The organism is Microbacterium sp. 18062 (assembly GCF_902706225.1).
Classification (GTDB): Bacteria; Actinomycetota; Actinomycetes; order Actinomycetales; family Microbacteriaceae; genus Microbacterium.
This window is the reverse complement of sequence record NZ_CACSKB010000033.1, coordinates 1-47,204: the sequence shown is the minus strand read 5'-3', so window position 1 is coordinate 47,204 and position 47,204 is coordinate 1. Positions and strand designations below refer to the sequence as shown.

Here is a 47,204-nt window from a genome sequence, read left to right as displayed (position 1 = left end):
GGCTGTCAGGGGCGGAGCGGCTGTCAGGGGCGGAGCGGGTGCTCGTCAGCGTCGGGGTGGTGCGTCCTCTGTGTTCGTTCGTCGCGAATGCAGGATGTACGGGTGGCGGACCCTGCATTCGCGACGAACGAACCGGGGGTGGGAGTCGGGGAGCATCGGGTACGGGGTCAGCGGTGGAACAGGCCTGTGAGGTCGTCCTGAGCGGCGATCCACTCCGCCCGCCGGGCGAACAGGCCCGGCACGAGCAGGCGGACCCGCTCGATCAGCTCGTCGAGGTCGGCGTGCACGAGCCGGCCGTCGCGCACGACGATCCGCCCGTCGACGACCGTCATGTCGACGTCGGAGCCGCGCACCGCGTGCACGAGGTTGTGGTGGACGTTGGCGTGCGCGCCGGCGGGCAGGAGCGGCGTCATCCGCGGGGTGCCGGTGCGGACCGCGACGAGGTCGGCCTTGCGCCCCGGGGCGATCGCCCCGAGCTCGGCGGCGCGGCCGATGGCGGCGGCGCCGCCGCGGGTCGCCATCCGCAGCACCTGCCACGAGTCCATCGCGGCCGCATCCATCGTGCGGAGCTTGCCGAGGAGGGACGCCACCTTCATCTCCTCGAACATGTCGAGGTTGTTGTTCTCCTTCTCGCCGTCGGTGCCGAGGCCGACCGCGACGCCCGCGGCGATCATCTCGGCGATCGGGGCCATGCCGCTGGCCAGCTTCATGTTCGAGACCGGGTTGTGCGACACGCCCACTCCGCGCGCGGCGATGAGGTCGATCTCGGCCTCGTCGAGCCACACCGCGTGCGCGATCATCGCGTGCGGCACGTCGAAGAAGCCGAGCTCCTCCAGCGCGAACATGGGGCGTGCGCCGTAGCGGTCCCGGAAGTCGGCGATCTCGAGCTCGGACTCGGAGCAGTGCGTGTAGATGCCGGTCCCGTAGTCGCGGGCCATGGCGATCGCGCGCCGCTGGCCGGCCGCATCCGCGTAGGACGGGTGCTCGAGACCCACCCACGGCATGATCCGGCCGTTCGCGGCCCCGGCCCAGTCGCGTAGCATCCGCTCGTTGTCGTCGAGGGTGTCGAAGTAGTCGAAGTCGGGGTGCTCGCCGACGTAGTTCACCGAGACGAGGCGGTTGCCGAGGGCGGATGCGGCGCGCGCGGCGCCGTCCATGAACCGCCACATGTCGACGACCGTGGTGGTGCCCGAGAGCAGCCCCTCGGCGTAGCAGAGCCAGGCGGCGGCCTCGGCCTCCTCGGGGCGCAGCACCCGGTGCATCGGGTCGATGTGGACGCGCAGCCACTCCCACACGGGCAGGTGCTCGGCGGTGCCGCGCAGCATCCCGGAGTGGTGATGGGCGTTGATGAGGCCCGGCATGAGCAGGCGGCCGGGCAGGTCGACGCGCTCGGCCCCGGGATGCGCGGTCTCGAGCTCGGCGCGCGGCCCGACGGCCTCGATCGTGCCGCCGCGCACGAGCACGGCGGTGTCCGTGAGGACGCTCTGCACGTCGTCCATCGTGACGACGATGTCGGGGGTGAACAGGGTGGTGGTGCTCATGCGGTGCCTTGTCTGGTGGTGCCTCGTCGTGCAGGGCGGGCCCGGGATGCATCCCGGGCCCGCCGGTGGGGCTCAGCGCTGGTAGTCGATCAGCTCGGGGCGCTCGTCGTAGACCTCGGCGAGCAGGCTCAGGTCGAAGAGGTCGGCGACGTCGAGGTCGTAGCCCGAGTCGGCGAGGCTTCCGATCGTCTGCTCCTGCAGTTCGGCCGAGATCGTGAACAGCCCGTTCGTGGCCGTCTCGTCCGAGACGACGAGCAGCTCCGCCTGCGCCGTGGCGCTCGCGATCGAGGTCTCGAGCGAGAGGCCGAGGTCGGCGCCGTACTCGTCGACCGCGAGGGTCGCGCCCACGGTCGGGTCGGCGACCGCATCGGCCCAGCCCTGGATCTCGGCGCGGAGGAAGTCCTTGAGCTTCTCGCGGTCGTTCGCGATCGTCTCGTCGGTCGCGGTGACGACGTGCCCGACGAAGGGCAGCCCGTTGTCGGCGAACAGCAGGTCGGTGACCTCGATCCCCTGCACCTCGAGGGTGACGGACTGGCTCGTGACGAACGCGATCAGTCCGTCGACCTCGCCGGTGGTCAGCGGCGCCGGGTCGTACTGCACCGGCACGATGTCCACCTCGGACGCATCGATGTCGTTGGCGGCGAGGAACGCCTCGAAGACCGGTCGGTTGGCGTCCTGCACGCCGATCCTCTTGCCGATCATCTCCTCGGGCGTCGTGATGTCGGCGCCGTCTGTGAGCGAGGCGATCGTGAACGGGTTCTTCTGGAACGTCGCGCCGATGACCTTCAGCGGCGCGCTCTCGTTCGCGACGGCCGCGCCGATCGAGAGGGCGTCGGTGAGGGCTATGTCGGCGGTGCCGCTGAGGAGCTCCGCGACGCCGCTCGACGGGCCGGCGATCAGGTTGACCGCGGAGAATCCCGCGTCGGCGTAGTAGCCCTCGTGCTGGGCGATGAACTCGCCCGACCACTCCTCGTTGAGGATCCAGCTGAGCTGCACGTCGAGCTCGCCGTGGGTGGCGTCGGTGGTCGTGGTCGGCTCGGTCGCCGCGGTGCCGGAGCAGGCGGTCAGGGCGAGTGCGCCGGCGACGAGCACGGCGGTGGCGCGGAAGCGGGCGAAGGATCGGGGCGAGCTCATGACGACTCTCTCTCGTGCGCCGGAGACGGCCGGTGCCGGTGCGCTCGGGACTGCGCTGAGAGTGATTGTAAGGAGTAATCATTGATTGCACATGGCAATCAGGTTTCGCGGGTGTTACCTGTTCGGCGCGGCGCGGCGCGTCCTGGCGTGGCGCTACGCGGCGAACGCGTAGGCGAGAAGGATGCGGACGGGCCCGTCGCCGCGCACCGACCAGCGGTTGCGCATCGCGCCGGGATGCGCGATCGCATCGCCGGGGCCGAGCGCCCAGACGCCCTGCCCCTCGATCTCGACGTCGATCTCCCCCTCGATCACGTAGACCGTCAGCTCGCCGTCGGACTGGAACCAGTCGCCCATGTACTGTCCGCGCTCGACGCGGTACTCCTGCACGGTCGCGAAGCGGGCGGTGCCCGAGGAGATCACCCGGGTGGTGGCGGCATCCGGCACATCGGAGATGGGCACCCAGGTGCCCTCGTCGTGTCGCGACACGTGTACGACCTCAGGCTCCGGCATCGTCGGCAGGAGGGCGGAGGGCGAGATCTCGAGCGCCTTGGCGAGTCGGTACAGAGTGACGAGCGAGGGCATCGTCTGCCCGCTCTCGATCTGGCTGAGGAACGGCTGGCTGATGTCGGAGGATGCGGCCAGTGCCCGCATCGACAGCTTCTTCGCGGAACGCGCCTCGCGGATGGCGCGGCCGAGCGAGACGCCGATCAGAGCGTCGCTCGGGGGCGCGGCGACGCCGGTCACTGTCGGGGATTCGGATGCGGGCACGCGCCCACAATATGCCCTGCTCGTCTGCCGGGATGCCCTCGCGCGCGTCGCGGCGGGCTGTTACACGTCCGTCATGTGATTGATAACTGCTATCAAAGATAGGTCTTTACGATCAGAGTGTGCCGACCATCCCGCCGGCACCCGCCTCGTGAGCGAGGCGCACCGAGATCGAAGGAACCGTCATGGTCAGTGGCTTCGAAGTGCCCACGGTCGACATCTCCGCCTACGTGCACGAAGGATCGCCCGGGGCGCGCAGACGCGTCGCCGAGCAGATCGACGACGCTTGCCGCACGGTCGGGTTCATCCAGATCGTCGGCCACGGAGTGCCGGCCGCCGTGACCACGGGGATCGCGAACGCGATCGACGGCTTCTTCGAGCAGCCGCTCGAGACGAAGAAGGAGTACATGCGGCCGAAGCGTGAGAACCGCGGCTACACGCCTCCGAAGACCGAGTCTCTCAGCTACACGATCGGCATCGACCCGATCACGCGCATGAACGACTTCTTCGAGGCGTACAACGTGGGGGTGACCCGCGCCGACTTCCCGGATGCGGAGCTGCCCGTCGAGGAGTACCCCGACAACACGTGGCCGGTCGAGCCCGCCGGCTTCCGACCGCAGGTCGAGGCGTACTTCGCCCAGGCGCGGCGAGTGGCGAGGACGCTCACCGACATCTTCGCCGACGCCCTGGGAGTCGGACGGGACTTCTTCGAGCCGTTCACCCGGCACTCGCTCGACGTGCTGCGGATGAACAACTATGCCCTGCCGCCGGGCTCGATCGAGCTGGGGGCGGAGATGACCGGGATGGGCGAGCACACCGACTTCGGCGTCGTCACCGTGCTGTGGGCCGATCAGGTCGCGGGTCTGCAGGTGCTCGGCCGCGACGGGCTCTGGCATGACGTGCAACCCGCCGACGACGCCTTCCTCGTCAACCTCGGCGACGTGATGGCCCGTGTCACGAACGACCAGTGGATGTCGACGCTGCACCGCGTGAAACCGCCGATCATCGACGGCACGATCGTGCGGCGGCGATCGGCGGCGTTCTTCGAGGACGGTGACCCGGCAGCGCTCGTGCAGCCGCTGGCGTCGTTCGTGCCCGAGGGGGACGAGCCCCTCTACGCCCCGGTGACCCTCAAGGAGCACATCACGGCGAAGCTCGAGGGGCTCAAGTCGCTGAAGAAGAACCTGAACGCGGAGCGCGAGGCCGCACGCGTGACGACCGCCGTCGGCGCGTGAGCGGGGGCGGCGACTCGGCCGGCGGCCGAGATTCGGGCGCGGGCCGCGCGGTGGCGGATGCGGCGTCGGACGCCGTGAGCCCGGCGGGTGCCGCCGCATCCCTCCCGGTGGTCGTGCTGCTGCACGGCGCATGGGCGTCGAACTGGGTGTGGGATCCGATCATGCCGGCTCTGCGGGGCCGTGGGTACGACGTGATCGCCGTGAGGCTGCCGGACGCGGCGGAACCCGAGAGCGCCTCCACCCTCGCCGAGAACGTGGCGCGGGTGGAGACGGCGATCGGCGGGCGGGCGGGCCGCATCCACCTCGTCGGACATTCGGGCGGCGGGATCGTGGCGACCGCCGCCGGCGAGGCGCTGAGCGAGCGGGTCGTGAGCGTGACGTACGTGGCGGGGATCATGCTGCCCTCGGGCGTCGCCTTCGACGACGTGCGCGCCGAGCTCGGGGATGCGCCGGGGATCATGGGGCTCGCGCCGTTCGTCGAGGAGGTGCGGGATGGCTCCGCCACGGTCGTGCCGGTCGATGCGGCGGTGGCGGTGCTCTTCCAGGCCGCGCCGCCGGCACTGGCGGTCGAGGCGGCGCGGCGCCTGCAGCCGCAGTGGAACGTGGGCCTCGACCTCGTGCCCACGTGGACCCCGGACCGCTGGGGCGCGCTGTCCCGCCTGTACGTCGAGGCATCCGAGGATCGCGACATCCCGCTCGCCCTGCAGCGGCACATGCAGGGGCGGACGCCGGGCGCCGAGGTCGTCACGCTGGACAGCGATCACGCGCCCCAGCTCTCCGCCCCCGAGGCCCTGGTCGCGGCGCTCTCGGCGTTCATCGACCGGCACTGACGCCGACGGGGCACGCCCGCGATGGCGCCTGCTTCCTGGTATGGCGCCGCGAATTACTGGCGCCCTCACAGGGAACACGCGCCATTCGGGCGCTCCGGGCGTCTCGCCCTGCCCGACCTGGCGTGTGTCGTCCTGGTCACTCCCGGGCGAGGCGCCAGACACGCTCGCGGGTGAACGGCTGCACGAACGGGCGGGTGCCGAGGGCCCGAGCGATGGCGTTGCCGATGGCCGGCGCCACCGGGTTGTACGGCGACTCGCTCATCGACTTCGCGCCGAACGGCCCCACATCGTCGCTCGTCTCGGCGAAGTACACCTCGGTCTCGGGGACGTCGGCGAACTGCGGCACCCGGTAGGTGCGGAACACCGCGTTCGCGACCTTGCCGGTCTCGTCGACCAGCACCTCCTCGTACAGGGCGCTGCCGATGCCCTGCGCCGCTCCCCCCTCGACCTGGCCGCGGCACTGCGCCGGGTTCATCACGAACCCCGCGTCGGCGGCCTGGATCGACTGCAGGATGCGGACGCCTCCGGTCGAGGGATCCACCGCGACCCGAGCGGCGTGCACGTTGAACGCGAGCGAGCGGATGTCGCCGAGCTCGCTGCCGTCGGCGATCAGCCCGTCGGTGCCTTCCCCGTCGGTGTCGCGCTCGGCGGCGGGGGCCGCGGCGACGATCTCGGCGAAGCCGATCCGGCCTGCCGGGGTGTCGACGCCGTCCGGGCCGACCACGGCGGATGCGGCATCCGTGCCGGTGAGCCCGGCGGCGAGCAGCCGCATCCGGTCGCGCAGCGCCAGGCACGCGGCGTGCAGCGCCTTGCCGGCGACCGTGATGCCCGCCGACGCGAACGCGCCGGTGTCGTGCTCGACGGCGTCGGTGTCGGCGTGCCAGAGCTCGAGCCGGTCGTGCGGGACGCCGAAGACGGATGCGGCGATCTGCCGGTGCACGGTCGTGGTGCCGTTGCCGAACTCCGCGGTGCCGACGCGCAGCCGGTAGGTGCCGTCGGGCCGCAGTACGACCGAGGTCCGCGCGACGTGGCCCCGGGGTGCCATCGTCGCGATCATCGACGCCGCCATCCCCTCCCCGACGAGCCAGCCGGCGGGGGCGTCGACGCCGTTGCCGCGGCGCAGCGCAGCCTGAGCGAGGTCGAGGCACTGATCGAGCCCGTAGCTGCCCCAGACGAGGTCCTCCTCGTACTTGTCGGCGTCCGGATGCAGCGGGTCGCCCTCGCGCACCATGTTGATGCGGCGCAGCTCGAACGGGTCGATGCCGAGGCGCTCGGCGAGCATGTCCATCGCGGACTCGACGCCGAGGATCACCTGCCCGAGCCCGTACCCGCGGAATGCGCCCGAGGGGATGTTGTTCGTGTACACGGCCTCGGCGTCGAGCCGCTTGACCGGTGAGCGATAGATCGTGGTCGACTCGGCGAGGGAGTGGAACATCACCCCGATCGCGTGGTTGCCGTAGGCACCCGTGTCGCTGAGGAGGTCCACGCCCATCGCGGTGAGCGTGCCGTCGGCGTTCGCGCCGAGGGTCACGTCCACCCGCATCGGATGCCGCACCGACGCGCGCTGGAACTGCTCCGTGCGCGAGAACTCGTAGGCCACCGGGCGTCCGGTGCGCAGCACCGCGAGGGCGACGAGGTCCTCGGTGAAGATCTCCTGCTTGCCGCCGAAGCCGCCGCCGACGCGCGGGGCGTACACGCGCACGCGGTCGCGCTCGAGTCCCAGCACGTGGCACAGCTCGTCACGGGTGAGGAACGGCACCTGCGTCGACGAGCGGATGACGAGCCGGCCGTCGTCGTCGAGGCGGCCGACCGCGCCGTGCGTCTCGAGCTGCGCGTGGCTGACGCGGGAGGTCTGCCAGGTGCCCGACACCGTGACGTCGCTCGCCGCGAGGGCGGCGTCCAGGTCGCCGTGCGTCTCGTGCAGTGCGGCGACGACGTTGCGCGACGCCTCGGCGACGCGGTCGGCGGGCGCGCGGTCCGGATGCAGCAGCGGCGCTCCGGGGCGGCGGGCGGCATCCGGATCGAGCACCGACGGAAGCACCTCATAGGTGACGCGGATGGCGCGGCACGCCGCATCCGCCGCCGCCGCGGTCTCGGCGACGACCGCCGCCACGCGCTGGCCGACGAAGCGCACGACGTCGTCGAGCACGCGGGTGTCGTCGGGGTCGTCCTCGCGGTGCTCGTGGCGGGCGGTGGAGAACCGGGTCGCGGGGACGTCGGCGTCGGCGTGCGTGAGCACCGTGACGACGCCGGCGATCGCCTCGGCCGCGCTCGTGTCGATCGCGGTGATGCGGGCGTGCGCGTGCGGCGATCCGAGCACCCGCAGCACGAGCGCGCCGGGCACGGCCTCGTCGAACGTGTACGGCTCGCGGCCCTGCACGACCCGCCGTCCCGCCGCCGGCCGCGCCGACGTGCCGACGCCCTGGTCCCGGGTCGCGCCCTCGTCCCCCGTCTCGCCCCCGGTCTCGCGGACGGGACCGAGGATCGACTCGCGGATGGCGGCACGGATCGGGCGGTAGCCGGTGCAGCGGCAGAGGTTGCCCTTCATGCGTCGGTCGAGGTCGTCGAGGTCGTGCTCGCAGAGGGTCGAGGCGGTCACGCTCATGCCGGGTGTGCAGAACCCGCACTGGAACCCGAAGTTGTCCACGATCGCCTGCTGCACCGGATGCAGCTCGTCGCCCGGGGCGAGACCGGCGGCGGTCGTGATCGCCGCGCCCTCGACGCGGACGGCGGGGATGACGCACGAGTGCACGGGCTCGCCGTCGAGCAGCACCGAGCAGGCGCCGCAGTCGCCGGCGTCGCAGCCCTTCTTGACCTCGGTGTGCCCGTGCTCGCGCAGCAGTGTGCGCAGGCACTGGCCGGCGGCGGGCTCGGCGTCGATCGGAGCGCCGTTGACCTCGAACCTCATGCGGTGCGCGCCTCCAGGTCCGCTCGGATGCGCTCCGCGAGCTCGACGCTCACCCCGCGGCGCCAGTCCGCGGCGCCGAGAGCGTCGCTGTAGTAGCCGTCGGCACCGGAGACGGATGCGGCGAGGGCGGCGGCATCCGGGATCGTGTCGAAGCGCAGCACGGCGGGCGCCGCGGTCGCGGCCGTGATCGCGAAGACGGCGGAGCCGTCGGCGTCGAGGCGCCCGGTCACGACGGCGCCGGAGCGGCCGAGCTCGGCGAGGGCGATCTTTCGCAGCAGCACGTGCGAGCGGAGGGTCCGCGCGGGGATCTCCACCGCGCGGAGCACCTCGCCCGGGAGCAGCGCATTGGTGCCGTTGCCGGTCGGGAGCTCGGCGACGGGGAGGCGGCGCTCGCCGCCGTCGGGCGTCCACACGACCGCGACGCCGTCGAGCGCGGTGGCGAGGGAGATCATCGCGCCCGCGGCGAACGAGCGGCAGAGGTTTCCGCCGACGGTGGCGGTGTTCCAGATCTTGAACGAGGCGAGCAGGGCGTTCGCCGCATCCGGGAACATCGCGACGGCCCGCCAGTCGGCGGGTGCCGCGGGCAGATGCGGGGCGCGCCCCTCGGCCCAGGCGACGAGGCGGGCGATCGTGCACGTCGCCCCGATGCGGAGGCCCTCGTCGGCGACCTCGAGGTCGGCCCAGCCCATCGTGGTGAGGTCGACGAACCCGGTGGTCTCGGGCTGCGGCTCGCTCATGAGCCACGTGCCGCCCGCGATCAGCACCTCGCCCGGTGCGAGGGCGAGGTCGGAGCGGATCCGCGCGGTGCGGAAGCTCGTGATGGTGGTGATGTCCACGGCTGCCTCGGATGTTGGTCACATGAACAGTTCGGTTCAGCGAGTCAAGCAGCGTCGGGTTTCACGGGTGTTTCACGCGTGTGAGCGGGCGCACTTCCGGCGGTCGGGTCTTCCGCACGGGCCGTTCCGGAGACCCGCCCGGGGTGGCGCCAGTTGCCTGTGGTGGCGCACGCGTTATCCGCCGCCATCGCAGGAGACAGGCGCCGCCGCGAGTCGCTCGCCCAAGATGCGGCCGCTATGTGCTGCAGGAGACGGATGCGGCGGCAGCTGAGACGGGCTCCGCTTCCGCGACCCGGCGGTGCAAAGGACCGGAGAGCTCCCGCAGAGGGCGTCCCGACCCGCCGTGGTGGGCGGCCACGATCTCGGCGAGCACGGCGAGAGCCGTCTCCTCGGGACTGGCACCGCCGAGGTCGAGACCCAGGGGCGAGTGCAGCCGGGCGAGGTCCGCATCCGTCATACCCTCGGCGCGCAGCAGCTCGGCGCGGCGCGCGACGGTCGACCGCGCCCCCAGCGCGCCGACGAACCCGATCGGCAGGCCGAGCGCGACGCGGATCGCGGGGATGTCGAGGCGCACGTCGTGCGTGAGGACGCAGACCGCGGTGCGGCTGTCGATCTCCTCGGGATCGAGGCGTGCGAGATAGTCGTGCGGTGTGTCCGCCACCAGGTCGTCCGCGGCCGGGAAGCGCTCGCGCGTGACCAGAAGCTCCCATACGTCGCACACCGAGACGGTGAATCCGGCGGCGGCGCCGACGCGGCAGAGCGCCGCCGCATGCTCACCGGCTCCGAGCAGGATCAGCCGCGGCGGGGGCGTCGCGGCCACGACCAGCAGGTCGTCGCCGTCGTATGCCCCGGCGAGTAGGCGGCTCTCCGTGGTGTCGGCCGGCACCTCGACGACGGCGCCCGTGCGCGGCCCGCTCCGGACGATCCCGATCGCTGATCGCCTCCCGTCCGCCGCGCGTTCCAGGGCGCGCACCGCGATGTCGTCGTCCGGGCGGACCACGCTGACGATCGCGTCGATCGACCCGCCGCAGGCGAGCCCGGCGGCGAAGGCCTGCTCGTCGCTGAACCCGAACCGGGCCGCCGTGCCGTCGCCCCGACCGAGCGCGGCGAGCGAGAGCGCCACGGCGTCCGCCTCGACGCACCCGCCGGAGATCGATCCGATCACCCGGGCGCTGCGCGTGACGGCCATCGCCGAGCCCACGCCGCGCGGTGCGCTCCGGGCGACGTGTGCCACCGTGACGGTCGCGACGGTCTCGCCGGTGCGCAGCAGCGGCAGCAGATCGTGGGCGAGCTCGAGCATCCAGCCACGCTAATCGGCGCATGTTACGAGCGCGCTACGCTGTCGTGATCATGAGCCCGAGTCCCTCCGAGCACACCCTCGCCGGACTCGTCCTCGCCGCCGGCGCCGGGTCGCGCTTCGGCGGTCCGAAGGGCCTCGCCCGCACGACGGAAGGAGAGCCCTGGGTCGCGCGGGCCGCGCAGATCCTGCGTGCCGGCGGGTGTCGCGAGGTGCTCGTCGCCGTCGGAGCGGCCGCCGACGAGGTGGCGGCGCTTCTGCCGCCGTGGGCGGACGCCGTGCGGGTCGACGACTGGACGGTCGGCGTCTCCGCGTCGCTGCGCGCAGGACTCGAGGCAGCTGAGCGCACGGCCGCCGACGCGCTCGTGGTCATCACCGTCGACACCCCCGCGATGCCCGTCGAGGCCGTCGCGCGCCTCGCCGACGGAGCCTCGCCGACCGCCCTCGTCCGGGCGGAGTACGCGGGCCGCCCGGGGCACCCCGTGCTGATCGGACGCACGCACTGGCCGGCGGTGTCCGCATCCGTGTCCGGGGATCGCGGCGCCCTCCCGTACCTGCGCGCCCATGGGGCGCTGACGGTGGAGTGCGGCGACCTGTGGTCGGGCGAGGACGTCGACGCCCGCTGAGGTCTCTGCCGGCCTCTGCGCTCACGGGTGCGAACTCCCGTCGGTGTGCGCACAATGGAGCCATGCCGGGTGCCATCGACGACGAACTGGCGGTGCTCCGCGCCCGCGCGTACGGGCCCGATGCCGACATCCAGTCCGATCCGTGGGCGCTCGCCCGCCTGCGCGAGCTGGAGGAGGCCCTGCGCCCCTCGGATCCGGACGGCGCGCAGACGTCCGGCGGCGCCGACGACCTCTTCGCGGAATGGTTCGGCGGGTTCGCGACGGTGAGCGATCCGCACGACGGCCGGCGGATGCGGCGGACCCGCGCGGATGCGGACGCCCTGCTTGCCCACGACGCGGAGCCGGTGCCGACGAGCGCGGGCGACCAGACCGCACAGGAGGGAGCTGCGCCCGGACGTTCCCGCACCTCGATCGGATGGCAGCTCGCGCAGGCGGTCGGCGTCGTGTCCGACGACCTCGCCGCGGAGCGCACGGCGGACGCGAGCGATCGACAGACGCAGTCCGCATCCGGGTCGCGCATCGCCTCCGCGCCCGGGTCGCCCGCCACTCCCGACGCGCCGGAGCCGTCTGACGCATCGGAGGCGTCCGCGACGGCTGCCTCACCCGGTTCCGCCGCCTCCGCGCCCGAGCCGGTGTCCGCACTGCCCGCCCCGGCGCTGAGCCGGCGGGCGCGCGTCGCGTGGGTGCTCAGCATCGTCGTCGCGATCGTCGTGGCTGCGGGGCTGACGGCCTGGACCTTTCCGTTCGGCGTGCGCGACGAGCACCATCACGACGCGCGATTGACGCTCCAGAGCGCGGAGATCGCCCCGAGCGTCGCGACGCGGTTCGGCGTCGCGACCGAGGACACGCGGTACTGGGGCGAGTATCTCGGGCTGCACATCTACGGGACGACCGAGTGCCTGTACGCGGTCTTCTCCGAAGAGAGCGCGTCGTACCTCGGGGGCGGCTGCGCCGGCTCCGGGCTCGCACCGCTGATGGACGTGTACATCCCGGGCGAGAGCGAGCGGGTCTCGTACACCAGCGACATGGAGTACCCGGAGGAGCTGATCCGTACGTTCCCGGAGGGCGGCATCATCCGCTTCGTCCTCCAGGACGACGATGTCGTCGTCGACGTGGGGGAGTTCCCGGGGCGCGGGTGACCGTGCCGTCGGCGGATGCCGGAGCGGGCTCAGCGGGACCCCGGTCGCTGCCCTTCGTCTCGAAGCTTCGCTCCTCGCTCAGGAACCGTGAGCGCAGCGAGACGAAGCGTGAGGACTTTCGCCTCAGCTTCTCAGGGCCCCTGCGGGACCCTCTGTGGGGTGTGAAAGTCCGGTCGCTGAGCGAGCGCGGCGAGACGAAGCGTGAGGACTTTCGGGTCAGGTGCGCAGCACCACGTTCTCCGGCTCCTCGCCGCGCACGAGATGCCCGATCTGGCGCCGGACGAGTCGCGCGATCCGCGGCCGCATGGCGCTGGTCGCCCCGCCCACGTGCGGCGAGACGAGCACACCGGGCAGGGTCCAGAGCGGATGCCCGTCGGGCAGTGGCTCCGGATCGGTCACGTCGAGGGCGGCGCGGATGCGGCCGCGGCGCACGTGCGCGACGAGGGCATCGGTGTCGATGAGCGGGCCGCGTCCGACGTTCACGACGAGAGCACCGTCGGGAAGGGCGGCGAGCTCCGCGTCGCCGATCACGTTGCGGGTCGCATCGGAGCCCGGGAGTGCGAGGAAGAGGATCTCGGTGTCGGCGAGCACGGCGTGCAGGTCCTCGATGGCGGCGACGGGCACGCCGTTCTCGACACGGGCCCGCGACGCGACGGCGCGCAGCTCGACTTCGAACGGGGCGAGCCGGGCCGCGATCGCCTTGCCGACACCGCCGTAGCCGAGCACCGTGACGCGGCGATCTGCGAGGCTGTCGGCGAAGACCCGGGTCCAGGTGTGCTCGCGGGCGAACTCGTCGAGGTGCCGCTGCACCGTGAGGGCGAGAGCGACGGCGAGCTCGGCGGTGGAGGTCTCGTGCACGGTCGCCGCGTTGGCGAACGCGACGCCAACAGGCAGGAGCTCCTCGACGCCCTCGTATCCGATGGACTGGCTCTGCACGAGGCGGGTGCGCACGCCCTCGAGGCGTCGCACGACGTCGTGCGCGCTCATGTAGGGCGGAACGACCAGGTCGATGTCGTCGCGCGGGGCGGGCCCGTCCATCGCCCACACGATCACCTCCGTCCCCTCCGGCAGCGGCTCGATGTCGGCGGCGAGCTCGGGGGCGGGGACGGAGACGACGAGGGTGGTCACCCTTCCGAGGCTATCCCCGTTGCGCGTCCGTGCGGTCCCGCGCGCGCCGTGCCCCGGCAGGCTGCCGGGGCACGGCGCGAGGGCGGACCGTCGTCCGAGGGATCAGCCGACAGCGACGGCGACCTCGTTCGGCGCGACGTCGAGCGTCGTGGTCGCCAGCACCTCGCCGGTGGTGAGATCCACCGCGTGCACCGCGTCGACGGCGGGCTCGGTCACGTACGCGACGTCGCCCGCGACGACGATCGCCGGATGCGGATCCTGCCACTGCACGGGACCGTCCCACGCCGCGATGACCGGGTACTCCGCCGTGATCTCGCCCGTCGCCGGGTCGAGGACGTGGATGGAGCCGTCCGAGGCGAGCACGTACGCCAGGTCGCCCGGACCGCGTGCGATGTCGCGGAACGTGTACTCGACGCCTTCCGGCAGCGCCACGACCTCGAGGGTCTTCGCGGCGGTGTCGATCAGGGCGACCTGCGAGAGCAGGTAGCCCTCGGCATCCGGGTCGTTCTTGTAGTCGCCGACGACCAGCGGGCTGGTCTCGCTGACGTAGGCGTTGCCCATCCGGCCATACGGCTGGTCGGGGGCGGCGAGCTTCGTGATCTCGCCGTCCTGGTAGAGCAGCGCGCCGTCCTCGCAGCCGAAGACGACGGCCTCGCCCTTCGCCGTGCCCTCGCCGTGCACGCCGGGGCAGTCCGCGCTCGTGGCGACCACGGAGCCGGATGCATCGGTGACCGAGATGCCGGTGCGGCCGTCCGCGTTCCCGACGGTCGTGAGGAACGTGTCGTCCTCGAGCACCACCGATACGCCGTGGTGCGCCTCGACGCCGGGGATCGTCTCGGTCTCGGGCAGCGCATCGCCCGCACTCGCGAGGTCGGCGGTCTCGAAGATCGTGGTGTCGCTCGTGCCGTCGGCGTACAGCACGGTCTTGCCGCCGTGCCGCACGACGTGGCCGGCGATGTCGGCCTCGAAGACGAGGTCGGTGAGCTCCGGCGTGCCGCCGGATGCGGCACCGGTGTCGAGCACCTGGAAGCCCTCGCTCGTCGTGACGAGCACGTGGGTTCCGTCTCCCGCGGCGTTCAGGCGCGTGAACTCCTCCGAGTCGACGTCGGCGAGCGTCTCCAGCGTGGTTCCGTCGAGCACGAGGATGCCGCCCTCGTAGCTCACCGCGAGTCGTGGACCCGCCTCGGCTCCGGATGCGGCGGGCTCCGTCGTCGGTGCGGCTCCCGACCCGGGGGAACAGGCGGCGAGCCCCGCAGCGGTCATCAGTGCGAGGCCGACGAGGCCCGCGCGGCGCATGTGTCTCTCGTGCATCTGCATCCTTCTTCTTTCCTCGTGGTGCGGACTCAGGGTGCGAGCCCGGTGGCGATGCGCTCGGTGTTGACACGCATCATGGTCAGGTAGTCCTCGGCGCCCCCGCCGGGCGGGGTGAGCGACTCGGTGAACAGCTCCACGACCTCGACGTGCACGTTCGCCTCCTCCGCGAGGACGCGCATCAGCCGGTCGGGGGACGAGGACTCGGCGAACACGGCCGCGACCCCGGCGTCCTCGAGCGCCGCGACGAGCCCGACCAGGTCGGACGCGCTCGGCGCCGCGAGCGTCGTGCCTCCCGGGATGACGGTCCCCACGATGCGGAACCCGAAGCGCTCGGCGAGGTACCCGAAGACGTGGTGGTTGGTCACGAGCGCGCGCCGTTCCGCGGGGATCGCGGCGAAGGCCGCCGTCATCTCGGCGTCGAGCCCGTCGAGCCGGTCGCGGTAGGCGGCGGTCCGCTCCGAGATCGCCTTCGCGTCCGCCCCGTCGATCTCGAGGAGATACGGCTCGATCGCGTCGACGACGGCGGCCATGCGGGCGGGGTCCGTCCAGAAGTGCGGGTCCGGTGTGCCGGCCGCATCCCTTTCCGCGTAGTCGAGCACATCGACGGCATCGCCCGCGACGAAGGCGGGCACACCGGATGCGGCCGCCGCATCGAGGTGCTGCTGCAGCCCCTCTTCGAGTCCGAGGCCGTTGGAGACGACGAGATCGGCCGAACGCAGCCGCGCGGCCTCCTGCGCCGAGATCTCGAACGAGTGCGGATCCGCGTTCGGCTTCATCAGCGTCATCACCTCCACGTCGGGGCCGACGAGCTCGCCGACGACGTCGCCGAGGACGTTCGTCGAGACGACGACGAGGGGACGGTCGTCGGATGCGGCCGAGCAGCCGGCGAGGACTCCGAGCGCGAGCACGGCGGACGCGAGGGCGGCGCTGAGGCGCGTTCTCATGGTCATCGTCCCGTCAGAGCGAGGTGGGCCGGCTCGCCATCCGTCTCGAAGACACGCGCGATGCGGGCCGCGTCGGCATAGTCGATCTCGTACAGTGCCTTCTCGGCGGGGGCGTTGAGGTAGGCGCGTTGGTCGTCGGCGATGAGCGACACGGTCGCGAGTCCGGCTGCGGCCAGGGTCTCGGGCAGGAGCGGGTCGGTCGCGGCGAGCAGCGCGCCGCTCGCGCCGTCGATGACGAGCACGCGGCCGTCCTCGGCGAGGCCCAGCAGGTGCTCGTGCGCGTCGTCGACCGCCGAGACCTGCCGCAGCGGCGCGGGCGCGTCGAGCACGGTCCAGGCGCGTTCGCGGGTGTCGAGCAGCAGGATGCGCCCGCTCTCGTCGAGCCCGGCGACGGTGGGGCGTCCCTCGCGGTTCGCGAACGACGAGACGGGGCCCGCCCCCTCGGGCAGCGGGATCCGCTCGACCTCGACCGTGCCGTCGACGACGGTGGCGAGCAGGGCGCCGTCGTGGCAGCCGATCACCGCGCCGACGCGCGTGGTGATCGTGCCCCGCGGGGCGAGGCACTCCGCGGCGATGCCGGGCGTCGCCGCGCCGGTCGCCGTGTGCACCGAGACCGTGCCATCGGCACCCGTCACGAGCGCGAACGATCCGACCGGCACGACCAGGCCGTCGTGCGGTTCGACCTCGAGGCGGAACCGCTCGACGATCTCGCCCTTCGACAGCGCCGCCGTGTCGAGCAGGACGGCGACGCCGGCGCCGGCGAAGAACACGCCGGTGCCGCCTGTCGTGGACGAGTTCGTCGTCGCGACCGTGGCGGGTCCGCTGCCGTCGACCGTGCCGAGGATGCGCGGCTCGGCGCGGTAGTAGTGGAAGTGGTCGACGTGATCCCACGTCCACATCCCGCTGTCGACGATCGTGAGCCCCTCAGCGGTCTCGGCGAACAGGTACCGTCCGTCGCCGGTCGCGGCGTCCGCCGGCTCGATCGTTCCGATCTCGGTGACCGTCTCGTCGAGAAGGTCGAGCTGCAGGATGCCGCCGTCGCCGCCGATCGTCGTGAGGTGCAGCTGCGGCTCGCTCAGCTCGGCCGCGCCCGCGATGCCGCCGTGATCCGCGTCGTCGGCGGAGGATGAGGACGCGGATGGCGCAGCGGGTGTGCCGCAGGCCGCGAAAGCGAGCAGCACGGTACCGAGCGCAAAAGGGGACAGGAGGGGGCGGGCGTGCACGTGATCCTCTCGGAACCCGGGGGAGCGGGTCATGACGGTGTCGGCTGGGGCGGGGCCCGGTGCCCGGGCAGGGGATCGTGCGCGGCCCGGTGCTCGCGTTCGGCGTCGGCGCGGCGCGTGCGCGTCCGGCTGAGAGCGGTGCGCAGCAGCCACGAGATCGCGGCGGCGGCGACGGCGGTGGCCGCGATCGAGGCGCCCGCGGCCGTGCCGGCGTGCCACGACAGGGCAAGTCCCCCGGCGACCGCGGCGGCGCCGACCGTCGCGGCCAGTGCCATGGTGGTCGGGATGCGGTGGGTCCAGTGCCGAGCGGCGACCGCGGGCGCGAGCAGCAGCCCGACCACGAGCAGCGATCCGACCGCCCGGTACGACGCGACGACGGCGAGGGTCACAAGGCCGACGAGCACGCTGTTCGCGAGGGCCGGGCGCAGGCCCAGCACGTGGGCGACACGGGCGTCGAAGGCGGCGGCGACGAGGGAGCGGTGCCCGAGCGTCGCGACGACGGCGCCGAGCGCTGCGGCCCCGGTGAGCAGCAGCAGGTCGGCCGCGGTGATCGCCAGGATGTCGCCGAAGAGGATCGCCGTCGCGTCCGTCGCGAAGCTGCCCGAGTGCGAGATGACCATCACGCCGAGCGCCAGCATCCCGACGAAGAGCATGCCGATGCTCGTGTCGTACGAGAGACGACCGTGACGCCGCAGCACGCCGACGCCGATGCTCATCGCCACCGCGCTCACCGCGGCGCCCGCGAGCACCGGCAGGCCGAGCACGGTCGCGAGGGCGACACCCGGCAGCGTCCCGTGGGCGAGGGCCTCGCCGAGGAACGCCATGCCGCGGATCACGACCCAGGTGCCGACGACCCCGCACAGCACGGCGACGAGCGAGCCGCCGAGCAGGGCGCGCTGCATGAAGTCGAGCGCAAGGGGTGTGAGGGGAGCGGGCACGGGAGACGACGATAACGATAATGAGAATGATTATCAAATTGAGTAGACTGACGCGCATGATCGACGTCTCCGCACGGACGGATGCCGCAGCACTCGACGACGTGTCGGTGCGGATCGACGGCGCGACGGTGCTGCATCCGCTCGATCTGGCGATTCAGCGGGGAGGGCTCACCGTGATCACGGGCCCGAACGGCGCGGGCAAGACGACGCTGCTCGAGACCGTTGCCGGAGTGCGCAAGCCGGCGACCGGCGTGGTGCGGCGTCTCGGCTTCGTCGCGTTCGTGCCCCAGCGTGCGGCGATCCCGAGTGCGCTTCCGCTGACCGTGCGCGAGGTCGTCGAGATGGGCGTGTGGGGCAGCGTCGGCGGATGGCGGCTGCTGGGCCGTGCTGGTCGGGTCGCAGTCGCGACGGCGGCCGAGGCGCTCGGGATCGAACGTCTGATGCGCAGGCCCTTCGCCGAGCTCTCCGGCGGGCAGCGTCAGCGCGCCCTGCTTGCGCAGGCGCTCGCACGGCGCGCCGATCTGCTGCTGCTCGACGAGCCCACGACGGGCCTTGACGACGACAGCGCACGCCGCATCCAGGACGCGATGGATGCGGAGACCGCCCGCGGTGCCGCGGTGCTGTGTGTCAGCCACGACCGCGGCCTCTGCGCGCGCGCGAGCCGCGTCATCCGCCTCGCCGACGGCCGGCTGACGCGACCCTCCGCCCGGTAGGCAGGCTCCCTGTCGCGCAGCGGGACGACGCGGTGGGGGACTTCGTCTCGGAGCTGTGCTCCTCGTTCAGGAACCGCGAGCGGCGACTTGCGAGTCAGTGATTCCCCGCCCGGCTCGAGGCGCCGGCGGCTCAGGCGGCGGCGACCGCGGCGGCGATGGCGGAGCGGAAGAAGCCCACGCCATCGACACCCGAGCGCATCGCGACCGAGGTGTCGGGGCCGAAGCCGGGCTCGACCGCGTGCTCCGGATGCGGCATGAGCCCCACGACGTTGCCGCGCTCGTTCGTGAGCCCGGCGATGTCGTCGAGCGAGCCGTTCGGGTTCACGCCGAGGTAGCGGAAGGCGACGAGCCCCTCGCCCTCGACGCGCGCGAGCGTCTCGGCGTCGGCGATGTAGCCGCCGTCCGCGTTCTTGAGCGGGATGACGATCTCCTGGCCCTCGCTGAAGTCGCTCGTCCAGGCGGTGTCGGCGTTCTCGACGCGCAGGCGCTGGTCGCGGCGGATGAACTGCTGGTGGGCGTTGCGGATGAGGCCGCCGGGCAGCAGGTGCGCCTCGACGAGCATCTGGAATCCGTTGCAGATGCCGAGGACGGGCATGCCTGCCGAGGCCGCGTCCTTGACCTCGGCCATGATCGGCGCGAGCGCCGCGATGGCGCCGGCGCGCAGGTAGTCGCCGTAGCTGAAGCCGCCGGGGAGCACGAGGGCGTCGACGCCCTCGAGGTCGTGCGAGCCGTGCCAGAGGGCGACCGGCTCGCCCCCGGCGATGCGGATCGCGCGCTGGGCGTCGCGGTCGTCGAGCGAGCCCGGAAAGGTGATGACCCCGATGCGGGCGGTCACTCGACCACCTCGATGCCCACGACGTCCTCGATCACGGAGTTCGAGAGCACCTCGTCGGCGATCTCGCGCACGGTGGCCAGCACGGCCTCGTCGACCTCGCCGTCGACCGTGAGCTCGAACCGCTTGCCGATGCGCACGCCGGTCACGGCGTCGGCGCCGAGGCGGGCGAGTGCGCCCGAGACGGCCTTCCCCTGCGGGTCGAGCAGTTCGGCCTTGGGCATGACGTCGACGACGATCGTGGGCATGAGAGGCTCCGTGGGTGCGCGGTCCGGGTGGCGTCCCCCAGTCTAGTCGCCGCGCCCGGCGCCCCCGGCCGTCCAGCCCCCCGCGAGAAACCACACGCGCGTCCGGACATCACGCTATGCGTGGTGTGTCGCGGCGGAAGTGGTTTCTCGCGAGGGACGCTGGGCCGCGGACTCCTTGACAGGCCTGAGAGCGCTCCCATACACTCCAGCGAAAGGACGACGACATGCCCTCCACGCCCCGCACGTTCCCCCAGGATTTCCTCTTCGGCGCTGCCACCGCCGCATACCAGATCGAGGGCGCCGCCCACGAGGACGGCCGTCGCGACTCCATCTGGGACGCCTTCAGCCGGGTGTCCGGCGCCGTCGTAGGCGGCGACAACGGCGACGTCGCCTGCGATCACTACCACCGCTACCGCGACGACGTCGCGCTGATGGGCGAGCTCGGCCTGCAGACCTACCGCTTCTCGACGTCCTGGGCCCGGGTGCGGCCCGACGGCGGCCCTGTCAACCCGAAGGGGATCGACTTCTACGAGCGGCTCGTCGACGAGCTGCTCGAGGCCGACGTCCTCCCCTGGCTGACGCTGTACCACTGGGACCTCCCGCAGGCGCTCCAGGAGAAGGGCGGATGGACGAACCGCGACACGGCCGACCTCTTCACCGAGTACGCGCTCGACATGCACGACGCGCTCGGCGACCGGGTAGGCGTGTGGACGACGCTGAACGAGCCGTGGTGCTCTTCGTTCCTGAGCTACACCGCGGGCCTGCACGCGCCCGGCCACTACTCGCCGGCCGAGGGTGTGCTCGCCGCGCACCACCTGCTGCTCGGCCACGGGCAGGCCGTTCAGGCGCTGCGCGGGCGCGACGCCGACCTGAACCTCGGCATCACGCTGAACCTCACGGTCGCCGATCCGGTCGATCCCGACGACCCGGCCGACGCCGACGCCGCGCGTCGCATCGACGGTCAGTTCAACCGGTGGTTCCTCGACCCGATCTTCCGCGCCGAGTACCCGGCCGACATCCTCTCCGACTTCACCGCCCACGTCCCGGATGCGGCAGCCGCCCTCGAGCGCGCCATCCGCCCCGGCGATCTCGACGCGATCTCGACGCGCATCGACACGCTCGGTGTGAACTACTACCACGGCGAATACGTCGGGGGGACGATCCCGGCGGCACCTCCGACGAGCGGTGACGCGCCCACCGACCGGCGGGGCGAGTCGGCCTTTCCGGTGTCGCACGACATCCATTGGCACGACCGCGGGATGCCCCGCACGTCGATGCACTGGGAGGTCGACGCCCCGACCCTCACCCGGCTCCTCCGTCGGGTCGCCGACGACTACTCGGATGCCGCCGGCACGCGCCTGTTCGTCACCGAGAACGGTGCGGCGTACGACGACGTCGCCGTGGTCGAGGACGGCGTCGCCCGCGTGCACGATAGCGCGCGCGTGCACTTCCTGCGCGCGCATCTCGTGGCGATCCTCGACGCGATCGAGTCGGGCGTCGACGTCGGCGGCTACTTCTACTGGTCGTTCCTCGACAACTACGAGTGGGCGTGGGGCTACGAGAAGCGGTTCGGCATCGTCCGGGTCGACTACGACACCCAGGAGCGCACGCTCAAGGACAGCGCCCGCGAGTACAGTCGGATCATCCGCGCTCGGGAGATCTAGGGCGATCGAGACTGTGCGGGAACGGTGACGAGGTGAGCGCAACTCCTTCGGAAGAGGACCCGCCGGGCCGTTCCGCGTCGTACCCGGGCGACGCGGAGGAGTCGCGCACGGATCGCGCCGCACCAGAGTCGGGGCGACGGGGCGGGAGAGGAACGCCATGGCGGCATCGGTGACGATCGAAGAGGTCGCGCGCGTCGCGGGGGTATCCCGGTCCACGGTCTCGCGCGTCGTGAACGCGTCGACGGCCGTCAGCCCGGAGGCGCTCGATGCGGTGCGCCGGGCCATCGACACGCTCGGCTACGTGCCCAACCGCGCGGCGCGCGCGCTGGCGAGCAGCCGCACGCTGGCGGTCGCGGTGATCGTCCCCGAGGACGTGCATCGGTTCTTCGGCGACCCGTTCTTCGCGTCGATCGTCTCCGGCATCAACGCCACGATCGCCGCATCCGACTACGTCCTCACGCTCGCGATCGCCAGCAACGACCCCGACGACAAGATGCTGGGGTATGTCCGCAGCGGATCGATCGACGGCGCGATCATCGTGTCGCACCACACGAGCGACACGTTCGTCGAGCGCATCGCCGCATCCGTCCCGGTCGTCTACGGCGGTCGCCCGCCGTCGCCGGGCGAGGGCACGTATTTCGTCGACGTCGACAACACGCGGGGCGCGCGCGTGGCCGTCGAGTACCTGATCGGTCGGGGACACCGTGCGATCGCGACCATCACGGGTCCCCTCACGATGACCGCCGGCGTCGACCGTCTCGAGGGATACCGCCAGGCGCTCACCGCCGCGGGACTGCAGCCCGGCATGGCCGCCGATGGCGACTTCACCGCCGAGGGCGGCGCGGCCGCGATGCGCAGCATCCTGGACCGAGGGACTCCCGACGCGGTGTTCGCGGCGAGCGACCTCATGGCCCGCGGGGCCCTCGCGGTGCTGCAGAGCGCGGGGCTGCGGGTGCCCGACGACGTCGCGGTGATGGGGTACGACGACTCGTCGGTCGCCACGAGCGTCGCGCCGATGCTGACGACGATGCGCCAGCCCTCGTACGAGCACGGCAGCCGGATGGCGCGGGTGCTGCTCGACCTGCTCGACGGCGCAGAGCCGCCGCACGCGACGATCATGCCGACCGAGCTGGTCGTGCGCGAGTCCGCCTGACATCGTCCGGGCCGCGTCACCGGCCCGGGGCGTGGGCGGGTGACGCAGCGAGCGCTGCATCGACCGGGCCGCGAGACTGCATGTGCGCGCCGAGACCGAGGGGCAACCCCGCTGTCTCGGCGCTCCGCTGCAGTCTCGCGGTTCGGCGGAATGCAGCGGGTCAGGAGGTGAGGCGCTCGAGCAGCTCGGCGTAGCGGGCCGTGGTGCGCTCGACGACGTCGGCGGGCAGCTCCGGCGGGGTGCCCTCGCGCGGCACCCAGGCTGCCGCGAGCCAGTCGCGCACGATCTGCTTGTCGAAGCTCGCCATCCGCGCCTCGGGCGTCGCGCCCTCGGCCCAGGCCGCGGCATCCCAGTACCGCGACGAGTCGGGGGTGAGCACCTCGTCGGCGAGGGTCATGACGCCCTCCGCGTCGAGGCCGAACTCGAACTTCGTGTCGGCGAGGATGAGCCCCCGCGCCTCGGCCGTCGCCGCGGCGCGGGCGTAGATCTCGAGCGACAGGTCGCGCAGCTCGGACGCTCGCTCGGCTCCGACGAGCTCGACGGTCTGCGCGAACGAGATGTTCTCGTCGTGCTCGCCGAGCGGTGCCTTGTAGGCCGGCGTGAAGATCGGCTCGGGCAGCCGGTCGCCGTTGCCGAGCCCGTCGGCGAGACGGATGCCGCACACGGTCCCGCTCTCGCGGTACTCCGCCCAGCCGGAACCGGTGAGGTAGCCGCGCACCACGCACTCCACGGGCTGCATGTCGAGGCCCCGGACGACCATGGCGCGTCCGGCGACCGCATCCGGTATCAGCGAGTGCGCGTCGTCGTCGGCGCCCAGCACGTGGTCGGCGGCGAGATGGTTCGGGATGCGGCGCCCCCCGTCGCCGCCGGCGAGCCGGTCGAACCACCACAGGCTCAGGGCCGTGAGCAGCGCGCCCTTGCCGGGGACGCCCGGGGCGAGCACATGGTCGAAGGCGCTCACCCGATCGCTCGCGACCACGAGCATGCGCCCGGCGGTGGCGCCCTCCGGCAGGTCGGCGGGGAGGTACAGGTCGCGCACCTTGCCGGAATAGGCGTGGCGCCAGCCGGGAAGGCTCAAGGGGTCGGTCACCCGGCCATTATCGCGGAGGCGCGCACTCCTTCCGCGGCTCGGCTATATAGTCCATATGGATTAGTTCGGATGGAGCAGCTCTGTGGCGCTGTTCCTCATCGTGTTCGGGCTGCAGGAGGGCGAGCACTACGACTGGGGCGTCATCTGGGGACCGGTCACGGTGTGGATGCTGATCTCCGCCGGTGCGGCGGTGCTCGCGGTGTTCGTCTGGCAGCAGTTCCGCACGAGGAGTGGGGCGCTCGTGCCGATGGCGCTGTTCCGTGACCGGAACTTCGCGATCTCGACGGTCGGATTCACCGTGACGGCGATGACCCTGCCGCTCATGTTCTTCGTACAGCTCGCCCGGGGTCTCACCCCGACCGAGTCGGCGCTGTTGCTGGTGCCGATGGCCGTCGCGGCCGGAATCCTGTCGCCGCTCGCCGGTCGCGTGCTCGACCGCACCGATCCCCGGTTCCTGATGGTGCCGGGCATGCTCGCGGTGGTGGCCTCGCTCGGCTGGTACGGGCTGCTCATGAACCTCGGCACCCCGATCCTGATGTTCCTGCTGCCGTCGGCGCTCATGGGCATCGGACAGGCCGGGATGTGGGGGCCTCTCGCGGCCACGGCGACTCGCGACCTCGACCCGCGGCAGGCGGGCGCCAGGGCGGGCATCTACAGCACGACCCGCACCATCGGGTCGGTGCTGGGCTCGGCCGCGATCGCGGCCTTCATGCAGGGCCGGCTCGCGGCGAACCTGCCCGGCGTGGCCGGCGGAGCGTCCGAGTTCAGCGGCGGAACCCTGCCGGCGATGGTCGCGGGACCGTTCGCGACCGCGATGTCGCAGGCGATCCTGCTGCCGGCCGGCGTGCTGCTCGCTGGTGTGGTCGCCGTGCTCTTCCTGCGGCGGAGCGGCTTCCGCGCATCGCGCTGAGCGCACTTTGCGAAGCTCGCCGTCGAGCGCGTGGGTGCGGCCGGGGCCGTGGATCGACCGGAAGCCCCCGCCCGTCGACCCCTGAGCGAGGCCATCCCCACTCATCGGTCCCTGAGCGAGGAGCGGAGCTCCGAGACGAAGGGCCGCGGAGCTCGTCCCGTGCGGGGCTTCGTCTCGCGGAGCCCGCGGGCTCGGGCGCGCTCTCTCGGCTGCAGCGACACGCACGTCCGAGAGTACAACTAAGGCAAGCCTTGCCTACCTCCTTCTGAGGCGATACTTTGGCTTTGCTCAGCTTCCTTCCAGCGAGGTGCTGAGCGTGACCCGAACGGATGCTTGGAGCACCGCGGCGCGACGATCGAGCCGCGGTGGAAGACCGGGACGAGAGATCTTGACGGAGGTCTCGCCCCGGTCGACCGCACGGCTCCGAGACGGCGGCACGAACGTGGCGTCGTTTTTGGGATGGGCACGGCCGTACGGCTGCGCCCACTTTACCGAGAGGTGGAGCAGGAATGAACGCATCACACATGGACAGGAAGCGGCGCAATCGAGGCCGGTTCCTCAGCGCGCTTCTCGCCTTCGCGGGATCGGCAGCGCTCGTGCTCGGCGCGGCGATGCCGGCGCAGGCGCTCACGGGGGTCACGTTGTCCACATCGTCGGGTTCGGCATCGGGCTTCACGACCAACATCACGATCACCGGCACCGAGGTCGGAAAGAACTACCGTGTCGGACTGTGCTCGGACGAGTACTTCGGAACTCCCTCCCGGCCCGCCTGCGAGTACATCGCCGCTTCTGTCGCCGGCAACGGCGGTTCGGTCGTTCTCACGGGCGTGACTCTGGACGCGACGATCACGAACGCCCACACCGGAACCGATCAGCCGGCGAGCTACCTGTGCGACGACGCGGGCGGCTCCGACGGCCCCTGCTCCGTCCTGGTCGTGGAGCACACCGCTCCATACACGTCCGTCGCCGCGTCCGTCACCTTCTCCTGACCGTGTGGGCGCGGAGCAGGACGGCAGCCTGCTCCGCGCCCGCACCCGAGACATGAAACGAGTCCCATCCGATGCACCCTGTTGCGCGAGCCCGTTCACGAGTCACGGCCGGCATCGTCGGCGCCCTCATCGCCGCGATGCTCGGCCTGCCGGCGGTGGCGCCCGCAACCGCTGCGGCGGATCCCAGCGCGGAGAGCACGTCCATCGACGACGGCTCTCTGGTGTGGGGAATCAAGCAGTCGTGGCGCAGCTATGTCGGCGCCGCCGGCACACGCGCGCTCGACGGTGCGTCGGTGCGCGACGACGGACTCTTTGAGTTCCCGGTTAGCTCGGGCGACTTCGACGAGGAGTCCGGCACGACCGAGATTGCCTTCGCAGGCGTCGTCCGGTTCCAGGGATACTGCTCTGGTCCCGACGAGTGCCAGCTGGACACGAGCTACGGCAACCTGCGGCTGGTGATCTCCTCCGACGAGCAGACCCTGTACGGCGACTGGACCGGCAAGGCGCGCACCGACGGAAGCGGTTCGGCACAGTCGGAGAGCCTTGTCGACGTTCCACTGGCGACGTTGGACGTCCTCGACGCGGAGGTGTCCGTCGAGGACGACGTCACCTCATGGAGCGGCATCGGTGCCGTCGCGACAGACCAGTTCATGACATACGCGCGGGGCACGCTGCTCGATGATGTGTCGTTCTCGTACGTCGGTCCGGGCGCCAAGCCGGATCTCGCAGAGCGATGGGATGTCAGTGGCGCACCCGTCTACCGTGCCACTGGCGACACATGGTTCGAAGACTCGCTCGACTCGGGTGCGCGCGCGATCCATCCCGCCGATGACGGGTCGGCCGTCCACGTGATCGGCAAGACGTCGGAGACCGATGGCACCGGGCTGCTCCGGGCGCTGGATCCGGTCTCGTTGGCGCCGCTGTCCGACTCGGTGGTCACGCTTCCTGTGGCCCCTTACCACACGCAGTCACGCGAGCCGATCGCCGCATTCGACTCCGCGACGGGGTCGGTGTACTGGGTGGACTTCGCCGCCGACCCGTACCGCGTCATGCGCAGCACATGGGATGCGGCCTCCGCCGTCTATGCGACCGCACCGATCGCCGAGATCCCCGCTACCTACGGTGAGACGGAGGCGGCAACGGGCGTGTCCGCGCTTACGTGGAACGCGGCCGCGGGCGAGCTCGCCCTGATCGTCAAGGGGTTGGCCGGGAACGAGGCCGAGCTCGTGCGTGTGATCGCCGGCGCCGAGGCGTGGGAGGTCGTGCGCCACCGTCTTCCCCTGCCGAACAGCTACGATCCGGAGTTCGAGGGCCTCCCTGACAGCACCTTCCCCGCGTTCTTCAATCCCTCCGAGTACAAGGCGGAGGCTGCTCTCGCTGCGACCGCGACAGGCGACTATCTGTACGCGGGCGCAGGTCGCGCGCGGATCAACGATGGGCGCCCGAACCTCGGTCGCACACCGGTCCCGGTCGCGCTCTACCGCATCGCCGGCGGAGAGCTCACCGCCACATCCGTTCCGGGGACGACTCCGGAGTACAACACGAGCAACCTCGGCAACGGCTACGCTCACGTCGCCACCTACGAGGACGGGCGCGCGCTCGCGTACGCTCTGCGCGATCAGGCGCAGTGGATCGAGACGCAGGGCGATGTCGTGGGGGAGGGCGATCCGTTCACCCTTCCCTATGAGGGATCGGATGCCGTCGGCTTCGCAGGAGTGCCGATCTACGACCCCGTGAGCGATGTGTACGTCACGGTGCAGGGGGAGCGTTCACAGCTCGTCGCGTTCCGCGGCACCGACGTAGTGGCCACGCAGACCGTCCCGGAACTCCGGGTCAACGGTGTGCGTCCGTACCAGATGGCTGCCGGTCCGGAAGGCTCTCTCTACCTGCAGGTCATCGACGCGGATCTCGGCCGCCTCGGCTTCGAGCGCTGGGAGAGGGTGGGTGTCGTCCCGACCGTGACCACGCAGCCGACCGCGCAGGAGGTGACGCTCGCACAGGGGCAGAGCTCCCAGGAGGTGACGTTCACCGTCGGAGCCACGGCAGCGCCGGAGCCGTCGGTCCAGTGGCAGTCGAAGCAGGCGGGGTCGTCGCGATTCTCCGATGTCGAGGGGGCCACGTCGACGGAGCTCGTCGTCCCGGCGACGCTGGCGGACGACGGCACGCAGTACCGGGCGGTCGTGTCGAACGCCGCGGGCGCGGTGGCATCCGAGGCTGGTGTGCTCACCGTGCGCAGCATGCCGATCGTCGAGTCGCAGCCCTCGAGCGCGACTGTCTACGAGGGGCAGAGCACCTCCTTCTCGGTGCTCGCCGGTGGCAACCCCGGCCCTGAGGTCTCGTGGCAGCGGCAGACGGGCGGCGGCTGGCAGGACGTCGGTGCGGACGAGACGTTCTCATCGGACGGCGCTCGACTGGTCGTGACCGCTGCTCCGCTGTCGCTCGACGGCGCCGTGTTCCGCGCGGTTCTCACCAACGAGGTCGGTACGACGTACAGCGAGGCGGTCACCCTGACCGTGCGCGCGACGCCCACGTCCCCGGAGGAGCCGACGACCTACACCGGCGTGGCCTTCGACTGGACGGGGAGCGCGGACTGGCAGCACCGTCCGCCGAACGGCAGCACCGCGCACTACCTGTCGGCCGGGGTCTCCGATGGCACCGAGGCGACCTACGCGGCCGAGGCGGGCGGCGCGACGATCGTGCAGCGCGACGGCGCCGCTGGTGAGGCGACCGCGACGTGGGAGACGCGCGGGCAGCACGTGACGCTCGGGGGAGGGGCGACCCAGGCGGTGCGCCTGACCGAGGGCACGGCCGTTGTGCAGCCCGACGGCTCCGCCGTGGTCACCTGGCCCGCATCCTTCAGCGTGAACTACTACGACGGGCTGGTGCCGTTCACCATCGCCGACCTGCGGCTGACGGTCGCGGCCGACGGCACGGGCACGCTCATCGCCGACCTTTCCGGCTACAAGGGCGACATGGCGGACCCCACGGCGCCGAAGGAGGCTGTCGAGCCGGCATCCGACATCACGATCGCGACCTTCCGCGACGTGGTCGTCGATGTCGAGAACGGCTTCACGGTCGCCCCGGACTACGCGGGCGTCGAGGTCACGACTCCCGGGCAGAACCGCACGGTGTCGGGATGGGGCGCGTGGCCGCAGGGGATCGTCGACTTCCACGAGACGACCGGGCTCGCCGCCTACTTCTACTCCACGGGCGGCACGCTCGACGCGTACAAGGCGCCGAGCGCGTTCACGGTCGACTTCTCCGGGGCCGACCCGCAGCCCGTCGCCCCGGTCGTCACCCAGCATCCGGATTCGGCGACCGTCGATGCCGGGGGGACCGCGACGTTCGCCGCGGCGGCGGAGGGCGTGCCCGCTCCGAGCGTGCGGTGGCAGTCGCGACTCGCCGACGCGGGGGACTGGGTGGACATCCCGGACGCGACGACGCAGACCTACACCGTGACGGATGCCGCGGCCTCGGCGTCGGGCACGCAGTACCGCGCCGTGTTCACCAACGTGGCCGGCGAGGCGGCGACGGATGCGGCGACCCTCACGGTGACCGCGGTCACCCCGGAGCCGACCCCGGAACCCACGCCTGAGCCGACCCCGGAACCCACGCCTGAGCCGACCCCGGAGCCGACGCCCGAGCCGACGCCGAGCACGCCCGCGCTGCCGGGCACCGGCGGACCCGCGGAGTCCGATCTGACTCAGGGCAACCGCGGCGGAGTGACCGCCCCGTCCACGGCGGCGGTCGGTTCGCAGATCACCGTGAGCGTCGGAGCGGCGCACGCGGGCGAGACGGTGCACGCGTACCTGTTCTCCGATCCGGTGAGCCTGGGCTCGCACACGGTCACCGCGGCCGGGACGATCACCGTGACCCTGCCGGCGGCGACCACGGGTGCGCACCGCGTCGCCGTGTATGCAGCCGACGGCTCGCTGATCGGATGGGCGCCGATCACGATCACGCTCGCCGACGGATCGTTGCCCGCGACGGGCGCGCCGGAACTGCGACCGGTGTACGTGGGTGGGATGCTGATCATCCTGCTCGGCGGTGCCCTCTTCGCCGCCGCGGGAGCCAGAAGGCGCGTCGCGGCGTAGTCCGCCGGACGGCACACCCGGCGGCGAGGACCGCGAGACTGCACGTGGGCGCCGAGACTGTGGGGTTACCCCGCTGTCTCGGCGCTCCGCTGCAGTCTCGCGGCCCACCACGGCGAGGGGCCGTCGGGCGCGCGACCCGCGACTCAGCCCGCGACGGCGAGGGCGGCGATGTCGGTGCGGTACTGGCCGCCTTCGAAGCCGATCTCGGACACGGCGCGATAGGCGCGGTCGCGCGACTCGGCGATGTCGGCGCCGAGGGCGACGACGCTCAGCACGCGGCCACCGATGGCGCGCAGCACCTCGCCGTCCCGCGTGGTCGCGGCGTGCGCGAGGTGCACGCCCTCGACGGCGGATGCCGCGTCCAGACCCGTGAGCTCGCGCCCCGTGACAGGGTGCTCGGGATAGCCCTCGCTCGCCAGCACGACCGCGACCGCCGCCTGATCGGAGAACGCCGGGAGATCGTGGTCCTCGAGGTTTCCCGAGGCGGCGGCGAGCAGCAGCTCCGACAGAGGATCGGTCAGGCGCGGCAGCACGACCTGCGTCTCGGGGTCGCCGAAGCGCGCGTTGAACTCGATGACCTTCACGCCGTCGTCGGTGACGATGAGGCCCGCGTAGAGCAGGCCGATGAACGGCGTGCCCTCGGCGTCGAGCCGGCCGATCACGGGCTCGGCGATCTCTGCGGTCACCCGGTCGACGAAGGTCCGCTCGCCGCCGAAGCGCTCGTCGAGCCAGGGCAGCGGCGAGTAGGCGCCCATGCCGCCGGTGTTGGGGCCGGTGTCGCCGTCGCCGAGGCGCTTGAAGTCCTGTGCGGGGCTGAGCGGAAGCACATGGTCGCCGTCGCTCAGGAAGAAGAGCGACACCTCGGGGCCGTCGAGGAACTCCTCGACGAGCACGGGCCCGGTCGGCAGATACGTCTCGGCGTGCGCGAGCGCGGCGTCCCGGTCGGGAGTGACGATGACGCCCTTGCCCGCGGCGAGGCCGTCGGCCTTCACGACGTGCGGCGCGCCGAGGTCGTCGAGGGCGGCGGCGACCTCGTCCAGCGTGTGGGCGCGCACCGCGCGGCCCGTCGGCACGCCTGCGGTCTCCATGATCCGCTTGGCGAACGCCTTGGACCCTTCGAGCTGAGCGGCCGCCCTGCCGGGGCCGAAGACGGGGATGCCGCGTTCGCGCAGGCTGTCGGCGACGCCGGCGACGAGCGGCGCCTCGGGGCCGATCACGACGAGGTCGATCGCGTGCTCGTTCGCATACGCGGTGACGGCGGCGGGGTCGTTCGCGTCGAGATCGACGAGCACCGCATCCTGCCCGATGCCCGCGTTGCCGGGGGCGGCGAACAGGGCGTGCTCCGTCGCCTCCGCGCGGAGGGCCAGGATGATGGCGTGCTCGCGCGCGCCCGAGCCGAGGACCAGGATTCTCACCCCTCCAGCCTACCCAGCGGGCTCTTTGCCGTGCGGGTGGTGTCGGATCGTCCTGACGGGTGGCCGATCGGGCGGGCTGCACGGGGCGCGCCGTGCGGCGTGCACGCCGTGCACGATCCAGCGGCCGGGGTCGCTGACGTCCAACGAAGGAGGCGAGATCTCTCCACTCCGGGGAGACTTTCGGGTCAGGCGTTTCACGGCGGTACCGGTACTGCGGACGCCGGAGGGTGGCGTGTCTCCTGAGTCGCGCACGCAGTAGCGTGGAGACATGGCCCGCCGCATCACCACCGACGAGGGGCGCGCCGCACTCGCCGCGGTGGCCGACGCCGAGGCGCCCGCCCGCACCGATCTGGCGACCGCCGTGCGCTACCTGCTGCAGCTGCTCGCCGAGAAGGCCCCCGGCCACACGGTCGAGGTGCGGGTGCCGCCCTTCGGCGCCGTCCAGGTCATCGAGGGCCCGCGACACACGCGTGGCACGCCGCCGAACGTCGTGGAGACCGACGCCGCCACCTGGATCGCCCTTGCGACGGGCGCGGAGGGGTGGCCGGATGCGGCCGCCGCCGGTCGCATCCTCGCCTCCGGCACCCGCGCCGACATCTCGGACCTGCTGCCGCTCCGGCCGTGAGCGGGTGCTCGCGGCCGGAGCGGCAGCGGAGACCTCGGTGCACGGCGCCTGGCTGAGGCGCCGCACGCCGATGATCAGAGCAGGACGACGGGCTTGAGGGCCTCTCCGGACTCCGAATCCGCGAAGGCGGTGTTGATGTCGTCGAACGCGTAGGTCTTGATGAGCCTGTCGAACGGGAAGTCGCCCGCCCGGTGGAGCGCGATCAGCTCGGGGATGAACAGCTGCGGCACGGCATCCCCCTCGACGATCCAGGTGATCCGGATGCCGCGGGCGAGTGCGCCCGGCAGGTCGATGACCCCCTCGCTGCCGGCCGCGGCGGCGCCGAGCGCGCCGGCATGACCCGACATGGCGAGCGAGTCGATCATCTGACGGAACACGCGGGCGTTGCCGGTCGTGTCCAGCGCCGTCTGCACACCGCCGCCCGTGAGGTCGAGCACGCGGGCGACCGCGTCCTCGTTCATGCCGTTGATGACATGCGTGGCGCCGAGCTCGGTGGCCAGGGCGAGGCGATCGTCGTTGACGTCGACCGCGATGATCGTCCCGACGCGGCTGGCCACGGCGCCGAGCAGGGCGGACAGACCCACCGCACCTGCGCCGAACACGACGAAGGTGCCGCCGGGTCCCGGACGGAGCACGTTGAGGACCGCGCCCGCGCCCGTCTGGATGCCGCAGCCGAGCGGGCCGGCGAGCTCGAGCGGGAAGTCCTCGGGGATCTTCACCACGCTGCGCACCGATGCGTTCACGCGCTCGGAGAACGACGACTGGCCGAAGAAGTGCGACTTCACGGGCGTGCCGTCCGCATACGAGTACGCCGTGGTGCCGTCGATCCGGCTGCCTGCGAAGTTGTGCGCGAAGATGTTCACGCACGCCGCGGGATGCCCTGACAGGCACGATCGGCAGGTGCCGCAGCTGTTCACGCTCAGCACCACATGATCCCCCGGTCGAAGGTGGTCGACGCCCGCGCCGACCTTCTCGACCACACCGGCGCCCTCGTGTCCGAGCACGATCGGAGGCCGCGTGGGCATCCAGCCGTCGCGCACCACTGCGTCCGTGTGGCAGACCCCCGTTGCGACGATCCGCACCTGCACCTCGTTCGCCTGTGGCTCATCGAGCTGCAACTGCCGAATCTCCAGGGGTTTTCCGAGCTCCTCCACGACAGCGGCCTTGACGTTCATGAAATCTTCTCCCGTTCCTCGCGGCGTGACATCGAGACGACCCTGAGAACGGGCGTCTCAAAAAAGATACGGCCGAATAGAGCCCACCGGGCGAGAGCCGTCGAATCGGAGCAGGGATCGCGCGACGTCACCCGCACGCCGCCCGGTCTTCGGGGGAGCCCTCATTGGACAGCGAAACCCACGCGTCCTATCCTTATTAGGCATCCCTTACCTCACCGCCAGTGGCCTGCCCGAGGCCGTCGGGGTCGAGCGTTGGGTCCGGCGTCGGCACGACCCGCGTGCAGCGCGTACAGAGGGGCAGAGCTCATGACGTCTCAGCGTCGTCCGCAGATCGTATCGAAGGGCCGTCGCGGTCGGGGGCTGGCCATCGCCGCAGCGCTCGCCGCGCCGCTCGCGCTGGCGGGTGCCGCGCCCGGGTCGGCGTCCGGCCGGACCATCGACAGCGCCGTCTCGACGAGCGCCGCGTGCGACATCGTCGGCGGAGAGCTGACCTGGGGGTTCAAGGAGTCGTTCCGTTCCTACATCTCGGGCACCATCGCGAACGGATCGTGGGAGCCGACCGACGGCGCCACGTACACGACCCCCGACTTCGGCTGGTCGGGCGCGACCGGCACCTTCGACACCGCGACGTTCGCCGGTGAGGCGCACTTCACCGGCGGTGTGCACTTCACCGGGCACGACGGGCTCCTCGACACCACGATCGCGAACCCGACCCTGAGCTTCTCGGGCGACGGCACCGCGCAGCTGCTGCTCGACCTGCGCAACCTCACGATGGAGGACGCCCTCGCGGGGAACACCGACAACGTGCACGAGCTCACCCAGGTCGCGTTCGTCGCGCTCGACCTCGCCGCGGCACCGCTCCAGATGGGCGAGGATGCGACGACGGTGACCGGCACGGCGGTGCCGACCGCCGTCACCCAGGAGGGCTTCGACGCGTTCGGCAGCTACGAGGCCGGCACGGCGTTCGATCCGGTGAGCTTCACGCTCGTCCTCGACTGCGCCGAGCCCGAGCCCACCGCCGAGCCCACCGAGACGGCGGATGCGGCGGCGACGCCCATCGCGGCCGAGACCGATGAGGGCGCCGACCTGGGCTGGCTCGGCTGGGTCGCGGGCATCGCGGGCGTCGGAGTCGTCGCGGCGGTCGTCGTCTGGATCATTCGACGCGGACGAGGGGGAGACGCGAACGGCTCGGGTCCGGGCGCCCAGGCATGAGACGTCTCGCCCGTGCCGCGGCGCTCGTCGTCGCCGCGGCACTCGCCCTGACCGGCTGCGCGGGGGCGGTGGCCGCGCCCGTAGCATCCGAGGACACGTCTGCGACGGTGCAGGTGCCGCTCAGCGAGCTCGACGTCCTCGCCGACCCGCGCTCCTACGTCGGAGAGTCCACCGCCGTGATGGCCGATGCGCGCATCGAGCCCGTCGCCTCCGATCCCGCGCAGGAGCTGCCCGCGACGGTCCTGTCGCGGGATGCGGGCGGCGACGCTACCGTCGAGGTCGTCGACACGTCGCGGGTCGTGGCGATGGACCTCGCGGGCTCGATCGCCGCGACGGTCTGGGGACTCGGGTTCGGCGGGACCCTCGTCGGGATCGATCAGTCCACCACCTTCCCGGGCACCGAGGACATCCCGGTGGTGACCTCCGGCGGGCACACGGTGAACGCCGAGTCGGTGATCGCGCTCGCGCCGACGCTCGTCATCACGGACGGCACCATCGGACCGCGCGACGTCGTGGAGCAGCTTCGTGACGTCGGCATCACGGTCGTCTTCGTCGAGAACGACGCGTCGTTCGAGGGCGCGGAGCAGCTCGCGCGCGACGTCGCGGCGGTCTACGGCGCGCCCGAGGCGGGGGAGCTGCTCGCGCAGCGCGTCGCCGACGAGGTGCAGGCCAAGATCGCGGAGATCGCGCAGATCGCCCCCCGGGCGCAGGGCGAGAAGCTGCGGATGATGTTCCTGTACCTCCGCGGCAGCGCCGGGGTGTACTACCTCTTCGGCGAGGAGTCCGGTGCCGATCAGCTGATCGAGGGACTCGGCGGCGTCGACGTGGCCGGGGAGCTCGGCTGGGCCGGCATGAAGCCGATGACAGATGAGGCGATGGTCGCCGCGGACCCCGACCTGGTGCTCGTCATGACGCACGGCATCGAGTCGGTCGGCGGCGTCGACGGGCTCCTCGCCGACAAGCCGGCGATCGCCCTGACCAAGGCGGGCGAGCATCGGCGCTTCGTCGACATGGACGACGGGCAGATCCTCTCGTTCGGGCCTCGTTCGGCGCTCGTGCTCGACGCGCTCGCGCGTGCGGTCTACGCGCCCGAGGGGCCAGAGGCGGCGTCATGACCGCATCCGCTCCCGTGGTCGGCATCCGTGCGGGACGCGGTCGCCGCGCCGTGGTGTACGCCGCCGGTGCCGTCCTGCTGATCGTGGGCGTCGTGATCTCCGCGGGCCTCGGACAGCTGCCGATCGGTCCGGCGGAGGTGCTCGGATCGGTGCTGCGTGCCGTGGGGATCCCGAACGGCTGGGCCCCGACGGACCCGCTCATCGAGCAGACCCTGTGGCAGATCCGGTTCCCGCGCATCGCGATGTCGCTGCTGGTCGGCGCGTTGCTGGCCGTCGCCGGCGCCGTCATGCAGGCGATCTTCGGCAACCCGCTGGCGGAGCCCGGGGTCGTCGGGGTCTCGTCGGGAGCGGCCCTCGGCGCCGCCGCGGCCATCACGCTCGGTCTGACCTTCTTCGGGTCGTGGACGACCGCGCTGGTCGCGTTCGCCGGCGGGCTGGGCGCGACGCTCGTCGTCTACGGCGCGGCGCGGGCACAGGGGCGCACCGAGTCGGTCACCCTCATCCTGACCGGCATCGCCGTCAACGCGTTCGCGGGGGCGGGCCTGGCCATCCTCATGTTCGTCGGAGACACCGCCTCCCGTGAGCAGATCGTCTTCTGGCAGCTGGGGTCGATGAACGGGTCGCGCTGGCCCGAGGTCGGGATCGTCGCCCTGGTCGGCGTCGTCGGGGTGGGCATCACCGTCGCACTCGCACGCCGCTACGACCTCCTGTCGCTGGGGGACCGCACGGCGGCGCACCTCGGTGTGCACGTGGAGCGCCTGCGGATCCTGTCGATCGTGCTGGTCGCCCTTCTCACCGGTGTCGCGGTCGCCTTCGTGGGCATCATCGCGTTCGTCGGCCTCGTCATCCCCCACCTCGTGCGGATGCTGATCGGCCCGGCGAACCGGCCGCTGATCATCGCCTCCTTCCTCGGGGGCGGTGCTCTGCTCGTCTATGCCGACGTTCTCGCGCGCACGCTGCTGCCGGCGGCGGATCTGCCCATCGGCATCCTCACCTCTCTCATCGGCGGCCCGTTCTTCTACTGGCTCATCCGGCGGAGCCGGCGCAAAGCGGGGGGCTGGTCGTGAGTGGGCCGGGCCGCGTGGCGTACGCGCTCGATGACGTGGGCTACCGGATCGGTGCGGCGCAGATCCTGACCGGCGTGAGCCTCGAGGTCGCGTACGGCCGGGTTCTCGCGCTCGTCGGCCCGAACGGCGCGGGAAAGTCGAGCCTCCTCGGAATCCTGACCGGGGACGCCCGCGCGACCTCCGGCTCCGTCACGCTCGACGGGCGCGCTCTCTCGCAGCACCGCAGCAGGGAGCTCTCCCGCCGCCGGTCGGTGCTGCTCCAGGCCAACCAGGTGTCGTTCGCCTACACGGCCTACGAGGTGGTGGAGATGGGCCGCGCGCCCTGGATCGGCGCCGACATCGCAGACGACGGACGCATCATCGACGAGGCGCTCCGGAGGGCGGATGTCGCGCACCTCGCATCGCGCGTGTTCTCCTCGCTGTCCGGCGGCGAGCGGGCGCGGGTGTCCCTGGCGCGGGTGCTCGCCCAGGACACCCCGATCGTGATGCTCGACGAGCCGACGGCCGCGCTCGATCTGAAGCACCAGGAGGACGTGCTGCGCATCGCCCGGGAGCTGGCGTCACGCGGGCGCGCCATCGTGGTGGTCCTCCATGACCTCTCGCTCGCGGCCGCCTACGCGGACGAGGTCGCGATCCTGCACGGTGGGCGCCTGCAGGCGTTCGGCCCACCGGTCGACGTGCTGACGGAGGCCCGGATCGAGCACGTGTACGAGACCCCTGTCCGGGTGATCGCCGACCCCGACACGGGTCGTCCGATCGTGCTGCCTCGTCGCGAACGGTAACGATCTACACAACGGGCTCCCAGTTTCGGTGTTGGTAAGGCTAGGCTTATGAGGTCTGGCTTTGGAGAGCCTTACCTTCATGCGCCGTCAGCGCGGCGCGTTTCTACCCGTTCGAGGAGTGAACCCGTGCAGAAACCTAGAAGGGCACCGCTGTGGCGAGTGCTCGCGAGCGTGCTCACCGGCGCGCTCATCGCGTCAGGAGCGGCCCTGGGGGTCGCCGTTCCCGCCCAGGCAGCCGATGCCCCGACCGTGTCGGTGACCCAGGCGCCGCGTGCCGGTGGCGACGTCACGGTGACCGGCAGCGGGTTCAGCGCCACCGAGCCCGGCATCTACCTCGGCATCCGGCAGGACGGCGCCACCGCCGACGCCTACACGGTGTGGATCGGTCCGAGCAACACGGAGGGGACGATTCCGGGCTTGGGCGCGACCGCCCCGCTGAACCCCGACGGGTCGTTCAGCGTCACAGCCCCCGTGGCGGCCTTCGCTGAGGGGGTGTCGTACTCGGTCGTGACCCGCAAGGCGCACGGCGTGCAGGATCCGTCGCAGGTGACCACGACGCCGATCGCGTACGAGGCGGCACCCGCGGCCGCTACGACGACCGTGTTGTCGGTGACCCCCGCGGACAGCGCGACCGAGGGCGACAGCGTCACCCTCACCGCGACCGTCTCGCCCGCCGCAGACGGCGCGGTCGAGTTCTTCGACGGCTCGGCGTCGCTCGGCTCCGCCGCCGTCGACGCGGGTGTGGCGACGACGTCGACCACGACTCTCGCGGTCGGCGCCCACTCCTTGACGGCGGTCTTCAGCCCCGCTGACGCTGCCGCGTATGTCGGTTCGACCTCCGCGGCGGTCGACTACTCCATCGACGCCAAGCCGGTGGAACCGGTGTTCGAGCCGGCGATCGACGTGTTCCTGGCGGACGGTGTCACGCCGTACACGGGCCAGCCGGTCTACACGGACGACGTTCTCGTGGTGAAGGGCTCGGGCTTCGACCCGGAGTCGAACGTCGGCGGTCGTGGTGTCCCGATCCCGAACACGCTTCCGCAGGGCGCCTATGTGGTGCTGGGCTCGTTCCTCGAGAGCTGGAAGCCGTCGACGGGCGCGACCGGATCCGCGCGAGCGGTCGTGAGCCAGAAGTGGGCGCTGGCGGCATCGGTTCTCGACCAGGTTCCTTCGGCGTACCAGGGGGCGATTCGCGGTCAGTGGGCCGAGCTCTCGGCCGACGGATCGTTCTCGACGACGTTGACCGCGCAGAACTTCGAGAACGCGCTTTCCGAGGGCGCGTGGGGTGTCTACACGTACGGCGCGGGCGGTGTGACGAACGCCGACCAGGAGCTGTCGGTCGAGATCAACTACCTCGGCGCCAAGCCGGCGGAGCCCACCCCGTCGATCACGGTGACGCCGGACACGGATCTCGATCCGGCCGTCACGAACGTGCTGACGGTCGACGGCACCGGCTTCACCGGCGCCGCGGCGGCCAACGGCGCATACGTCCTCGTCGGTGAGACGTCGGTCTGGGACGGCAGCGGGCCGCTTCCGTCGGCCGGATGGATCGCTCAGGCGTGGGTCCAGCCGGGCCAGATCACGGACGGTGCGTTCACGACCACGCTGACCGTTCCCGCCGGGACGCTCGACCCGGCCAAGAGCTACCAGGTGGCCACCTCCGCTGCGCACGGTCTGTCGCAGACCGATCGTTCGCTCGACACCTTCGCCCCGGTGACGGTCGCTGAGCAGACGGTGCCTTCGGTCGAGTTCCCGCTGGGCACGAGCGTGCAGCAGGGACAGACCCTGACCGTCACCGGCAGCGGCTTCACGCCCGGCGACGTCGTGACCGCGGTCGCGTACTCCGAGCCGGTCACGATCGGCACCGCGACCGCATCGGCCGAGGGCATCGTGAGCTTCAGCTGGGACGTCCCGGCGACGTTCGCCGCCGGGACGCACACGATCGAGCTGAGTGTCGACGGCACGGTCGTCGCCTCCGGATCGTTCACGGTCACCGCGGCGCCGGTGGCGTCCACCCCGACGATCACGGTCTCGCCGAGCGCGGATCTCGACCCGGCCGTCACGAACGTGCTGACGGTCGACGGCACCGGCTTCACCGGCGCCGCGGCGGTCAACGGCGCATACGTGCTGTTCGGTGAGACGTCGGTCTGGGACGGCAGCGGGCCGCTTCCGTCGGCCGGATGGATCGCTCAGGCGTGGGTCCAGCCGGGCCAGATCACCGACGGTGCGTTCACGACCACGCTGACCGTTCCCGCCGGGACGCTCGACCCGGCCAAGAGCTACCAGGTGGCCACCTCGGCCGCGCACGGTCTGTCGCAGACCGATCGTTCGCTCGACACCTTCGCCCCGGTGACGGTCGCCCAGCCGACGGCCCCGTACGTCGCGTTCCCGCTGGGTTCGAGCGTGCAGCAGGGACAGACCCTGAACGTCACCGGCGGCGGCTTCGCGCCGGGTGCCGTCGTGACCGCGGTCGCGAACTCGACGCCGGTCACCATCGGCACCGCGACCGCATCCGCTGCGGGCATCGTGGGCTTCAGCTGGACCGTTCCCGCGGCGTTCGAGACGGGGGCGCACACGCTCGAGCTGAGCGTGGACGGCGCGGTCGTCGCGTCCGCTCCGTTCACCGTGACGGCTGCGACGGTCGTCCCGGCCGAGGAGACGCCGGCGGCTGCATCCTGTGTCGCGCAGGCGGTCTCGGGCGCCAGCATCCAGTGGGGTGTGAAGGAGTCCTTCCGCAACTACATCAACGGCCCGATCGCCAACGGCTCGATCTCGGGCGGCTGGGGCTCCGGCTCCGGCGCCTACAGCACCGAGACCGATCGCGGTCGCGTGAGCTATGGCGGATCGATCCACTACACCGGTCACAGCGGCCTGCTCGACCTGACGCTGTCGAACCCGCGCATCCAGGTGAACAGCGCCACCTCGGCGTCGCTCATCCTGAACGTGCAGTCGAAGGGCTACAACGGCTCGCCGGACGTCAACGCCTCCGGAGTGGTGTTCGCGACGCTGTCGCTGCCCGCCGCCAGTGAGTCGTCGAGCAGCATCAGCTGGTCGAACGCCTCGGCGACGTTGACCGCGGCCGGAGCGGAGGCCTTCGCGGGCTTCTACACGGCGGGCACGGCGCTCGACCCCGTGTCGTTCAGCTTCCCTCTGGGCGCCGAGGTGCCGTGCGACAGCACGACCGACGGAAACCTGGCCGCCACCGGTGGCACGGCATCCCTCGACGGAGTGTGGCTGGGAGCGGGTCTCCTCGCGCTCGGTGCCCTGCTCGTCGTGGTGCGTCGCCGCCGGCTGACGGTCTGAGAGACTCGGCGCCCCGCGACGGCTTCCGTGGGGCGTCGTGACCAGAAGCGCCGGTTCCCGATGATCTCGGGGACCGGCGCTTCGCCGTGTCGGCGCGGGCTGGGCGTCGACGGCATTCGCCCACGCGGCGGGTGAGACAATGGACGAATGGCTCAGGAGCCGCAGAACCCCGAGATCCCCCGCGTGGTCGTCGACGAGACGATCGAGACCGTGCGCGTCCGCCGAGTGCCCAAGTACAGCGTGTTCCTGGTGCTGGGCGGTGCGCTGGGCGTCTTCGTCGCGATGATCCTGACCTTCGCGTTCCACGGAACGGATGAGGCGAGCGCCGCGGGCATCGAGTACTCGCAGACGCAGGTCTTCGGCTTCCTGGCCCTGATCGGGGTCGCCGTCGGTGTTGCCGTCGGCGGGGCGATCGCGCTGGTGTTCGACCGGGTGCTGAGCAGGCGCGCGCGCGACGTGTCGGTCGACCACACCCGCACCCGCGTCGAAGAGGACTGACCCGAGTTCCCTCCCGTCTCGGTCCCCGAGCGAGGAGCGCAGTTCCGGGACGAAGGGGCGCGGCCGGAACGAGCCCGCATCCGCCCCCGATGCGGGAGGGCTCAGGCGAGCTCTGCGATGATCGGGTGGATCGCCGCATCGAAGGCGACCACGTCACCGCGCAGCCCGTCGGTCACCGCGATCGTGAGCGAGCCGATCCACCAGAGCCCGCGCTGGGCCAGGGGCAGGATCTGCACGTTCAGCTCGAACGAGTGGGCCCGCCGCCCGACCTGCCGCTCGTGCACCGCGATGGCGCTCGCGTAGGCGCGATATGCGCTGCCGGTGCGTCCCGCATCCCGGCTCGTATAGGCCGCGTGCGCGGCGTGTGCGAATGCGATCGCCTCGGCGGCATGCGGCTCGATCGCCTCACGCAGGGCATCCGCGCCCTCGACCGGCAGCGCCACGAGGGTCTCGAACCCGTCGACGAGATCGAGGGGGATGGGCGACGGATGCGCCTGCGGCTCGACCGTCATCGCCCAGTACGCGCGCCACTGACGCTCGAGCGTCGCGTGCGCGTCGGAGTCGCGCTCCGCCTCGACGGTGGCGAGCCCGCGCAGCGGAGGAAGCTCATCCGGCGCCCGGACCCCGAGTACCTGCCGCAGATAGAGCGCGATGAGCACGGCTTCGCTCGCGTCCTCGCGCACCATCCACTGCGGCCCTCCGCTGCCCGGCATGGCGCCCATTGTAGGACGGGGCCTGGGGCGTGGCAGACGGGCCGCGCGCCCGAGCGCGTCATCAGTCGTCGGAGCCGTGGGGCAGGAGCATACTCGTGGGACGGTCGATGCGGACTCGGCCCTTCCGGTCCGACGACTGAGCCCGCGCCGCCGACCCGACCCCGCCCGCGCACCCGCCGGCGCGGCCGTCGGGCCTGCCCGGCACGGGTAGTCTTGTCGCGTGGCCTCACCCTCCCACGATCCCTACGCCGCTGCAGGTGTCGACACCGCTGCGGGCGATCTGGCCGTCGAACTCATGAAGACGGCCGTCCGTCGCACCCATGGCCCCGAGGTCGTGGGCGGCGTCGGCGGTTTCGCCGGGCTCTTCGACGCCTCGGCGCTCCTCGGCTACACCCGCCCGCTGCTCGCCAGCAGCACGGACGGTGTGGGCACCAAGATCGCCATCGCACAGGCCGTCGACAAGCACGACACGATCGGCCAGGACCTCGTCGGCATGGTCGTCGACGACATCGTCGTGGTCGGCGCGAAGCCGCTGTTCATGACCGACTACATCGCGTGCGGCAAGGTCTTCCCGGAGCGCATCGCCGCGATCGTCAGAGGAATCGCCGAGGGGTGCGCTGCGACCGGGACCGCCCTCGTGGGCGGTGAGACGGCCGAGCACCCGGGCCTGCTGGGGCCGAACGACTACGACGTCGCGGGGGCGGCGACGGGTGTCGTGGAGGCCGACCGTGTGCTGGGAGCCGACCGCGTGCAGGCGGGCGACGCGGTCATCGCGATCGGGTCCAGCGGACTGCACTCCAACGGCTACTCGCTCGTGCGGCACATCGTGGCCGGCGCCGGCATCCAGTACGGCGACCACGCCGCCGACTTCGGCACGACATGGGGCGAGGCGCTCCTCGAGCCGACCCGGCTCTACACGACACCCGTCCTGGCGCTCATTGACACGCTCGGTGGCGACGTGCACGCGCTGAGCCATGTGACCGGCGGTGGGATCGCAGCGAACCTCGCACGCGTGCTCCCTCCGCAGACCTGGGTCGAGGTCGACCGGTCCACGTGGTCGCCCGCTCCCGTCTTCCGGGTGCTGGCCGACCTCGGCGGGCTCGACCTCGAGGCGACCGAGGGCACCTGGAACCTGGGCGTCGGATTCCTCGCCGTGGTCGCGGCGGATCGGGCGGATGCGGCGGCCGCCGTGCTCCGCGAGCACGGGATCACCGCCTGGCAGGTCGGCGTGGTCGGCGACGGAACCCACCCGGACTCACATGCCGACTCCCCACGTCTCGACGCGTCGACGCCTCGGGACGCGTGGGCCCAGGGTGCGAAGGGCGTCGACGGCGGGGCCGTCCGTCTCGTGAGCACGTACGCCACACAAGACGGAGCGAAGTAACACCACATGTGCGGCATCGTCGGAATGGTCGGGCAGGGCCTGGTCAACCAAGACATCTACGACTCCCTGCTGCTGCTGCAGCACCGCGGCCAGGACTCGACGGGCATCGCGACAGCCGAGCGCAGCGGCGTCTTCCACCAGGCCAAGGCCAAGGGCCAGGTGCGCGAGGCCTTCCGCACCCGAGACATGCGCTCGCTCCTCGGCGAGATCGGCCTCGGTCACGTGCGGTACGCGACGAAGGGCACCGCGTCCAACGAGGAGGAGGCCCAGCCGTTCTACGTCAACGCCCCCTACGGCATCGTGCTGGTGCACAACGGCAACCTCACGAACACGCGTGAGCTGACCAGCGAGCTCTTCCACACCGACCGCCGCCACCTGAACACCAGCTCCGACACGGAACTGCTCGTCAACGTGCTCGCGAACGAGCTGCAGACCGTGATCTCCGGCCCCGAGCTCGACGCCGGCCAGGTCTTCCAGGCGGTCACCCGTGTGCACGAGCGCGTCGAGGGCTCGTACGCGGCCATCGCCCTCATCGCCGGCTACGGGCTTCTCGCGTTCCGCGACCCGTTCGGCATCCGTCCGCTGATCCTCGGCACCCGCAAGACCGAGGACGGCGCGTACGAGTGGATCGTCGCGTCCGAGTCGCTCGTCCTCGAGAACGGCGGCTTCGACATCGTGCGGGAGGTGATGCCGGGAGAGGCGGTCTTCATCGACCTCGACGGACATCTGCACACCCGGCAGTGCGCTCGAGAGCCGCGCCTGGTCCCCTGCTCGTTCGAGTACGTGTACCTCGCCCGCCCCGACTCGAGCATGAACGGCATCTCGGTCTACGAGGCGCGACTGCGGATGGGGGACCGCCTCGCCGACACGATCGCCAAGCACACCCCGCGCGAGGCGATCGACGTGGTCATGCCGATCCCGGACTCCGCCCGCCCCGCCGCGATGCAGGTCGCCCGCAAGCTCGGCATCGAGTACCGCGAGGGCTTCTACAAGAACCGCTATGTCGGCCGTACGTTCATCATGCCGGGGCAGGCGGTGCGCAAGAAGAGCGTCCGCCAGAAGCTCAACGCGATGTCGAGCGAGTTCAAGGGCAAGAACGTGCTGCTCATCGACGACTCGATCGTGCGCGGCACGACGAGCAAGGAGATCATCCAGATGGCGCGGGATGCGGGCGCCAAGTCGGTGACGTTCGCCTCGGCGGCGCCCCCCGTGCGGTACCCGCACGTCTACGGCATCAACATGCCCTCCCGCCACGAGCTCGTCGCCCACGGCCGGACGATCCCCGAGATCGCCGAGGAGCTCGGCGCGGACTACATGGTCTACCAGGAGGTCGAGGACCTCAAGGCCGCGATCCTCGAGGGCTCCGACATCACCGACCTCGACATGAGCTGCTTCGACGGGCGGTACATCACGGGAACGGTCTCCGAGGAGTACCTGGCCTGGGTCGAGGGATCGCAGACCTCCTGAGCCGCCCGCGTGCCGCCGTCCGTCGCCTGCAGCCGTGGGGCGACGCTCAGTCGTCGGACGGATGCGGTGCCGCGCGCCTCAGACGGCTCGCGCGTCGACACCAGCCCCGGCGATCCGACGACTGAGCGTATATGCGCTCGCTCGTCGAGTGTCGCCACGGCGAACGGTTCAGCGGCCTGGGTCGCTGACGACCGACGAAGGAGGCGAAGTCTCCCCCTCCGGGGAGACTTTCGGGTCAGCTGCTCAGCGCCCCTGCGGGGCGCTCTGTGGGGTGGGGAAAGTCCAGGCAATGCGCCTGTTCAACAGAACCGGGGCGGGGAGATTTTCGGGTCAGGGGACGAGGGGTCGCCACCGAGTGGCATCACCCGCGAATCGGAGGGGCGAACGCGACCCGACGAGACCGACGCTGTCAGGCCGTCTCGTCCTCGTACTCGTCTTCGTACTCGTCGGCCCACTTGTCGACGTACTGATTCTCGTCCGTCTCCGGGTGCCCCAGTTCGCGCTCCAGCGCCGAATAGTTCACGGTCGGGCTGTACGACTTGAGTTCCCGGGCGATCTTGGTGTGCTTCGCCTTCTGACGGCCACGCCCCATGCGAGACCCCCTCTGTTCTGACGTCGGCTTCGTCTGGTGCTCGACGCATTCACGTGTCCGGCTCAAGCCGGTAAGAGTAGCATTCAGAATAACACGGTGGCTTCCCGTGATCGCCGCGGGGGCGCGCCGCGGGAGGACGTATGAGTGAGAACGTCGCACGCGGCGGGGTCGTTCTGGGGGCCATCCCGGATCTTCCCGACCGCGTCTGGAGCGAAGCGGTGCGCTATGCCGCCCTCTTCGACCGGGAGCTGATCGTCGCCCACGTCGACGTCACCCGGTTCGTGACCTACGAGGACCCCGACGGGACGCCGCATTCCGCGCCGATCGACCTCGATCTGGCCGCGGCGAGCCGGGAGCTCGACCGCATCCGTGCCGTCGCCGAGGAGCACCTCGAGGCCAGCGGCGTCGCGTGGAGCATCCGCTCGCTGGTGGGGGATCCGGCGATGGCGTTGAAGCGGCTCGCCGACGACGTCGACGCGACGGTCATCGTGGTCGGCACGCGGCGGCGCGGCATCGGTGAGACCCTTCGCGAGTTCTTCACCGGGTCGGTGGCCGCCCGCCTCGCGCATCGGCAGCACCGCCCGGTGCTGGTGGTCCCCCTCCAGGAGCCGATCGCCGACAGCGACGACCCCTGGGTGGAGTGACCTCAGTCTCCGCGTAGGCGTCGCGCGACCTCGCGGCCGGCCGCATCCAGGGACTCGGCGAGCGCGTCGACGAGCGACTCGGAGAGATCGCCTCCGCGCGCCACGTGCGTACGGAGGTCCGCTCGCACTCGGGAGCGGAAGTCCCCGACCAGCACATCGGCGCGCCGCAGCTGTTCGCGGGATCTCACACGCGGATCGTCCGCATCCTCCGCGGGCGGACGCGGGGAGTCCCGCTCGGCGCGCGCGGCCGCGGCGAGGTCTGCCCGCAGGCTCTTCATCGCCTCGCGTACGCTGCCGCGCACCTCGTCCGCGATCAGGCGGATGGAGTCGGCCAGGTCTGCCTGGATGCCCTCGAGCTCGCCCGCTCGCGCGGCGACCTCGGCGCGCCCCGCCTCGGTGATCTCGTAGACGGTCTTGCGTCCGTCCACGCTCTTGGTGACGAGCCCCTCCTCCTCGAGCTTCGACAGGCGGGGGTAGATGGTTCCGGCGCTCGGCGTGTAGGTTCCGCCGGTGCGATCCGAGAGCGCCTGCATGATGTCGTAGCCGTGGCGGGGGCCCTCGTCGAGCAGGCTCAGCAGGTAGAGGCGCAGGTCGCCGTGCGAGAAGACGGGGGCCATCACAGACCCTCCGCATCCTCGTCGGCGGCGGATGCGGACTCGTCGAGGAAGGATGCGGTCCCGCCCGGTCGCCGCACGACGGTGACGTCGCCCGAGACGGAGTTCGCCCGCACGTCGACGAACGAGCCGCTCAGCTCACCCGAGGATCCCGTGTAGTTGGTGGCCGGTCCCGAGCCCTTGCGGGTCTGCGTGACGCCGTCGATCTGCACGGTGCCGCCGACGCTGCGCACCACGTAGTTGGCGGCGAGACCCTCGTCGAGGCGGATGGTCGTGTCGCCGCTGACGGTGTTGAGGGCGATCTGGTGCACGGCTCCCAGGGCGTCGATGAGCATGGCGCCCGAGACCGTGTCGATCGTCGCCTTGGTGAGGCGCCCGGTCGCGGCGACGTCGCCCGAGACGCTGTTCGCGTTCAGGGCTCCGTCGAGTCCGCGCGCCTGCACGTCGCCCGAGACGGCGTTCACGACGAGGTCGGCGCGGAGCCCATCGACGATCACGTCGCCCGAGACCGTGTTGACGCGCGCGTCGCTGTCGAGGTCGGAGACGAGCGCGCTGGCGCTGACGACGCCGAGGGTGAGGGCCACCGAGCGGGGGACCGCCACGCTGATCTCCGCCTTGGGCCCGCCCGAGCCGAAGTTGCGGAACACCTCGAGGAAGTTGTCCCAGCGCAGCTGCGGGTGGTCGATCTCGACCTTGCCGTCCTCGGCCGAGATGCGCAGGTCCTTGGTCGTGACGGCGTGCACCTCGATGCGTGCGCCGGGTTCGTCGTGCGCGACGATGTCGATCTGGCCGCCGACCAGCCCGACCTTCAGGGCACGGACGTCTTCCAGATCGATCACCCGCGTCTCGCCGGGGTGGATGAGCCACTTCTCGGGGGTCGTCATGTCATTCTCCTCGTCATTCGCGATATATCGCGTTGCCAGAATAACACGATATATCGCGTCTAGGAAAGCGGGTGCGCATCTGAGCCTTGGTGTCTCGTTTGTGCAGCCGTTCGGTCCCCGGAACCTGCTCAAGTGAGACACGGGCGCGGGCGGGGAGAGGGGG

General features: G+C 71.5%; 40 protein-coding genes. 20 read left to right on the top strand and 20 right to left on the bottom strand.

Annotated elements, in window-relative coordinates; translation table 11 throughout:
* Positions 1-167: 167 nt before the first annotated feature.
* The 3 genes from GVL03_RS12845 to GVL03_RS12835 all read right to left on the bottom strand — a co-directional run bounded on the left by GVL03_RS12845 (position 168) and on the right by GVL03_RS12835 (position 3,443).
* On the bottom strand, positions 168-1,541 hold the full coding sequence (locus GVL03_RS12845; protein ID WP_159501399.1) for an amidohydrolase: 1,374 nt from the start codon (positions 1,539-1,541) through the stop codon (positions 168-170).
* A gap of 72 nt (positions 1,542-1,613) precedes the next feature.
* On the bottom strand, positions 1,614-2,675 hold the full coding sequence (locus GVL03_RS12840; protein ID WP_159501398.1) for an ABC transporter substrate-binding protein: 1,062 nt from the start codon (positions 2,673-2,675) through the stop codon (positions 1,614-1,616).
* A gap of 153 nt (positions 2,676-2,828) precedes the next feature.
* Entirely contained in the window at positions 2,829-3,443 is a 615-nt protein-coding gene (locus tag GVL03_RS12835; protein ID WP_159501397.1) for a helix-turn-helix domain-containing protein, read from the bottom strand.
* Positions 3,444-3,625: 182 nt separating this feature from the next.
* Here GVL03_RS12835 and GVL03_RS12830 point away from each other — a divergent pair, with 182 nt between their 5' ends.
* Together GVL03_RS12830 and GVL03_RS12825 are read left to right on the top strand one after the other, a co-directional pair.
* Entirely contained in the window at positions 3,626-4,675 is a 1,050-nt protein-coding gene (locus GVL03_RS12830; RefSeq protein WP_159501396.1) for an isopenicillin N synthase family oxygenase, read from the top strand.
* Positions 4,672-5,505, top strand: a complete 834-nt coding sequence (locus tag GVL03_RS12825; protein WP_200847171.1) for an alpha/beta fold hydrolase — start codon at positions 4,672-4,674, stop codon at positions 5,503-5,505. Before GVL03_RS12830 ends, GVL03_RS12825 begins: the two co-directional genes overlap by 4 nt.
* A 136-nt stretch (positions 5,506-5,641) precedes the next feature.
* Here the strand turns inward: GVL03_RS12825 and GVL03_RS12820 are convergent, their stop codons facing one another.
* The 3 genes from GVL03_RS12820 to GVL03_RS12810 all read right to left on the bottom strand — a co-directional run bounded on the left by GVL03_RS12820 (position 5,642) and on the right by GVL03_RS12810 (position 10,549).
* A complete protein-coding gene (locus GVL03_RS12820) occupies positions 5,642-8,413 on the bottom strand; it encodes a molybdopterin cofactor-binding domain-containing protein (RefSeq protein ID WP_159501395.1) in 2,772 nt (923 codons plus the stop codon).
* Complete coding sequence (locus GVL03_RS12815; protein ID WP_159501394.1) at positions 8,410-9,249, bottom strand: FAD binding domain-containing protein; 840 nt, start codon at positions 9,247-9,249, stop codon at positions 8,410-8,412. Before GVL03_RS12815 ends, GVL03_RS12820 begins: the two co-directional genes overlap by 4 nt.
* A 235-nt stretch (positions 9,250-9,484) precedes the next feature.
* Positions 9,485-10,549, bottom strand: coding sequence for an XdhC family protein (locus tag GVL03_RS12810; protein ID WP_159501393.1), 1,065 nt, complete (start codon positions 10,547-10,549; stop codon positions 9,485-9,487).
* Between the two features lie 50 nt (positions 10,550-10,599).
* On the opposite strand from GVL03_RS12810, the gene GVL03_RS12805 reads away from it, so the two are divergent.
* Both GVL03_RS12805 and GVL03_RS12800 read left to right on the top strand, forming a co-directional pair.
* Positions 10,600-11,172 (top strand): NTP transferase domain-containing protein, encoded by a 573-nt coding sequence (locus tag GVL03_RS12805; RefSeq protein ID WP_159501392.1) that lies wholly within the window; start codon positions 10,600-10,602, stop codon positions 11,170-11,172.
* A 62-nt stretch (positions 11,173-11,234) separates the two neighbouring features.
* On the top strand, positions 11,235-12,311 hold the full coding sequence (locus GVL03_RS12800; RefSeq protein ID WP_159501391.1) for a hypothetical protein: 1,077 nt from the start codon (positions 11,235-11,237) through the stop codon (positions 12,309-12,311).
* A 216-nt stretch (positions 12,312-12,527) separates the two neighbouring features.
* On the opposite strand, the gene GVL03_RS12795 is transcribed toward GVL03_RS12800, so the two are convergent.
* From GVL03_RS12795 to aztB, 5 genes are all read right to left on the bottom strand, one after another.
* Positions 12,528-13,439, bottom strand: a complete 912-nt coding sequence (locus GVL03_RS12795; protein ID WP_159501390.1) for a 2-hydroxyacid dehydrogenase — start codon at positions 13,437-13,439, stop codon at positions 12,528-12,530.
* A gap of 102 nt (positions 13,440-13,541) precedes the next feature.
* Complete coding sequence (aztD, locus tag GVL03_RS12790) at positions 13,542-14,750, bottom strand: zinc metallochaperone AztD (protein ID WP_235038153.1); 1,209 nt, start codon at positions 14,748-14,750, stop codon at positions 13,542-13,544.
* A gap of 32 nt (positions 14,751-14,782) precedes the next feature.
* Entirely contained in the window at positions 14,783-15,697 is a 915-nt protein-coding gene (aztC, locus tag GVL03_RS12785) for a zinc ABC transporter substrate-binding protein AztC (RefSeq protein WP_159501389.1), read from the bottom strand.
* Positions 15,698-15,699: 2 nt separating this feature from the next.
* Positions 15,700-16,920: an ABC transporter gene (locus GVL03_RS12780; RefSeq protein WP_235038152.1), complete on the bottom strand. Its 1,221-nt coding sequence runs from the start codon at positions 16,918-16,920 to the stop codon at positions 15,700-15,702.
* Between the two features lie 29 nt (positions 16,921-16,949).
* On the bottom strand, positions 16,950-17,858 hold the full coding sequence (gene aztB / locus GVL03_RS12775) for a zinc ABC transporter permease AztB (protein ID WP_306770336.1): 909 nt from the start codon (positions 17,856-17,858) through the stop codon (positions 16,950-16,952).
* Between the two features lie 56 nt (positions 17,859-17,914).
* Between aztB and aztA the strand changes: the two genes are divergently transcribed.
* Complete coding sequence (gene aztA, locus GVL03_RS12770; protein ID WP_159501387.1) at positions 17,915-18,571, top strand: zinc ABC transporter ATP-binding protein AztA; 657 nt, start codon at positions 17,915-17,917, stop codon at positions 18,569-18,571.
* A gap of 130 nt (positions 18,572-18,701) precedes the next feature.
* Here aztA and purQ read toward each other — a convergent pair whose 3' ends face one another.
* Positions 18,702-19,406 (bottom strand): phosphoribosylformylglycinamidine synthase subunit PurQ, encoded by a 705-nt coding sequence (purQ, locus tag GVL03_RS12765; protein ID WP_159501386.1) that lies wholly within the window; start codon positions 19,404-19,406, stop codon positions 18,702-18,704.
* Positions 19,403-19,651, bottom strand: coding sequence for a phosphoribosylformylglycinamidine synthase subunit PurS (gene purS, locus GVL03_RS12760; RefSeq protein WP_159501385.1), 249 nt, complete (start codon positions 19,649-19,651; stop codon positions 19,403-19,405). Before purS ends, purQ begins: the two co-directional genes overlap by 4 nt.
* Before the next feature lie 224 nt (positions 19,652-19,875).
* On the opposite strand from purS, the gene GVL03_RS12755 reads away from it, so the two are divergent.
* Positions 19,876-21,315 carry a GH1 family beta-glucosidase gene (locus tag GVL03_RS12755; RefSeq protein WP_159501384.1) on the top strand — a complete coding sequence of 480 codons (1,440 nt, stop codon included), beginning with the start codon at positions 19,876-19,878 and terminating at the stop codon, positions 21,313-21,315.
* A gap of 157 nt (positions 21,316-21,472) precedes the next feature.
* Positions 21,473-22,468 carry a LacI family DNA-binding transcriptional regulator gene (locus tag GVL03_RS12750; RefSeq protein WP_159501383.1) on the top strand — a complete coding sequence of 332 codons (996 nt, stop codon included), beginning with the start codon at positions 21,473-21,475 and terminating at the stop codon, positions 22,466-22,468.
* A gap of 160 nt (positions 22,469-22,628) precedes the next feature.
* Here GVL03_RS12750 and GVL03_RS12745 read toward each other — a convergent pair whose 3' ends face one another.
* Positions 22,629-23,558: a phosphoribosylaminoimidazolesuccinocarboxamide synthase gene (locus tag GVL03_RS12745; protein ID WP_159501382.1), complete on the bottom strand. Its 930-nt coding sequence runs from the start codon at positions 23,556-23,558 to the stop codon at positions 22,629-22,631.
* A gap of 82 nt (positions 23,559-23,640) precedes the next feature.
* On the opposite strand from GVL03_RS12745, the gene GVL03_RS12740 reads away from it, so the two are divergent.
* The 3 genes from GVL03_RS12740 to GVL03_RS12730 all read left to right on the top strand — a co-directional run bounded on the left by GVL03_RS12740 (position 23,641) and on the right by GVL03_RS12730 (position 29,551).
* Positions 23,641-24,468, top strand: coding sequence for an MFS transporter (locus GVL03_RS12740; protein WP_235038151.1), 828 nt, complete (start codon positions 23,641-23,643; stop codon positions 24,466-24,468).
* 509 nt (positions 24,469-24,977) lie between these two features.
* Positions 24,978-25,457, top strand: coding sequence for a hypothetical protein (locus GVL03_RS12735; protein WP_159501381.1), 480 nt, complete (start codon positions 24,978-24,980; stop codon positions 25,455-25,457).
* A gap of 71 nt (positions 25,458-25,528) precedes the next feature.
* Positions 25,529-29,551: an HtaA domain-containing protein gene (locus GVL03_RS12730; RefSeq protein ID WP_159501380.1), complete on the top strand. Its 4,023-nt coding sequence runs from the start codon at positions 25,529-25,531 to the stop codon at positions 29,549-29,551.
* 143 nt (positions 29,552-29,694) lie between these two features.
* Here GVL03_RS12730 and purD read toward each other — a convergent pair whose 3' ends face one another.
* Positions 29,695-30,966, bottom strand: coding sequence for a phosphoribosylamine--glycine ligase (purD, locus tag GVL03_RS12725; RefSeq protein WP_159501379.1), 1,272 nt, complete (start codon positions 30,964-30,966; stop codon positions 29,695-29,697).
* A gap of 268 nt (positions 30,967-31,234) precedes the next feature.
* On the opposite strand from purD, the gene GVL03_RS12720 reads away from it, so the two are divergent.
* Positions 31,235-31,591 (top strand): sterol carrier family protein, encoded by a 357-nt coding sequence (locus GVL03_RS12720; protein WP_159501378.1) that lies wholly within the window; start codon positions 31,235-31,237, stop codon positions 31,589-31,591.
* Positions 31,592-31,665: 74 nt separating this feature from the next.
* Here GVL03_RS12720 and GVL03_RS12715 read toward each other — a convergent pair whose 3' ends face one another.
* Positions 31,666-32,766: an NAD(P)-dependent alcohol dehydrogenase gene (locus GVL03_RS12715; RefSeq protein WP_159501377.1), complete on the bottom strand. Its 1,101-nt coding sequence runs from the start codon at positions 32,764-32,766 to the stop codon at positions 31,666-31,668.
* Between the two features lie 306 nt (positions 32,767-33,072).
* On the opposite strand from GVL03_RS12715, the gene GVL03_RS12710 reads away from it, so the two are divergent.
* The 6 genes from GVL03_RS12710 to GVL03_RS12685 all read left to right on the top strand — a co-directional run bounded on the left by GVL03_RS12710 (position 33,073) and on the right by GVL03_RS12685 (position 40,743).
* Positions 33,073-33,978 (top strand): HtaA domain-containing protein, encoded by a 906-nt coding sequence (locus GVL03_RS12710; protein ID WP_159501376.1) that lies wholly within the window; start codon positions 33,073-33,075, stop codon positions 33,976-33,978.
* Positions 33,975-35,093, top strand: a complete 1,119-nt coding sequence (locus tag GVL03_RS12705) for an ABC transporter substrate-binding protein (RefSeq protein ID WP_159501375.1) — start codon at positions 33,975-33,977, stop codon at positions 35,091-35,093. Before GVL03_RS12710 ends, GVL03_RS12705 begins: the two co-directional genes overlap by 4 nt.
* A complete protein-coding gene (locus tag GVL03_RS12700; protein WP_159501374.1) occupies positions 35,090-36,160 on the top strand; it encodes an iron ABC transporter permease in 1,071 nt (356 codons plus the stop codon). The genes GVL03_RS12705 and GVL03_RS12700 overlap by 4 nt, the downstream gene beginning before the upstream one ends.
* On the top strand, positions 36,157-36,942 hold the full coding sequence (locus GVL03_RS12695) for a heme ABC transporter ATP-binding protein (protein WP_159501373.1): 786 nt from the start codon (positions 36,157-36,159) through the stop codon (positions 36,940-36,942). Before GVL03_RS12700 ends, GVL03_RS12695 begins: the two co-directional genes overlap by 4 nt.
* 126 nt (positions 36,943-37,068) lie before the next feature.
* Positions 37,069-40,245: an HtaA domain-containing protein gene (locus GVL03_RS12690; RefSeq protein WP_159501372.1), complete on the top strand. Its 3,177-nt coding sequence runs from the start codon at positions 37,069-37,071 to the stop codon at positions 40,243-40,245.
* A gap of 147 nt (positions 40,246-40,392) precedes the next feature.
* Positions 40,393-40,743, top strand: coding sequence for a potassium transporter Trk (locus tag GVL03_RS12685; protein WP_159501371.1), 351 nt, complete (start codon positions 40,393-40,395; stop codon positions 40,741-40,743).
* A 101-nt stretch (positions 40,744-40,844) separates the two neighbouring features.
* Here the strand turns inward: GVL03_RS12685 and GVL03_RS12680 are convergent, their stop codons facing one another.
* On the bottom strand, positions 40,845-41,456 hold the full coding sequence (locus GVL03_RS12680; protein WP_159501370.1) for a zinc-binding alcohol dehydrogenase: 612 nt from the start codon (positions 41,454-41,456) through the stop codon (positions 40,845-40,847).
* 295 nt (positions 41,457-41,751) lie between these two features.
* Between GVL03_RS12680 and purM the strand changes: the two genes are divergently transcribed.
* Together purM and purF are read left to right on the top strand one after the other, a co-directional pair.
* Positions 41,752-42,840 carry a phosphoribosylformylglycinamidine cyclo-ligase gene (gene purM, locus GVL03_RS12675; RefSeq protein ID WP_235038154.1) on the top strand — a complete coding sequence of 363 codons (1,089 nt, stop codon included), beginning with the start codon at positions 41,752-41,754 and terminating at the stop codon, positions 42,838-42,840.
* Positions 42,841-42,846: 6 nt separating this feature from the next.
* Complete coding sequence (purF, locus tag GVL03_RS12670) at positions 42,847-44,307, top strand: amidophosphoribosyltransferase (RefSeq protein ID WP_159501368.1); 1,461 nt, start codon at positions 42,847-42,849, stop codon at positions 44,305-44,307.
* A 409-nt stretch (positions 44,308-44,716) separates the two neighbouring features.
* Here the strand turns inward: purF and GVL03_RS12665 are convergent, their stop codons facing one another.
* A complete protein-coding gene (locus GVL03_RS12665; protein WP_159501367.1) occupies positions 44,717-44,899 on the bottom strand; it encodes a DUF3073 domain-containing protein in 183 nt (60 codons plus the stop codon).
* Positions 44,900-45,039: 140 nt separating this feature from the next.
* On the opposite strand from GVL03_RS12665, the gene GVL03_RS12660 reads away from it, so the two are divergent.
* Entirely contained in the window at positions 45,040-45,543 is a 504-nt protein-coding gene (locus tag GVL03_RS12660; RefSeq protein WP_159501366.1) for a universal stress protein, read from the top strand.
* 2 nt (positions 45,544-45,545) lie between these two features.
* Here GVL03_RS12660 and GVL03_RS12655 read toward each other — a convergent pair whose 3' ends face one another.
* Entirely contained in the window at positions 45,546-46,160 is a 615-nt protein-coding gene (locus GVL03_RS12655; RefSeq protein ID WP_159501365.1) for a PadR family transcriptional regulator, read from the bottom strand.
* Positions 46,160-47,041, bottom strand: coding sequence for a DUF4097 family beta strand repeat-containing protein (locus GVL03_RS12650; RefSeq protein WP_159501364.1), 882 nt, complete (start codon positions 47,039-47,041; stop codon positions 46,160-46,162). The genes GVL03_RS12655 and GVL03_RS12650 overlap by 1 nt, the downstream gene beginning before the upstream one ends.
* Between the last annotated feature and the right edge of the window lie 163 nt (positions 47,042-47,204).

What these genes read in the sequence shown, in the direction of transcription:
- GVL03_RS12845 (WP_159501399.1), bottom strand. Translation starts at nt 1,541, where the DNA reads ATGAGCACCACCACCCTGTTCACCCCCGACATCGTCGTCACGATGGAC.
- GVL03_RS12840 (WP_159501398.1), bottom strand. Translation starts at nt 2,675, where the DNA reads ATGAGCTCGCCCCGATCCTTCGCCCGCTTCCGCGCCACCGCCGTGCTC.
- GVL03_RS12830 (WP_159501396.1), top strand. Translation starts at nt 3,626, where the DNA reads ATGGTCAGTGGCTTCGAAGTGCCCACGGTCGACATCTCCGCCTACGTG.
- GVL03_RS12820 (WP_159501395.1), bottom strand. Translation starts at nt 8,413, where the DNA reads ATGAGGTTCGAGGTCAACGGCGCTCCGATCGACGCCGAGCCCGCCGCC.
- GVL03_RS12810 (WP_159501393.1), bottom strand. Translation starts at nt 10,549, where the DNA reads ATGCTCGAGCTCGCCCACGATCTGCTGCCGCTGCTGCGCACCGGCGAG.
- GVL03_RS12805 (WP_159501392.1), top strand. Translation starts at nt 10,600, where the DNA reads ATGAGCCCGAGTCCCTCCGAGCACACCCTCGCCGGACTCGTCCTCGCC.
- GVL03_RS12800 (WP_159501391.1), top strand. Translation starts at nt 11,235, where the DNA reads ATGCCGGGTGCCATCGACGACGAACTGGCGGTGCTCCGCGCCCGCGCG.
- aztD (WP_235038153.1), bottom strand. Translation starts at nt 14,750, where the DNA reads ATGCACGAGAGACACATGCGCCGCGCGGGCCTCGTCGGCCTCGCACTG.
- aztC (WP_159501389.1), bottom strand. Translation starts at nt 15,697, where the DNA reads ATGAGAACGCGCCTCAGCGCCGCCCTCGCGTCCGCCGTGCTCGCGCTC.
- aztA (WP_159501387.1), top strand. Translation starts at nt 17,915, where the DNA reads ATGATCGACGTCTCCGCACGGACGGATGCCGCAGCACTCGACGACGTG.
- purS (WP_159501385.1), bottom strand. Translation starts at nt 19,651, where the DNA reads ATGCCCACGATCGTCGTCGACGTCATGCCCAAGGCCGAACTGCTCGAC.
- GVL03_RS12755 (WP_159501384.1), top strand. Translation starts at nt 19,876, where the DNA reads ATGCCCTCCACGCCCCGCACGTTCCCCCAGGATTTCCTCTTCGGCGCT.
- GVL03_RS12750 (WP_159501383.1), top strand. Translation starts at nt 21,473, where the DNA reads ATGGCGGCATCGGTGACGATCGAAGAGGTCGCGCGCGTCGCGGGGGTA.
- GVL03_RS12735 (WP_159501381.1), top strand. Translation starts at nt 24,978, where the DNA reads ATGAACGCATCACACATGGACAGGAAGCGGCGCAATCGAGGCCGGTTC.
- GVL03_RS12730 (WP_159501380.1), top strand. Translation starts at nt 25,529, where the DNA reads ATGCACCCTGTTGCGCGAGCCCGTTCACGAGTCACGGCCGGCATCGTC.
- GVL03_RS12720 (WP_159501378.1), top strand. Translation starts at nt 31,235, where the DNA reads ATGGCCCGCCGCATCACCACCGACGAGGGGCGCGCCGCACTCGCCGCG.
- GVL03_RS12715 (WP_159501377.1), bottom strand. Translation starts at nt 32,766, where the DNA reads ATGAACGTCAAGGCCGCTGTCGTGGAGGAGCTCGGAAAACCCCTGGAG.
- GVL03_RS12710 (WP_159501376.1), top strand. Translation starts at nt 33,073, where the DNA reads ATGACGTCTCAGCGTCGTCCGCAGATCGTATCGAAGGGCCGTCGCGGT.
- GVL03_RS12705 (WP_159501375.1), top strand. Translation starts at nt 33,975, where the DNA reads ATGAGACGTCTCGCCCGTGCCGCGGCGCTCGTCGTCGCCGCGGCACTC.
- GVL03_RS12700 (WP_159501374.1), top strand. Translation starts at nt 35,090, where the DNA reads ATGACCGCATCCGCTCCCGTGGTCGGCATCCGTGCGGGACGCGGTCGC.
- GVL03_RS12685 (WP_159501371.1), top strand. Translation starts at nt 40,393, where the DNA reads ATGGCTCAGGAGCCGCAGAACCCCGAGATCCCCCGCGTGGTCGTCGAC.
- GVL03_RS12680 (WP_159501370.1), bottom strand. Translation starts at nt 41,456, where the DNA reads ATGCCGGGCAGCGGAGGGCCGCAGTGGATGGTGCGCGAGGACGCGAGC.
- purM (WP_235038154.1), top strand. Translation starts at nt 41,752, where the DNA reads ATGAAGACGGCCGTCCGTCGCACCCATGGCCCCGAGGTCGTGGGCGGC.
- purF (WP_159501368.1), top strand. Translation starts at nt 42,847, where the DNA reads ATGTGCGGCATCGTCGGAATGGTCGGGCAGGGCCTGGTCAACCAAGAC.
- GVL03_RS12665 (WP_159501367.1), bottom strand. Translation starts at nt 44,899, where the DNA reads ATGGGGCGTGGCCGTCAGAAGGCGAAGCACACCAAGATCGCCCGGGAA.
- GVL03_RS12660 (WP_159501366.1), top strand. Translation starts at nt 45,040, where the DNA reads ATGAGTGAGAACGTCGCACGCGGCGGGGTCGTTCTGGGGGCCATCCCG.
- GVL03_RS12655 (WP_159501365.1), bottom strand. Translation starts at nt 46,160, where the DNA reads ATGGCCCCCGTCTTCTCGCACGGCGACCTGCGCCTCTACCTGCTGAGC.
- GVL03_RS12650 (WP_159501364.1), bottom strand. Translation starts at nt 47,041, where the DNA reads ATGACGACCCCCGAGAAGTGGCTCATCCACCCCGGCGAGACGCGGGTG.